Origin of the sequence: Chenggangzhangella methanolivorans (assembly GCF_042648545.1) — a bacterium.
Lineage (GTDB): Bacteria > Pseudomonadota > Alphaproteobacteria > Rhizobiales > Methylopilaceae > Methylopila > Methylopila methanolivorans.
On sequence record NZ_JBHRXS010000004.1, the window covers coordinates 776547 to 823878 of the forward strand.

The 47332-nt window shown below is 69.5% G+C and carries 40 protein-coding genes and 2 pseudogenes (1 of these 42 running past the window's edge); 16 read left to right on the forward strand and 26 right to left on the reverse strand.

Going from position 1 to position 47332, the window contains the following annotated elements; translation table 11 throughout:
- The 20 genes and pseudogenes from ACFOWB_RS09070 to bchF form a co-directional block, all read right to left on the reverse strand.
- Positions 1-930 carry the 5' portion of a phytoene desaturase gene (locus ACFOWB_RS09070; protein ID WP_378146835.1) on the reverse strand. The gene continues 585 nt to the left of window position 1, outside the view, so only the first 930 of its 1515 coding nucleotides appear in the window; its start codon is at positions 928-930; the stop codon falls past the left edge of the window.
- 215 nt (positions 931-1145) lie between these two features.
- The gene (gene bchO / locus ACFOWB_RS09075) at positions 1146-2054 is read right to left on the reverse strand and encodes an alpha/beta fold hydrolase BchO (RefSeq protein ID WP_378146837.1); all 909 of its coding nucleotides are present in this window, start codon (positions 2052-2054) and stop codon (positions 1146-1148) included.
- Between the two features lie 213 nt (positions 2055-2267).
- The gene (gene dxs, locus ACFOWB_RS09080; protein WP_378146839.1) at positions 2268-4211 is read right to left on the reverse strand and encodes a 1-deoxy-D-xylulose-5-phosphate synthase; all 1944 of its coding nucleotides are present in this window, start codon (positions 4209-4211) and stop codon (positions 2268-2270) included.
- 97 nt (positions 4212-4308) lie between these two features.
- On the reverse strand, positions 4309-6315 hold the full coding sequence (locus tag ACFOWB_RS09085; RefSeq protein WP_378146841.1) for a VWA domain-containing protein: 2007 nt from the start codon (positions 6313-6315) through the stop codon (positions 4309-4311).
- A complete protein-coding gene (gene bchI / locus ACFOWB_RS09090) occupies positions 6312-7370 on the reverse strand; it encodes a magnesium chelatase ATPase subunit I (protein ID WP_378146843.1) in 1059 nt (352 codons plus the stop codon). The genes ACFOWB_RS09085 and bchI overlap by 4 nt, the downstream gene beginning before the upstream one ends.
- Complete coding sequence (gene ispH / locus ACFOWB_RS09095; protein WP_378146913.1) at positions 7363-8313, reverse strand: 4-hydroxy-3-methylbut-2-enyl diphosphate reductase; 951 nt, start codon at positions 8311-8313, stop codon at positions 7363-7365. Before ispH ends, bchI begins: the two co-directional genes overlap by 8 nt.
- Before the next feature lie 266 nt (positions 8314-8579).
- Positions 8580-9797, reverse strand: a complete 1218-nt coding sequence (hemA, locus tag ACFOWB_RS09100; protein ID WP_261403663.1) for a 5-aminolevulinate synthase — start codon at positions 9795-9797, stop codon at positions 8580-8582.
- 19 nt (positions 9798-9816) lie between these two features.
- On the reverse strand, positions 9817-10632 hold the full coding sequence (puhE, locus tag ACFOWB_RS09105; protein WP_378146847.1) for a putative photosynthetic complex assembly protein PuhE: 816 nt from the start codon (positions 10630-10632) through the stop codon (positions 9817-9819).
- Positions 10633-10804: 172 nt separating this feature from the next.
- On the reverse strand, positions 10805-11890 hold the full coding sequence (acsF, locus tag ACFOWB_RS09110; RefSeq protein ID WP_378146849.1) for a magnesium-protoporphyrin IX monomethyl ester (oxidative) cyclase: 1086 nt from the start codon (positions 11888-11890) through the stop codon (positions 10805-10807).
- Positions 11887-12303 carry a hypothetical protein gene (locus ACFOWB_RS09115; RefSeq protein ID WP_378146851.1) on the reverse strand — a complete coding sequence of 139 codons (417 nt, stop codon included), beginning with the start codon at positions 12301-12303 and terminating at the stop codon, positions 11887-11889. The genes acsF and ACFOWB_RS09115 overlap by 4 nt, the downstream gene beginning before the upstream one ends.
- 92 nt (positions 12304-12395) lie before the next feature.
- Positions 12396-12854: a photosynthetic complex assembly protein PuhC gene (puhC, locus tag ACFOWB_RS09120; RefSeq protein ID WP_261403662.1), complete on the reverse strand. Its 459-nt coding sequence runs from the start codon at positions 12852-12854 to the stop codon at positions 12396-12398.
- 13 nt (positions 12855-12867) lie between these two features.
- Positions 12868-13533 carry a photosynthetic complex putative assembly protein PuhB gene (gene puhB, locus ACFOWB_RS09125; RefSeq protein ID WP_261403661.1) on the reverse strand — a complete coding sequence of 222 codons (666 nt, stop codon included), beginning with the start codon at positions 13531-13533 and terminating at the stop codon, positions 12868-12870.
- A complete protein-coding gene (gene puhA, locus ACFOWB_RS09130) occupies positions 13530-14309 on the reverse strand; it encodes a photosynthetic reaction center subunit H (protein WP_378146854.1) in 780 nt (259 codons plus the stop codon). Before puhA ends, puhB begins: the two co-directional genes overlap by 4 nt.
- Positions 14310-14341: 32 nt before the next feature.
- Positions 14342-15751, reverse strand: a complete 1410-nt coding sequence (locus ACFOWB_RS09135; RefSeq protein WP_378146856.1) for a BCD family MFS transporter — start codon at positions 15749-15751, stop codon at positions 14342-14344.
- A complete protein-coding gene (gene bchM, locus ACFOWB_RS09140) occupies positions 15748-16440 on the reverse strand; it encodes a magnesium protoporphyrin IX methyltransferase (protein WP_261403660.1) in 693 nt (230 codons plus the stop codon). Before bchM ends, ACFOWB_RS09135 begins: the two co-directional genes overlap by 4 nt.
- Before the next feature lie 11 nt (positions 16441-16451).
- Positions 16452-17357, reverse strand: a complete 906-nt coding sequence (bchL, locus tag ACFOWB_RS09145; RefSeq protein ID WP_261403659.1) for a ferredoxin:protochlorophyllide reductase (ATP-dependent) iron-sulfur ATP-binding protein — start codon at positions 17355-17357, stop codon at positions 16452-16454.
- A 10-nt stretch (positions 17358-17367) separates the two neighbouring features.
- The gene (locus ACFOWB_RS09150) at positions 17368-20973 is read right to left on the reverse strand and encodes a magnesium chelatase subunit H (RefSeq protein WP_261403658.1); all 3606 of its coding nucleotides are present in this window, start codon (positions 20971-20973) and stop codon (positions 17368-17370) included.
- Positions 20945-22609 (reverse strand): ferredoxin:protochlorophyllide reductase (ATP-dependent) subunit B, encoded by a 1665-nt coding sequence (gene bchB, locus ACFOWB_RS09155; RefSeq protein ID WP_261403657.1) that lies wholly within the window; start codon positions 22607-22609, stop codon positions 20945-20947. The genes ACFOWB_RS09150 and bchB overlap by 29 nt, the downstream gene beginning before the upstream one ends.
- A 4-nt stretch (positions 22610-22613) precedes the next feature.
- Positions 22614-23891 carry a ferredoxin:protochlorophyllide reductase (ATP-dependent) subunit N gene (locus ACFOWB_RS09160; protein WP_261403656.1) on the reverse strand — a complete coding sequence of 426 codons (1278 nt, stop codon included), beginning with the start codon at positions 23889-23891 and terminating at the stop codon, positions 22614-22616.
- Between the two features lie 155 nt (positions 23892-24046).
- Positions 24047-24520, reverse strand: a pseudogene (gene bchF / locus ACFOWB_RS09165) (2-vinyl bacteriochlorophyllide hydratase); the annotation flags it as partial.
- Between the two features lie 292 nt (positions 24521-24812).
- On the opposite strand from bchF, the gene ACFOWB_RS09170 reads away from it, so the two are divergent.
- The 5 genes from ACFOWB_RS09170 to ACFOWB_RS09190 all read left to right on the forward strand — a co-directional run bounded on the left by ACFOWB_RS09170 (position 24813) and on the right by ACFOWB_RS09190 (position 30863).
- Positions 24813-25676: a cobalamin B12-binding domain-containing protein gene (locus ACFOWB_RS09170; RefSeq protein ID WP_378146860.1), complete on the forward strand. Its 864-nt coding sequence runs from the start codon at positions 24813-24815 to the stop codon at positions 25674-25676.
- Between the two features lie 33 nt (positions 25677-25709).
- On the forward strand, positions 25710-27158 hold the full coding sequence (gene ppsR, locus ACFOWB_RS09175) for a transcriptional regulator PpsR (RefSeq protein ID WP_261403654.1): 1449 nt from the start codon (positions 25710-25712) through the stop codon (positions 27156-27158).
- 76 nt (positions 27159-27234) lie between these two features.
- Complete coding sequence (gene chlG / locus ACFOWB_RS09180; RefSeq protein ID WP_261403653.1) at positions 27235-28113, forward strand: chlorophyll synthase ChlG; 879 nt, start codon at positions 27235-27237, stop codon at positions 28111-28113.
- A gap of 64 nt (positions 28114-28177) precedes the next feature.
- Positions 28178-29521, forward strand: coding sequence for a BCD family MFS transporter (locus tag ACFOWB_RS09185; RefSeq protein WP_261403652.1), 1344 nt, complete (start codon positions 28178-28180; stop codon positions 29519-29521).
- A 133-nt stretch (positions 29522-29654) separates the two neighbouring features.
- Positions 29655-30863: a geranylgeranyl diphosphate reductase gene (locus tag ACFOWB_RS09190; RefSeq protein ID WP_261403651.1), complete on the forward strand. Its 1209-nt coding sequence runs from the start codon at positions 29655-29657 to the stop codon at positions 30861-30863.
- Between the two features lie 15 nt (positions 30864-30878).
- On the opposite strand, the gene ACFOWB_RS09195 is transcribed toward ACFOWB_RS09190, so the two are convergent.
- The 4 genes and pseudogenes from ACFOWB_RS09195 to ACFOWB_RS09210 all read right to left on the reverse strand — a co-directional run bounded on the left by ACFOWB_RS09195 (position 30879) and on the right by ACFOWB_RS09210 (position 33696).
- On the reverse strand, positions 30879-31142 hold the full coding sequence (locus tag ACFOWB_RS09195) for a hypothetical protein (protein WP_261403650.1): 264 nt from the start codon (positions 31140-31142) through the stop codon (positions 30879-30881).
- Positions 31143-31600: 458 nt separating this feature from the next.
- Positions 31601-32806, reverse strand: coding sequence for a Na+/H+ antiporter NhaA (gene nhaA / locus ACFOWB_RS09200; protein ID WP_378146865.1), 1206 nt, complete (start codon positions 32804-32806; stop codon positions 31601-31603).
- Positions 32807-32889: 83 nt separating this feature from the next.
- Positions 32890-33094 (reverse strand): annotated as a pseudogene (locus ACFOWB_RS09205) (ion transporter); the annotation flags it as partial.
- A gap of 98 nt (positions 33095-33192) precedes the next feature.
- The gene (locus ACFOWB_RS09210; RefSeq protein ID WP_261403649.1) at positions 33193-33696 is read right to left on the reverse strand and encodes a nuclear transport factor 2 family protein; all 504 of its coding nucleotides are present in this window, start codon (positions 33694-33696) and stop codon (positions 33193-33195) included.
- A 270-nt stretch (positions 33697-33966) separates the two neighbouring features.
- On the opposite strand from ACFOWB_RS09210, the gene ACFOWB_RS09215 reads away from it, so the two are divergent.
- The 8 genes from ACFOWB_RS09215 to ACFOWB_RS09250 all read left to right on the forward strand — a co-directional run bounded on the left by ACFOWB_RS09215 (position 33967) and on the right by ACFOWB_RS09250 (position 42620).
- Positions 33967-34893 carry a LysR substrate-binding domain-containing protein gene (locus ACFOWB_RS09215; RefSeq protein WP_261403648.1) on the forward strand — a complete coding sequence of 309 codons (927 nt, stop codon included), beginning with the start codon at positions 33967-33969 and terminating at the stop codon, positions 34891-34893.
- Between the two features lie 273 nt (positions 34894-35166).
- Complete coding sequence (locus tag ACFOWB_RS09220) at positions 35167-35820, forward strand: hydrolase (protein WP_378146915.1); 654 nt, start codon at positions 35167-35169, stop codon at positions 35818-35820.
- Positions 35821-35842: 22 nt separating this feature from the next.
- A complete protein-coding gene (locus ACFOWB_RS09225) occupies positions 35843-36121 on the forward strand; it encodes a XapX domain-containing protein (RefSeq protein ID WP_315855123.1) in 279 nt (92 codons plus the stop codon).
- Between the two features lie 98 nt (positions 36122-36219).
- Positions 36220-38103 carry an amidohydrolase gene (locus tag ACFOWB_RS09230; RefSeq protein ID WP_261405885.1) on the forward strand — a complete coding sequence of 628 codons (1884 nt, stop codon included), beginning with the start codon at positions 36220-36222 and terminating at the stop codon, positions 38101-38103.
- 25 nt (positions 38104-38128) lie between these two features.
- Positions 38129-38965, forward strand: a complete 837-nt coding sequence (locus ACFOWB_RS09235; RefSeq protein ID WP_261403647.1) for an alpha/beta fold hydrolase — start codon at positions 38129-38131, stop codon at positions 38963-38965.
- Positions 38966-39173: 208 nt separating this feature from the next.
- The gene (locus ACFOWB_RS09240; protein ID WP_378146868.1) at positions 39174-40775 is read left to right on the forward strand and encodes an MFS transporter; all 1602 of its coding nucleotides are present in this window, start codon (positions 39174-39176) and stop codon (positions 40773-40775) included.
- Between the two features lie 8 nt (positions 40776-40783).
- Positions 40784-42169, forward strand: coding sequence for an alginate export family protein (locus ACFOWB_RS09245; RefSeq protein ID WP_378146870.1), 1386 nt, complete (start codon positions 40784-40786; stop codon positions 42167-42169).
- A gap of 16 nt (positions 42170-42185) precedes the next feature.
- Positions 42186-42620, forward strand: a complete 435-nt coding sequence (locus ACFOWB_RS09250; protein WP_261403646.1) for a GlcG/HbpS family heme-binding protein — start codon at positions 42186-42188, stop codon at positions 42618-42620.
- Positions 42621-42639: 19 nt separating this feature from the next.
- Here the strand turns inward: ACFOWB_RS09250 and ACFOWB_RS09255 are convergent, their stop codons facing one another.
- Complete coding sequence (locus tag ACFOWB_RS09255; RefSeq protein ID WP_261403645.1) at positions 42640-43578, reverse strand: LysR family transcriptional regulator; 939 nt, start codon at positions 43576-43578, stop codon at positions 42640-42642.
- Positions 43579-43700: 122 nt separating this feature from the next.
- Between ACFOWB_RS09255 and ACFOWB_RS09260 the strand changes: the two genes are divergently transcribed.
- The 3 genes from ACFOWB_RS09260 to ACFOWB_RS09270 all read left to right on the forward strand — a co-directional run bounded on the left by ACFOWB_RS09260 (position 43701) and on the right by ACFOWB_RS09270 (position 45744).
- On the forward strand, positions 43701-44633 hold the full coding sequence (locus ACFOWB_RS09260; RefSeq protein WP_261403644.1) for a ring-cleaving dioxygenase: 933 nt from the start codon (positions 43701-43703) through the stop codon (positions 44631-44633).
- 71 nt (positions 44634-44704) lie between these two features.
- Complete coding sequence (locus ACFOWB_RS09265) at positions 44705-45349, forward strand: alpha/beta hydrolase (protein ID WP_261403643.1); 645 nt, start codon at positions 44705-44707, stop codon at positions 45347-45349.
- On the forward strand, positions 45346-45744 hold the full coding sequence (locus ACFOWB_RS09270; protein WP_261403642.1) for a helix-turn-helix domain-containing protein: 399 nt from the start codon (positions 45346-45348) through the stop codon (positions 45742-45744). The genes ACFOWB_RS09265 and ACFOWB_RS09270 overlap by 4 nt, the downstream gene beginning before the upstream one ends.
- Before the next feature lie 181 nt (positions 45745-45925).
- Here the strand turns inward: ACFOWB_RS09270 and ACFOWB_RS09275 are convergent, their stop codons facing one another.
- A complete protein-coding gene (locus ACFOWB_RS09275; protein ID WP_378146874.1) occupies positions 45926-47107 on the reverse strand; it encodes a glycosyltransferase family 87 protein in 1182 nt (393 codons plus the stop codon).
- Between the last annotated feature and the right edge of the window lie 225 nt (positions 47108-47332).

Here is a 47332-nt window from a genome sequence, read left to right on the forward strand (position 1 = left end):
TGATTTGTTGAGCTTTTGATCATTCCAGCGTCGCCTCGTTTCGCCGGCGAGAAGGCGAGAATAAGTGAAGCCGCTGTCGGCGTTCGAGACCACGACGTCAGCGCGGATCATCTCGCCGCTCGCTAGCTTCACGCCCGTCGCGCGGCCGTTCTCGACGAGGATGCGCTCGACTTCCGCATTGAGCCGCACCGCGCCGCCAAGTCCGCGGACGAGGCCCGCGAGCCCCTCCACCAACCGACCGATCCCGCCCATCACGTAATGCACGCCCCAGCGCCGCTCGAGCCAGGCGATCAGCGCATAGAGGCTTGAGGCGCGGAACGGGTTTCCGCCGACGAACAGCGGATGGAACGAGAGCGCCTGACGCAGCCGCTCGTCCTTCACGAAGCCGGCGACGAGCGCATGGACCGAGCGATAGGCCTTGAGCCGCACCAGTTCTGGCGCGATGCGCGCCATGTCGGAGACGCGCGAGAATGGCTTCGCGCCGAGCTCCTCGAAGCCAACGCGGCAGAGCTCCTTCGAGAAGGCGAGGAAACGCTCATAGCCGTCGAGGTCGGAGGGTGACAGGCGGCGCACCTGCGCGCGCATCGCTTCCGCGTCGGTCGAGCAATCGAAGGTCGACCCGTCGTGGAAGCGGATGCGGTAGAACGGGTCGACGGGAACGAGCGTCACGTCGTCGGCCATTCGTCGTCCGGCGAGCGTCCAGAGCTCCTCAAAGAGATGCGGCGCGGTGACGATGGTCGGGCCCGCGTCAAAGGTGAAGCCGTCCTGTCGGTGCACGCGCGCCCGGCCGCCCGGTTGGTCAAGCCGCTCCAGCACCGTCACGCGCCAGCCGCGCGCGCCGAGCCGCACCGCCGCCGCCAGCCCCCCGAAGCCGGAGCCGATGACGACCGCATGCGGCCGGTCGTCGACGAGGGGCCAGCCGTCAGCCATGGGCGGTCGTCCTTGGCGTAGAAGGGCGATTGCCGCGAGGTCGGCCCCCTCCCTCCCCCTTGTGGGGAGGGTGAGGGTGGGGGTGGTTCAGAATGGAGCGCTCCGGCCGCGCGTTGAGCCGCGTCGCCGGCTCTGCCTTTTCCGGAGCCACCCCCACCCCCGACCCCTCCCCACAAGGGGGAGGGGGGCAGGCGGCGCAGCTCGAGCCGGGACGCTCAGCCATGGGCGGCGGCCTTCTGCTCGGGCGCGGCCGTCTTCGGGGCGAACTCGCCGATCAGCGCATGGATCTTTCCGGGCGCTTCCTCATGAGCGAGGTGGCCAAGCCCCTGCAGGCAGACGACGCGAGCGTTCTTCGCGAGCCGCGCGACGCCCGCCGCGCGCCCGGGCGGCACCATGGCGTCGGCCTCGCCGACGACGAGGAGCAGCGGCGTCTCGAGCTTCGATAGATCGTCCTCGAGCGCGTGGAGATCCCAGCCCGCCATCATGCCGAGCGCGCCCGAGACATGGGACGTGGTCGTCGCGAGCCGGCCATAGATCTCCTCGTCGAGCGGGTCGATCTCCGAGCCGGTGCCGTCGAGCAGGCGGCGCACGGCGACCGGGTCGCGCGCCCGGAGCGCGAACAGCCAGGGGGTAAGCGGGTTCAGCGCCAGCAGCTTCGCCGCGCCGACGAAGAACGGCCGCGCGAAGGAGTTCGAGATCGGGAACAGCGCGCCGTTGAGGCTGACGATGGCGTCGGGCGCCGCGTGGCCGTCGAGCGCCATGCGGATCGCGATCGCTGCGCCCGCCGAATGGCCGACAATGATCCGGGGCCGGGCGCCGAGCTTCTTCAGCAACGCGCCGACAGCCTCGGCCATGCCGGGCAGAGTCGTCCGGCCGTAGGGAAGGGGGTCGGTGAAGGCGTGGCCGGGGAGGTCCGGCGCGATCACGCGATGGTCGCGCGAGAGCGCGACGAACAGGCCCCGCCAGGAATGCGTCGAGGCGCCGGTTCCGTGGAGCAGCAGCACGTCGTCGCCGTCGCCCGCCGTCTGCACGTGCCAGGTGAGCCCGCCGGCCCGGACGAAGCGGCTCGCCGACCTGTTCGGCCAGTCGCCTCCGTCGCGGCTCCAGTCGAGGCGGGCGGGCATGGTTTTAAGGCCCTCTTCCCTCGAAGGTGTGTGACGTCTCACCTCCCTCCCCCTTGTGGGGAGGGTGAGGGTGGGGGTGGTTCAGGATGGGCTGCTGTCGTTGCGCGTCGAGCAATTTCGCCGTCTGCGCCTTCTCCGGAGCCACCCCCACCCCCGACCCCTCCCCACAGGGGGGAGGGGAGAAGACTGCGGCTCGATGATCCGCCCCGCCCATCACGCCCTCAACGGCGCGGCGGCGGCCGGAACGTCCTCGCGCCCCAGCGCGCCGAGAACCGTCGCGACGATCCCGGCCGCGTCGAGACCCGCTTCCGCGAGCATGCCGTCGGGCGTTCCGTGCTCGATGAAGCGGTCGGGGAGCGTCAGCGTCCGGACCTTCAGGCCATGGTCGAGCGCCCCGGCCTCGGCGAGCGTGTGAAGGACCAGCGAGCCGAAGCCGCCGGTCGAGCCTTCCTCGACGGTGACCAGCACCTCGTGGCTGTGGGCTAGCCGCAGGATCAGCTCGACGTCGATCGGCTTCGCGAAGCGCGCGTCCGCGACCGTGGTCGAAAGGCCCCGCGCGCCGAGCTCGTCCGCGGCCTTCAGCGCATCCGCGAGCCGTGTTCCGAGCGAGAGGATCGCGACCGACGCGCCCTCGCGCACCACGCGGCCCTTGCCGATGGGCAGCGCCACGCCGCGCGCCGGCAGGGCGACGCCCGTCCCGTTCCCGCGCGGATAGCGGAAGGCGATCGGGCCGTCGTCATGGGCCGCGGCCGTCGCCACCATGTGGGTGAGCTCCGCCTCGTCGGCCGGCGCCATCACCACCATGCCGGGCAGGCAGGTGAGGTAGGCGAGGTCGAAGGAGCCGGCGTGGGTCGGGCCGTCCGGTCCCACGAGACCCGCCCGGTCCATGGCGAAGCGCACGGGCAATCTCTGGATCGCCACGTCGTGCACCACCTGGTCATAGGCGCGCTGCAGGAAGGTCGAATAGATCGCGCAAAACGGCTTCAGACCCTGCGCCGCGAGCCCCGCCGCGAAGGTCACGGCGTGCTGCTCGGCGATGCCGACGTCGTAGACGCGGTCCGGAAACGTCTTCTCGAACAGGTCGAGCCCGGTGCCGCCCGGCATGGCGGCGGTGATGGCGACGATCTTTTCGTCGGCTGCAGCTTCCCGGATCAGGCTCTCGGCGAACACCTTGGTGTAGGCCGGCGGCCCGGCCTTGCCCTTGGCCTGCGCGCCGGTCGCGACGTCGAACGCCACCACGCCGTGATACTTGTCCGCGGAGGCCTCGGCGGGCCCGTAACCCTTGCCCTTCTGCGTCACCACATGGACGAGGATCGGGCCCTGCTCGGCGTCGCGCACGTTCTTCAGCACGGGCAGCAGGTGGTCGAGATTGTGCCCGTCGATCGGCCCGACATAGTAGAAGCCGAGCTCCTCGAACAGCGATCCGCCCGACCAGAAGGCGCGGCCGTATTCCTCCGTCTTGCGGGCCTTGTCGAAGAGGCCACGGGGGAGCCTCTTGCCGAGCCTCTTCAACGCCTCGCGGGCGCCGCGATAGGTTTTTCCGGAGACGAGCCGCGCAAGATGCGCCGAAAGCGCGCCCGTCGGCGGGGCGATCGACATGTCGTTGTCGTTGAGAATCACGACGAGCCGCGCGTCCATCGCGCCGGCGTTGTTCATCGCCTCATAGGCCATGCCGGCCGACATGGCGCCGTCGCCGATCACCGCCACGACGTTGTTGGTCTTAGCCAAGCGGTCGCGGCCGACCGCGAAGCCGAGCGCGGCCGAGATCGAGGTCGAGGAATGCGCCGCGCCGAAGGGGTCGTAGTCGCTCTCGGCGCGCCGGGTGAAGCCCGAGAGACCGCCGGGCTTTCGCAAAGATCGGATGCGGTCGCGGCGGCCGGTCAGGATCTTGTGCGGATAGGCCTGGTGGCCGACGTCCCAGATGAGAATGTCGTCGGGCGTGTCGAACACGTGGTGGAGCGCGACGGTGAGCTCCACCACCCCGAGCCCGGCGCCGAGATGCCCGCCGGTGACCGAAACCGCCTCGATGGTCTCCAGCCGAAGCTCGTCGGCGAGTTGGCGGAGGTCGCTCTCGGGAAGTCTTCGGAGATCCGCGGGCGTCGAGACGCGGTCGAGCAGCGGCGTGCGCGATCCGGCGGTTGCGGGCGTCATCGGCATGTTCGGCCTCCTGTTCGCTCCGGATGTCAGCTTAGACCGCACAAGAGAGATGACAAGTTTTGTTTACACTCATTATGTCATCCATTCGTGACATGCGTCACGAGGCGGCAGCGCGAGCGAGCGCCGGGGCGTCGGCCGAGGGCAGCGGCATGTAACGGGCGCCCATCGCGGCCGAGAGTTCTCCAGCGCGCGGGTTCGGGCGGGGCGAGACGTCGATCACGAGGCTTTTCAGTCCCAACGCCTTCAGCGCGCGAGCGGCCTGCGCCGCCTCCTCCTGCGCCCGGGCGCGGCCGCCTTCGCCGTCGCGGGAGACGTTGGCCTGGCCGTCGGTGAGGAACACGAGCGCCGGCGCATCGCCCCGCCGCCGCGCCGCGACTGCAAGAAGCGCCGCAGCGTCGATCGCGCTCGCGAGCGGGGTGCCGCCGCCGCCGGGCAGCTCTCCGAGCGATCGCTTCGCGCGGGCGAGCGAGCGGGTCGGCGGCAGCAACAGCTCGGCTGTGGTCCCGCGAAAGGCGATGAGCGCCACCTCGTCGCGCCGGACATAGGCCTCGGCCAGAAGCAGTTCGACCGCGCCCTTCGCCTCGGCGAGCCGATGGAGGGCGGCGGAGCCAGAGGCGTCGACGACGAAGATCGTGAGCGAGCGACGGCGTTCCTTCAGGCGCTGGATGCGGAAGTCTTCGCGGCGGACGAGGATGCGGGGAGGGGGCGGACTTTCGCTTGCTTGGTTTTCGACGGACGACGTCCCACTCTGTTGAGCCGCGACGTCTCCGCCTCCCTCCCCCTTGTGGGGAGGGTGAGGGTGGGGGTGGCTCCGGAGAGAGCGGCGCGGTTGCGCGTCGAGCGATGTCGCCTCCTGCGCCTTATCCTGAAGCACCCCCACCCCCGACCCCTCCCCATCGCAAGTCGGATGTATCCGACTTGCGCACTCAGGATGGCCAACTCCGCTGAAGCGGAGTTGGCTCGGGGGAGGGGGGAGGGCCGCCTCCCTCCGCCGCAGCCCCTGCCATGGCGCTGCAGCTCTGAGCGTCGCCACGAGATCGAGCCGCGCTCCGCCTTCGGGACGGCCGGGGCGCGAGCCGACCGGACGGCCGCGACGAGGCGAGGCCTGCGCGGCGCCTGAGCGGCCCGCTGCGCCGGCCGAGCGCGCCGCGGCCGCACCAGCTTCGAGCAGTCCCGGCGGAAGCGTCGCCTCGGCGGCTGCGAGCACGCGTTCGGCGAGCTCGCGCGGATCGCCTCCGGCGCCGTCGTCGTCCTTGCCCCCGCGGTCCTCTCGATCGCCTTCGGGTTCGCTTGCGTGCTCTTCGTCGTCATGAGCGGCGGGAACGCAGGTCGCGCGGGGCCCGAGAACGAGCCGCGCCGCGAGTTCGAGGTCGGCGTCGTCGGGCCGGTCGCGACCGGCGAGCGCCGCCGCGGCGCGGGCGGCCGCGCGGGCGAAGATCAGCGGGCGCAGGCCGCAAATTCCAAGAGCCGCCGCAGCCTCGGCGAGCGCGAGCGTCCGGTCCTCGCAAACCTCGATCGCCGGAAGGCGGCGCCGCGCCGCCTCGACATCGGCGGCGTCCATAACCGCCGCAAGATCAGCGGGGCGCATCGCGGCGAGGTCGACCGCAAGTCCAAGCCGCTCGGTGAGCGCCGCGGGCGGGGCTGCGTCGTCGCCTTCGCCATCGTCGAAGGCCAGCACGGCGAAGCGGGCAGGCTGGAGCGTCCCGAACCCGTCGCGCTCGGCCGCCACGGCGCCGCGGTCGAGAGCCGACGCGATGCGCGCCGCGAGCCCCGGCGAGGCGCGTTCTGCGCCGGGGACCACAAGCGCGCCGCCGTCGGCTTCGGCGAGAACTCCGCGCTGGTGCGCCGGCCGCCCCGCCGAGAGCGTCGCCGCGAGGTCGAGGCCGCCGAGCAGGCGGTCGTCGGGGATGTTGGGCGGCAGCCGTCGGACAGGCGCGCCGGGAGGCAGAAGCGTCTTCAGGACGTCCAGCAGCTTTTCGCGCGCCGGCGCCGCGGCGTTGCGGAGGCGCATGCCGCCGAGGCCCGCCGGATCGATCGCCACAAGGGCGACGGCCGCGATCGCGTCGCGCCAGCATGGCGAGACAGGCGCGGCGCCGGGGCTCACCCCAGAAGATCCGCGACCGCGCGCTCGATCCGGGCGCTGGATCCGGTCTCGTCGAGCGGGTTGCGGCGCAGGCGATGGCGCAGCGCAGGCGCGGCCATGGCGCGAACCTGGCTCTCGCCCACCGCTTTCGCGCCGTCGAGCGCCGCGAGCGCGCGGGCGGCGCGCATCAGGGTGAGCTCTCCGCGCAGGCCGTCGGCCCCGACCGCGAGGCAGAGCCGCGCGATGGATTCGAGCGCGTCGTCGTTGACCGCGACCTCGTCGAGCCGTCGCCGCGCCCGCTCCACGCGTCGCCGGATCTTTGCGTCCGCTCCCGCCCAGTCGGCGGAGAATCCGTGCGGGTCGCGCTCATAAGCGTCGCGGCGCTTCACCACCTGAATGCGCGACGGGATGTCGGCCGGCGTGGTCACCTCGACGCACAGGCCGAACCGGTCGAGCAGCTGCGGGCGAAGCTCGCCTTCCTCCGGGTTGCCGGAGCCGATCAGCACGAAGCGGGCGGGGTGGCGGATCGAAAGGCCCTCGCGCTCCACCACGTTCTCGCCCGAGGCCGCGACGTCGAGCAGGAGGTCGACGAGATGGTCCTCCAGCAGGTTGACCTCGTCGATGTAGACGAAGCCGCGATTGGCGCGGGCGAGCAGGCCCGGCTCGAAGGCCTTCTGGCCGAGCGTCAGCGCCCGCTCGAGATCGAGCGCGCCGACGACCCGGTCCTCGGTCGCGCCGAGCGGCAGGTCGACGACCGGCGCGCGCCGCGCGACGGATTTTCGGCGCGCCAGGCCCGTGCAGGCGGGGCAGGGGGCGGCCGGGTCGCAGCCGTAGATGCAGCCCTCCACGGCCTTCTGCTCCGGCAAAAGCGCCGCGAGAGCGCGCACGGCCGTGGATTTGCCGGCCCCTCGGTCGCCCATGGCGAGAACGCCGCCGAGCGCGGGATCGACGGCCGCGATCAGCAGCGCGGTCTTCATCTCGTCCTGACCGACGATGGCCGAGAACGGGAAGGGCGGTCGGGGGGCGGAGGCGGCGACCGCGGCTTTGGGCGCGCTGTGTGCCGGGCGGTCAAGCATGGGCGGCCTCCCGGCGGTAGCGCAGGTCAGGGGCGAGCCTTGGCGGAAGGCGGAACTGAACCGTCTCCTCCGGCCCCTCGGCGGTCTCGACGGTGACGGGCCGCCAGTCGGCGAGCCGGGCGACCGCCTCCTCGACGAGGCGCTCGGGCGCGGAGGCGCCGGCGGTGATCCCGACTCTCTCGGCGCGTTCGAGCCAGCCGAGGTCGATCTCGGAGGCGTCCCCGATCAGCCAGCTCGGTCGTCCGGCCGCCTCGCCGATCTCGCGCAGGCGATTGGAGTTGGAGGAATTCTTCGCGCCCACCACGAGGATGGCGTCGACCTCGCGCGCGAGCGCGATCACCGCCGCCTGCCGGTTCTGCGTCGCGTAGCAGATGTCGCGCGTGTCGGGGCCGACGATGGCCGGGAAGCGGCTCTTCAGCGCCGCGATGACGTCGCTGGTGTCGGAGACCGAGAGCGTCGTCTGGGTCACGAAGGCGACGTGGTCCGGGTCTGACACCTTGATCGCCCGGGCTTCCTCGACCGTGGCGATGACATGCAGGCGCCCGTCGATCCGGCCGCGCGTGCCCTCGACCTCCGGGTGCCCCTCATGGCCGATGAGCACCACATCGAAGCCAAGGCTCGCATAGCGCGCGCCCTCCTTGTGGACGCGGTTCACCAGCGGGCAGATGGCGTCGATGACGTCGAGGCCGCGCGCCGCCGCCGCCGTCTCGACGGAACGGCCGACGCCGTGCGCCGAAAACACCGTGACGGCGCCTTCCGGAATTTCGTCCACCTCGTCGACGAAGATCGCACCCCTGGCTTTCAGCGCCTCGACCACATGGGCGTTGTGGACGATCTCGTGACGCACATAGACCGGCGCGCCATGGGCCGCGAGCGCCCGCTCGACGATCTCGATCGCGCGGACCACGCCCGCGCAGAACCCGCGGGGCTTGGCGAGGACGATGCGGAGGGGGCGGGATCCTGCCTCAGACGACGCCTTGGAGTTTGCGCTGACGTCCCCGTTCCCTCCCCCTTGTGGGGAGGGTGAGGGTGAGGGTGGGGGTGGCTCAGGACGAGGCGCAGACGTTGAGCGTAGAGCGGCATCGCCCTCGGAGCCTTTTCCTGAGCCACCCCCACCCCTTGCCCCTCCCCGCAAAGGGGAGCGGGTCCGGAGGCCTCGCGGTCTATCGAAGACAGCCGCGGAAGCGTTTTGGCTTTTCGGATGTCGCCTCACTCCGCCGCCTCCCGTTCGAGCCCCACTTCGGCCCACACCGCCGCGAGCGCCGCCACGAGGTGCTCGATGTCGGCGTCGGTGTGCAGCGGCGACGGGGTGATGCGCAGCCGCTCCGTGCCGCGCGGCACCGTCGGGTAGTTGATGGGCTGGACGTAGACCCCGTGCTCGTTCAGCAGCCGATCCGAAAGCTGCTTGCAGAGGACCGGATCGCCCACCATCACCGGCACGATGTGGCTCGGATTGGGAAGGTGCGGGATGCCGAGCCGGTCCAGCCGGCGGCGCACCCGGGCCACTCGGTCGCGCTGGCCGATGCGCTCGGCCTGGCTTTCCTTGAGGTGCCGGATCGACGCCGCGGCGCCCGCCGCCACTGCGGGCGGCAGCGAGGTGGTGAAGATGAAGCCCGAGGCGAAGGAGCGGATGAAATCCACCGTCGCGGCGGACCCCGTGATGTAGCCGCCGACCACGCCAAAGGCCTTGCCGAGCGTGCCCTCGATGATTGTGAGGCGGTCCATCAGTCCGCGCTCTTCGGCGACGCCGCCGCCGCGCGGGCCATACATGCCGACCGCATGGACCTCGTCGAGATAGGTCATCGCGCCATGGCGATCGGCGACGTCGCAGATCTCGGCGATCGGCGCGATGTCGCCGTCCATCGAATAGACGCTCTCGAAGGCGACGACCTTCGGCGCGGTCGGGTCGAGGCTCGACAGCACGCGGTCGAGGTCCTCCGGGTCGTTGTGCGCGAAGATGCGCTTCTCCGCCCGGCTTGCGCGGATGCCGTCGATCATCGAGGCGTGGTTGAGCGCGTCGGAGACCAGCACGCAGCCGGGGATCTGGGCGCCCAACGTCGTCAACGTCGCGAGGTTGGACACGAAACCGGAGGTGAAGAGCAGCGCCGCCTCCTTGCCGTGAAGGTCGGCGAGTTCGGCCTCGAGCAGAACGTGGTCGTGGTTGGTGCCCGAGATGTTGCGGGTGCCGCCGGCGCCGGCGCCCGCGCGGTCGATCGCCTCGTGCATGGCGGCGAGCACGTCAGGGTGCTGGCCCATGCCGAGATAGTCGTTGGAGCACCAGACGGTCACCTCGCGACGCCCGCGCGCGGTGTGGTGGATGGCGCGGGGGAACGAGCCCGCCTTGCGCTCGAGATCGGCGAAGACGCGGTAGCGGCCCTCGCGCTTCAGGCCGTCCAGACGTTCGCGGAAGTACCGGTCGTTGGTCATCGGCTTCGGTCCCCGAGGTTCAGGCTTTGGCCGCGCGGGGCGCGGGCTTCGTCGATGCGGGCGAGCGGCCCGCGCGAAGATTGTCGTTGGCCGGCAAGCCGCCCCAGAGCCGCCCGGAGTCCCAGGGCAGCGCGAGAAAGACGTGCTCGATCACGGCGAGCGCGAGCAGCGTCGAGACGAGCGCGACACTCGCGATCTCGAAGTCGCTCGGCGCCTCGCCCGCGCCGAACAGCGCGACGCCGGCGAGCGCGAGAGTGGCGGCCGTCATGGTGGCGGCGAAGAAAGGCCCCACGGGCCGGGTGCGGAAATGGCCCGCGAGATAGCGCAGCCGGTCGGGCAGGAAGCGCTCGCCGGGGTTCGGCACGCCGACGAAGATGTTGAGTTTTGCGCTCAATCGCATGACCCAGAGGGTCATGAAGGCGCAAAGGCCTGCATGGTTCTCGCCGCCGACGGTGAGCGCCGCGACCGCGGCCGCAGAGGCGAGCAGCACGACCTCATGGTGCATCACGCTCCCCGCCGCCGCGCGGAAGCGCGCCCAGCCCTTGAGGCCGGCGTCCGCCGGCCCGCGATTTGGGCCGGTGACCGCGCCTGAGAGGAACAGGAGCTCGTTCCAGCCCCACACCCCGATCGCGCAGGCGAAGGCGAGGAACGCGCCGCCGGGCGTCACGGTCTTGGACGTGAGGCCGAGGCCGACGAGCGAGGCGAACAGCACAAGCGTCGCGCCAAGGATCGTCCAGCCGGAGGCGCCCGTCCGCCGGTCGAGCCAGAACACCGCCGCGGTGGCCGTCCACCAGAGCAGGATCACGAAGCCGACCGAGACGAGCGCGACGGTCATGGGAGGAGATCCCGCGTTGCGGAGCCGAACCGCGTGCTTCGAGACGCGGCCTTACGGCCGCTCCTCAGCATGAGGACGGATCGTGGCGGGCAAGAACGGTCCTCATGCTGAGGAGCCCGCTCCAGCGGGCGTCTCGAAGCACGCAGTTCCGTTCGAGCCGAGTCCATCGCGCTCACCAGACCGGCGCGAGGCGGGGCGAGGCGGGGACCTCGTTGGGAACGACCCTCACGACGTAGAGCCGCAGGAACACCGCTCCGGCCGCGAGCCCGAGCGCGGTCGCCTTCACCTTGCCGACCAGCCCGCCTTTCTTCTGCGCCGCGGCGATGCCGTCGGAGATCCGGCACATGCGGTCGAAGCCCGCTTTCATCGCCGGATGCTCGAGATCGAGCGTGAACGGAAAGACCTGCTTCGAGATCTCGGAGGTGAGGTTGAGGACCTTCGTGTCGTACCAGGTCGGGTCGATCCCGAGCGCCTTGTGGAAGGCCGGTCGGGCGTGGTCACGCACATACATCGTGGCGTAGACGGCCAGCAGGAAGAAGCGGATCCAGAGCTTGTTGACGAAGCTTTGGGTCAGCTTCGGGTCGCTGCGCATGATGATCGCGAAGGCTTCGCCGTGGCGGAACTCATCGTTGCACCAGCGTTCGAACCATTTGAAGATCGGATGGAAGCGCTTGTCCGGGTTTCGCTCCAGATGCCGGAAGATCGTGATGTAGCGCGCGTAGCCGATCTTCTCGGAGAGATAGGTCGCGTAAAAGATGAACTTCGGTTTGAAGAAGGTGTACTTCTTGGCCCGCGCCAGGAAGCCGAGGTTCACCCCGATGCCCATGTCCTTCAGCGCTTCGTTGATGAAGCCGGCATGGCGGCTCTCGTCGCGCGTCATGAAGCCGAAAAGCTCGCGGATGTCAGGGTTCTGGATGCGTTTCTTGATCTCGGCGTAGAGCACGCAGCCGGAGAACTCGGCGGTGAGCGAGGACACGAGAAAGTCCTTGAACTCGGCCTGCAGCTCCGGGGGCAGCGCTTCGAGCGAGAAGTCGTCGAACTCCGGCGTCTTGTGGAAGTGCTCCTTGTTCTCGTCGCGCCGCATCTCGGCGACGATCTGGTCCCATTCGCTTCGCACCGCCGAGACGTCGATCCTGTCCATCGCCGCGTGGTCGGTGGTGTAGAAGCGCGGGGAGAGCACGGTCTCCTCCATGGCGCCGGCGGTGCTTTCGTTCGTGACGAGGCCGCCTTGCGGCACGCCGCCTTCGACCGCGATCATGACGCGCTCCTTTCGTCGAAACCGACTTCGTAGAGATCCGTGAGCTCGAGATAGGCGGCGACAGGCGTCCAGATCCGGCCCCAGAGGCCGGCCTGCGTGACGCTCGCGCGGCAGCGGCGGACCACGCGACCGCCGAAGGCCGGCGTCGCGGGCGGGTTCTTCACCGTGACCTCGTCGCCGGGGCCGACCTCGTAGCCGTCGAGGAACACATAGGCGTGGAGGCTTTCGGTTGTGTGCTCGACGTCGACCGTGCAGTCGATCTCGAAGCGCCGCCGGAACAGCGGCTTTGCGCGCGCGGCGCCCGTTCGCCGGATGGCCGCGACGGTCCCGCTCCCTCCCCCTTGTGGGGAGGGTGAGGGTGGGGGTGGTTCAGAATGGACCTCAGGACGGCGGCGTAGAACGGCGGCGGCCATCTCGCCTCCTTCTGAACCACCCCCACCCCCGACCCCTCCCCACAAGGGGGAGGGGGGCAGGGCGCCACGCGTCTGCGCGTTCGCAGCCATTTTCATCGTGCCGCCTCCCTATGTTCGAAGAGCCGCGCGAAGGCCGCGGCGTTGCCGTAGCCGAAGGAGTCCAAAAACACCTTCTGGCCGGTCATGAGGTCGGTGAGGGTGATGCGCCCGTCCGCGCGGCGGGCGAGTTCGTAAGGGGCGTCCGCCGGAGCGCCGATCTGCTTGCGGCCGTAGGAGAGACCGTTGAGCGCGCCCCAGACGAAGCCCTCTTCCAGTCCCGGGTTCGTGGCGGCGAGGAGGTCGCCGGTCGTTGCGTCCTTCACCGTCGCGTGGCCGACGCCGCCGTCCAGAATGGTGAGCAGGCGGCTTTCGACCGTCGGGCTCTCTTCCATGCGGAACGCGCCCACGTCCGAGGCCCGCCCGACGAAGGCCGCGACCAGCGCGATCACGGCCATTGCGGCCGCGCCGATGAGGAAGGCGCGGGGCGGTGAGAAGTCGTCGGGGCGGGCCATGGCCGTGTCTCCCTCAGCCCGCCAGCGCCGCGGGGCGCGGCGCGGGGACGGGACGCATGTCGGGAGCGAAGGCGCGGACTTGCGCGACGCGGGCCGAGGCGCCCGGCTCCAGCGCTTCGGCGAGCACGGAGGCCGCGCGAGCGGCGTCGGGCAAGGCGCGCAACGTCGGTTCCGGCGTCTTGATCCGCCAGGGACGGGCGTGCGGCCAGAGTGTGAGATAGGCGACGCGCGTGCCGGCCCCGAGCCCGAGCGAGAGGTCGCCGGAGCCGTCGCCGAGAAGCTTCAGGTCCGCCCGCGTGATGGTTTTCAGTGGCAGGTTGAGCGTCGCGGTAAGCGCGACCCCAATGGACAGCACCACCCGCCGGTCGGTGATGGTGTAGACCGAGCAGCGCGCCGTCGCCCATGCGAGAAGGGCCAGCAGACCGAGGGCGATCGCGGCGATCGGCAGCAGCGCCATCGCCCGCACGGCCGCAGCCTCGAGCCCGGCCTCTGCGTAGCCCGTCGCGGCCCGCCATGCGGCGAAGACTGCGAAATAGATCGCGACCTCGCGGCAGTGGAAGGCGCGCAGCGCCAGCCCCCGCCAGCCGGGCTGCCCCTGCCAGAGGATGCGCTCGCCCTCCGGCAGCGGGCCGGGCAGGCCGAAGGGGCGGGGCTCGCCCTCTTGCGGGCCCGGGCTCACAGCAGCGGCTCCGCGCGGCCGGGATGGGCGTAGAGCAGGCCGGCGCCGTAGAAGGCCGCGGTCTTCTCTTCTTCGAGCATCGTGACCTGGTCTGGGCTCGCGGTCTGGGGCACGCCCAAGAAATTGTCGGCGTAGAGCGCCGTCACGGTGATGCGCCCGCGGCGGCCGTCCACCTTGGCGAAGGGCGTGGGCAAGAGCGCCCTGCGGCCGCCCGAAAGCTCCACCTCGAAGTAGCGGATCATGTATTCGGACTGGTCGACCCAGACGTCCGACACGACGCCGCCGACCTGCCGGTCGCCGCCGACCACAGGCCAGCCGCGCGGGTCCGGATCTTCGGGCGCGAGGTGGAAGTCGGGCGCTGCGCGCAGCGGCACGATCTTGGGTCGGCCGTCGACGGTGAGGTCCGGATGGTTCGAGCGCTCGACCCAGGAGCCGGGGCCGACGCCCGCGGTCATCGGATCGCCGACGGGCACGTAGGGCGCGCCGGAGAAGCCCGCGGTCGGAGCGAGCGCGAGATCGGCGCGCTCGACCCGGCCGCTCGGCAGCGAAACCTCGCCGTGCCCGCCATGCAGCAGGTAGGTCTTGGGCGAGGGCGGCTTCGGGAAGCCGACGATCGAGACGCCGCGGCCGACCGGGTGGTCTTCGACCAGCGGGTAGCCTTCGCGCTTGTTCTCGCGGTGGAGGTAATAGATCAACCCGGCGAAGAACGCCCAAAAGAGATAGAGCGAAGTCAGCGCGAGATCGAAATGCTGGGTGAAGTGCAGATAGGAGTACATGGCGTCTCTCCCGGCGATCGTTTCCGTTGCGGTCAGGCAGGCATGTCGGCGAGGCCGATCTTCTTGTTGGCGGCGTCTTCGCGGGCGTGCCGAACGAGCGGCCCGATCGCGATCAGGGTCATGACGAGAAGGGCGAGTTCGACGCCGTAGACGGCGCCGTAGCCGGCGTAAGGCGCGGCGCCCGGCAGATGCGCGACGGCGTCGCGAAGCGCCCCGCCGCAGGCGAGCGCAGCGCCCCCCGCGCTCGCCGACACCGCGCCCCAGGCGCCGAGCGCGAGGCCGGTGCGCTCCTTGTCCTCGAGCCCCATGGCGGCGCTGAGCGTGCCGACAGAGAACAGCCCGCCGCCGAAGCCGATGGCGAGCACGCCCAATCGGAAGAGAGCGGGGGATTCAAGCGGCCCAGACAGCATCACGGCGGCGAAGGCCGGCAGGCCAAGCGTCGCGCCGATCGCCGCCACCACCAGCGGGTCACGGCCGGCGGCGAGCGCACGTGCGGCGATCCAGAAGGCGAGGAGGGCGCCGGCTGCGAAGAGGGCGGTCAGCGCCGAGGTGCCGCCGACCGAGAGATGCAGCACCTGCCCGCCATAGGGCTCCAGCACGATGTCCTGCATCATGAAGGCCGCGGTTCCGAGGCCGAGCGCCCAGAGGAATCGCCGCGCGCGCCGGTCGGCCGTAAAGGCGCCCCATGCGTCGCGGAAGCGCGGGGTCTCGGCGGACCGCATCGCCTCGGCCCGCGAACGATCGCGCGGCTCCATCTTCCAGAGGGCGGCGACGTTCAGCACGAAGGTCGCGAGCGCGCAGCCTTGCACGACCTGGATGAGGCGAACCTCAGAGAACTTCGCCAGCAGCAGGCCGAACAGGAAGCCTGAAAACACCATGCCGGCGAGGAGGGACACATACATCAGCGCCACCACGCGGGCGCGGGTCTCGGGCTTGGCGAGGTCGCTCGCGAGCGCGAGGCCCGCGGTCTGGGTGGTCTGAAGTCCCGCGCCGACAGCCAAGAAGGCGAGCGCCGCCGCGACGTGGCCGGCGTAGGGGACGGGGGCCGGGTCCATCGCAAGCACCAGCAGCGCGAAGGGCATGATGGCGAGCCCGCCGAACTGCATCAGCGTGCCGAACCAGATGAAGGGCGCGCGCCGCCAGCCGAAGGCGGAGCGGTGATGGTCGGACCGGAAGCCGATGACGGCGCGGAGCGGCGCTGCGATCAACGGCACCGCCACCATGGCGGCGACGAGCGCCGCCGGCACGCCGAGTTCGACGATCATGACGCGGTTGAGCGTGCCGACGAGCAGGACAGTGGCCATGCCGACCGACACTTGGAACAGTGAGAGCCGCAGCAGTCGCGAGAGCGGCAGGTCCTCGCTCGCGGCGTCCGCGAAGGGGAGGTAGCGGGTCCCGATCCCGCTCCAGATCCTGGCGGTGTGGCGGAGCGAAAGCGTCATGGCCGAACGAGCTCCATGACTTGGCTTATGTAGAAGCCGCTTGTCACCCGGGAGGAACGGCAGGCCTCGAACGCGGGAACCGACCGGGCGAGCGCGTCCCGGAGCGCGCGCTCGGCCACGGGCTCGATCGCAGGCGACCGGTCGGAGCGGGGAAACAGCTTTCCGACCGCGTGCATGGTCGCGAGCAGCGGCGTTCGCGGTGCGAAGGTGAAGAGCAGCGAGTGACGGGTGCGAGCGCCGAGATCCTTGAGAGTCGCGACCGCGTCCGTCATCGGATAGTGTATCAGCACGTCCATGGCGATTACGTAGTCGAAGCCACCGAGCGCCTCGTCGGCGAGATCGCCGACATGGAAGTCGAGGCGGCGGACGAGATCTTTGGGCGCACGATGGCGCGCGAGCGCCACGAGCTTCGGCGACAGGTCGATCGCGACCACATCGGCGCCGCGCCGCGCCGCCTCGACCGCAAGCGCGCCGGTGCCGCAACCGGCGTCGAGGATGCGGCGGCCCGACAGATCCTCCGGCAGCATGCTGAGGATTTCTGCGCGCATCCGCTCGCGGCCGGCCCGCACCGTCGCGCGGATGCGCCCGAGCGGCGCGTCGGAGGTCATCTGCTCCCAGGCGCGAACGGCGGTGCGGTCGAAATAGGTTTCGATCCGGGTCAGTCGGTCGCGATAGGCGGCGTCGCTCATCACATCCTCCCTCAGTCGAACCCGAGAAGATCGAAAATGTCGCGGTCCTTCAGGGATTTCGCCGTGCAGGGCTCGACCCCTGCCCAGAGCTGCGCGGCGAGCCGCAGATACTCGGCCTGCACCTCCGCGACGCCCTCGCCCTCCATCTCGAACAGGGTCGACTTCTTCAGCCGAGAGCGGCGGATGACGTCGAGATCCGGCAGGCGGCCCAGCGTCTTCATTCCCGTCGCGGCGTTGAAGCGCTCGATCTGGTCGACGTCGGCGGAGCGGTTGGCGATGCAGCCGGCGAGGCGCACGTCGTAGTTCTTCGATTTCGCGCCGATCGCCTGCACGATGCGGTTCATCGCGAAGATCGAGTCGAAGTCGTTGGCGGTCACCACCACGGCGCGCTCGGCGTGCTGGAGCGGGGCCGCGAAGCCGCCGCAGACGACGTCGCCCAGCACGTCGAAGATCACCACGTCGGTGTCCTCGAGCAGGTGGAACTCCTTGAGCAGCTTCACCGTCTGCCCGACCACATAGCCGCCGCAGCCCGTGCCGGCCGGGGGCCCGCCGGCCTCGACGCACATGACGCCGGCGTAGCCCTGGAACACGAAGTCCTCGACGCGCAGTTCCTCGGAGTGGAAGTTCACTGTCTCCAGCACGTCGATGACGGTCGGCATCAGCTGCTTGGTCAGCGTGAAGGTCGAGTCGTGCTTCGGGTCGCAGCCGATCTGAAGGACGCGCTTGCCGAGCTTCGCGAACGCGACCGAGAGGTTCGACGAGGTGGTGGACTTGCCGATGCCGCCCTTGCCGTAGACCGCGAAGACCTTGGCCCCCTCGATCTTCTGGGCCGGATCGAGCGCGACCTGCAGCGATCCCTCGCCGTCGAGGCGGCAGGGCCCGGCGGCCGAGGTGGTGATCTTGGTGTGGGCGTTCATCCCCGTCTCCTCAGGCCGCCGCCGGGGCGCCGGAGACGCCCTCCAGACGGTCTTCGAGTTCCTCGCCCGCCTCGCGCAGCGCCGCGCGCGTGGCGTCGTCGGGCGTCCAGTAATTGCGGTCTTGGGCCTCGATCAGCCGGTCGGCGACGCGCGATGCCGAGGTCTTGTTCAGCCGCGCGAGGCGCTCGCGCATCGCGGGATCGAGCAGGTAGACATCGGTGATCTGCCGGTAGACCCACGGGTCCACCTGGCCGGTGGTCGCCGACCAGCCGAGCGTGTTGGTGACATGCGCCTCGATGTGGCGGACGCCCTCATAGCCGTGGGCCAGCATCCCCTCGAACCACTTCGGGTTCAGGAGCCGCGTGCGGGTCTCGAGCGCCACCTGCTCGGAGAGCGTGCGCACCGCGCCCTCGCCGCGGGTCTGGTCGCCGATATAGACCGGCGGCGCGGAGCCGCGGGCGCGCTTGGAAAGTCGCGTCAAGCCGCCCAGCGTGTCGACATACTGGTCGAGCGTCGTGACGCCGGTCTCGACGCTTTCGAGGTTCTGGTAGGCGAGATCGACGCCCGAGAGCGCGGCGCTCAAAAGCTCCGGCTGCGCCTGCGGGCGGCCGTTGACGCCATAGGCGAAGCACTTCCGGCGCCCATAGGTCTCCGCGAGGTCGTCCTCGTCGGACCACAGGCCGTTCTCGATCAGGTGGTTGACGTTCGCCCCATAGGCGCCTTCCGCGTTCGAGAACACGCGCAGCGCCGCGGTCTCGAGGTCGCAGCCGGTCCTGGCCTGATAGGCCAGCGCGTTCTTGCGCACGAAGTTGCGGTCGGTGGGCTCGTCCGCCGAGGCCGCCATCCAGCAAGCTTCGGCGAGCAGGCGGACCTGAAGCGGAAGAAGGTCACGGAAGATGCCCGAAAGCGTCATCACGACGTCGATGCGGGGCGTATCCAGTTCGGCGAGCGGGACGAGCGTCGCGCCCGCGACCCGGCCATAGCCGTCGAAGCGCGGCCGGGCGCCCATCAGCGCCAGCGCCTGGGCGATCGGGCCGCCTTCCGTTTTCAGCGTGTCCGTGCCCCAGAGCACCAGCGCGACCGACTCCGGGAAGGCGTTTCCATCCGCCACATGCCGGGCGATGAGGCGAGCGGCCTGCCGGGCCCCGTCCTTCATCGCGAAGGCCGAGGGGATGCGGAACGGGTCGAAGCCGTGGAGATTGCGGCCCGTCGGCAGAATGCCCGGCGAGCGGATCAGGTCGCCTGCGGGCGCGGGGCGGATGAACCGCCCGTCGAGCGCGCGCAGGATGGCGGGCGTCTCGTGGTCCGTGCGCAAAAGCTCCGCGACGCCTTCCGGCGCCTCGCCGCCCGCGGCCTCGCCGAGCGCTGCGAGCGTTTCGGAAAGCTCCGCTTCGCCCGGCGTTTCGCCCACCACATGGAGCCCGTGCGGGATCAGCGCGTATTCGACTTCGAGAACCTGGGCCGCCAGCCGGCCGACCTTCGCCTCCGCGTCCTCCCAACCGTCGTCGGCGCCGGCGAGATCGAGCCCGACGGCCTGCGCGCGGATCACGGTCGCGAGCGTCTCGCGCTCGGCGGCGGACGTGTCCGGCTCAAGCGCGCGCCAGCGGTCGATCGAGGCCTTGAGGTCGATCAGCCCGCGATAGAGCCCGGCCTGCTCGAGCGAAGGGGTGAGGTAAGAGACAAGCGTCGCGGCCGCGCGGCGCTTGGCGAGCGCTCCCTCCGACGGGTTGTTGGCGGCGTAGAGATAGAGATTCGGAAGGTCGCCGATCAGCCGGTCGGGCCAGCATTTTGCGCCGAGCCCCACTTGCTTGCCCGGCATGAACTCCAGCGCGCCATGGGTGCCGAAATGAAGGACCGCGTCGGCGCCGAAGTCCTCGCGCAGGTATCGGTAGAAGGCCGAGAAGGCGTGGGTGGGGGCGAAGGACTTTTCGAACAGAAGCCGCATAGGATCGCCCTCGACGCCGAAGGCGGGCTGCACGCCGACGAAGACGTTGCCGAACTCCGCGCCGAGGACGAACAGCGAGCGGCCGTCCGAGAGCTGACGGCCGGGCGCCGGGCCCCAGACCTTTTCGATCTCGGCGAGGTGGCGTTCGCGCCGCACATGGTCGTCGGCGGGGATGCGCGCCGCGACATTGGCCTGCGCGCCGAAGCGTGCGGCGTTGCCCTCGAGAATCCTCTCGCGCAGCGCGTCGACGCTCTCCGGAAGCTCGACCGTGTAGCCGTCTTTCTTCAACGCCTTCAGCGTGTTGAACAGCGACGGAAACACCGCGAGATAGGCCGCGGAGCCGACCGCTCCGGCGTTGGGCGGGAAATTGAAGATCACCGTCGCGACCTTGCGCTCGGCCTTTGGCCTGGCGCGCAGGGACACGAGCCTGTCGACGCGGGCCGCGAGCATGGCGGCGCGCTCGGGATCGACGCCCATGTCGCCGGCCTCGCCGTCGCGGCCGCCGAACGTCATGGGACCGGTGGCGCCGTCGAGTTCGGGGATCGCCACCATGATGGTGGCCTCGACCGGGGAGAGGCCGCGCTCGCTTTCCCGCCAGCCGTCGAGGCTCTGGAACTCGACCGGATGCGCCGCGAGATAGGGGACGTCGAGGTTCGCCAGCAGCTCTTCGGCGGCTTTCGCGTCGTTGTACGCAGGGCCGCCGACGAGCGAGAATCCGGTGAGCGACACGAGCGCGTCGATGGCCGGGCGGCCGTTGACCATGAAGAATTTTTCGACCGCAGGCCGGACGTCGAGTCCGCTGGAGAAGGCCGGGATCACGCTGAGGCCCCGCGCCTCCAGCGCCGCGATCACGCCGTCATAGTGCCGCGTGTTTCCGGCGAGCAGGTAGGAGCGCATCACCAGCACGCCGACCGTCCCGCGGGACTTCGGCGCGCGGGGCAGGCGGGCGGCGTCCTCGCTGATCCTGCCTTTCAGCGCCGGGTGATAGACGCCGACTTCGGGGTAGACGACGGGCTCCGCGGCGGGAACCGTCCCGCGCAGAACCTTTCGGGGGCCGTCCGCATAGCGGTCGACGAGCAGGCGCACGAGGTTCGCGACGTTTTCCTCTGAGCCCGCGAGCCAGTATTGCAGCGTCAGGAACCAGGCCCTGAGATCCTGAGCGGTCCCCGGAATGAACCGCAGGATCTTCGGCAGCCGCCGCAGCATCTTCAGCTGCTCGGCGCCCGCGGTCGCAGCGCCGTTCTGGCCGCGCAGGCGCTTCAGCAGCGCGAGCGGACCGCTGGCGGGCTTGTCCATGGTGAGCCGGCCCATGCGGGTCAGCCGCGTCACCTCCGCGGCCGACATCACGCACACCATCGCGTCGCAGGCCTCGCGCCGCGCGGCGAGCGCCGGCAGGATCGCGCGGATGTGGTCGTCCATGAACAGCATGGTGACGATCACGATGTCGGCGCAGAGCACGTCGGCCTTGGCGCGTTCGAGCGCGGAAGGGTCGTCCTCCCAGCGGGCCGCCGCATGCAGGTCGAGGGTGAGGCCCGGCAGATCCTTATGGAGACGCGCGGCCGCGCGGTCGGTGGTCGCGCCGAGATGGTGGTCGAGCGTCACCACCACGACGCGGACGGGGACGGCGCTTGGCGCGCCGGGCCTATCGGCCGAAATGCGCTTTGGCGTCATAGAGCGTCTCCACCGTGATCGCGGCGATCCCGGTCTGGCGGGCGAAGCTTTCGGTGTTCCGGCGCGCCTTTCCGCGCACGAAGAAGGGGATTTTCTTGAGCTCCTGCTCGGCCGAAGCCTCCCAGACGATTCCGGCGTCGGGGGCAGGCTCGGCGGGCGGGGCGTCCATGGGCGCGTGGCCCGCGAGATGCGAGGGCAGGGCGCCGTCGGCGAATTCGAAGTCGTCGCGGAACATCGCCACGAGGTGCTCTTCGAGCCCCATCATCAGCGGGTGGACGAGCGTGTCGAAGAGGACGTTGGCGCCCTCGAACCCCATCACGGGCGAGGTGCGGGCCGGAAAATCCTGCACATGGACCGGAGCCGAGATCACCGCGCAGGGGATCCCGAGGCGCTTGGCGACATGCCGCTCCATCTGGGTGCCAAGGACCAGCTCCGGCTGGAGGGCTGCGATCGCCTTTTCGACCTCGAGATGGTCGTCGGTGATCAGCGCCTCGATACCGAGCTCTTCAGCTTTCGCGCGGACCTCTCGGGCGAATTCGCGCAAATAGGTGCCGAGCCCCACCACCTTGAAACCGAGTTCGCTCGCGGCGACGCGCGCGGTGGCGATCGCGTGGGTCGCGTCGCCGAAGATGAAGACGCGCTTGCCCGTGAGGTAGTTCGAGTCGACCGACCGGCTCCACCATGGCAGGCGCGTGCGCTCGTCGGCGAGGATTGGGGTGGGGTCCAGGCCGGCGAGGCTTGCGACCTCCTCCACGAAGGCGCGCGTCGCCCCGACGCCGATGGGGACGACCGTGGTGAAGGGCTGGCCGAACTGACGCTTCAGCCACTCGGCGGCGGTGCGGGCGATCTCGGGATAGAGCACGACGTTGAAGTCGGCGTCGCCGATGCGCGCGAGGTCGGCTGGGGAGGCTCCGAGCGGGGCCACGACGTTGACCGTGAGGCCGAGCCGTTCGAGCAGCCCGCGGATCTCGGCGACATCGTCGCGGTGGCGGAAGCCGAGCGCGGTCGGGCCGAGGATGTTGCAGGTCGGTCGACGTTCCCCCTCCCCCTTGTGGGGAGGGGTGAGGGGTGGGGGTGGTTCAGAACAGGGCGCCGCGGGCGACGCAGCTCTACGCTCGCGCGCTTGGCCTTCTCCGGAACCACCCCCACCCTCACCCTCCCCACAAGGGGGAGGGGGTGGAGGCGTCGCGCCCTTCGATCCCGCCAGCGTCCGCACCAGCCGGTAAAAGGTCTCCGCCGCGCCCCAGTTCTCCTTCTTGGAGTAGGCCGGCAGCTCAAGCGCCACCACGGGGATCGGCAGCCCGACGGCGGCCGCAAGGCCCCCCGGATCGTCCTGGATCAGCTCTGCGGTGCAGCTCGCGCCGACCAGCATCGCCTGCGGCTGGAAGCGCTCGTAAGCGTCCGTGATCGCGGTCTTCAGCTTATCGGCGGTGTCGCCGCCGAGGTCGCGCGCCTGAAACGTCGTGTAGGTCACAGGCGTCCGCTCGCCGCGCCGCTCGATCATCGTGAACAGCAGGTCGGCGTAGGTGTCGCCCTGCGGGGCGTGCAGCACGTAGTGGACGCCGCGCATCGCGGTCGCGACGCGCATGGCGCCGACATGGGGCGGTCCTTCATAGGTCCACATGGCGAGCTGCATGGCCTCAGACCTCCAGCAGCTCTCGCCGGGCCAGGGGCCGGGCGAAGAGTTCGGCGAGGTCTCCGGCCTGTTCGTAGCCGTGGGTCGGCGTGAACAGCAGTTCGATGGACCACTTGGTCGCGAGGCCTTCCGCCTCGAGCGGATTGGCGAGGCCGAGGCCGCAGACGGTGAGGTCGGGCCTTTCGGCCCTGCAGCGGTCCAGTTGCCGGTCGACGTCCGCGCCCTCGACGATCTGGGTTCCGGCCGGCAGCAGAGCGAGATCCGGCGCGAGCCAGCGGCCGTGCAGATAGGGCGTGCCGACCTCGATGATCTCCGCTCCGAGCTCGCGGGACAGGAACCGCGCCAGCGGCGGCTCCAGCTGGCTGTCGGGGAAGAACATGACCCGCTTGCCCTCGAGCCTCGCCGCATGGCGCGAGACGGCGACGCGGGCGCGGTTCTCCTTGAGCGCGGTGACCTCGCGCACCCTCTGGGGCGAGATCCCGAACGCCTCCGCGGCGGCCGACAGCCATGCGGTGGTGCCCTCGGCCCCGAAGGGGAAAGGAGCGACGACGCCGGAACACCCGCGGGCGTCCAGCGCCGTCGCAGTCGCGCCGAGGAACGGCTGGGCGAGGAGATATCTCGTCCGGGGGCCCAGCGCCGGCGCGGCGTCGGCGCGCCGCGCGGGCAGGAAGCGGACGTCAGGAATCCCCAATTCCGAGAAGAGCCGCGCGAACTGGTCCTCGACGATGTCGGGCAGCGCGCCGACCACGACGAGCTGCTCCGGGGCGTTGGCGGCCTGCTGCGGAGCGGCGGCCACCAGCGCCGACAGGCAGGCGTCCTCGCCCTCGGTGAAGGTCGTCTCGATGCCGCTGCCCGAATAGGCCAGCACCCGGACGTCCGGCGCGAGTCTTTGCGAGAGCCGCGTCGCAGCCTTCGCGAGGTCGAGCTTGATGACCTCGGAGGGGCAGGAGCCCACGAGGAACAGCGTCCGGATGTCCGGCCGACGCTCGAGCACCTGGCCGACCACCCGGTCGAGTTCGTCATGCATGTCGGCCATGCCGGCGAGATCACGCTCCTCCATGATGGCGGTGGCGAAGCGCGGCTCGGCGAAGATCATGACGCCGGCGGCAGACTGCAGGAGATGCGCGCAGGTGCGCGAACCGACCACGAGGAAGAACGCGTCCTGGATTTTTCGGTGCAGCCACACGATGCCGGTGAGCCCGCAGAACACCGCCCGCTGCCCGCGCTCGCTGCGGATTTTTGGGGCGTCGCAGCCCAAAGGAAGGGCGACCGGCGCGTTCATGGCGCGGCCTCGACAGTGAGGCGCGACGGTCCCATCCCCCTCTCCCGCATGGCGGGAGAGGGTACGGGTGAGGGGACGTCGGAGACGCTTGCGCCACGTCCCCTCATCCGACCTTCGCCTTCGGCTCGGCCACCTTCTCCCGCAGGCGGGAGAAGGGAAGACTCCAACCGCGCCGCCCTCAGCTTCAGCAGGAACTGCGTGGCGTTGATCGCGTAGGTCGCATAGGCCGCGAGCGCGATCGTCACCTGGACATGCGGATCAGCGCCGAGCGCGAGCGCTGCGAGATAGGCGGTGTGGAGCGCGATCACGCCCATCGACACCACGTCCTCCCAGAAGAACGCGGGGGCGAACAGCCAGCGGCCGAAGACGACCCGTTCCCAGATCGAGCCCGTGACCATGATCGCGTAGAGCAGCGCGGTCTTCAGGACGATCGACACGGTGGCGGCGAGGAACCCTTCGCCGGTGGCGAGGAAGCGCAGCACCAGCGCGAGAGAGATCACGAAGACGAGGAATTGCAGCGGCGCGAGCACGCCCTGGACGAGCGTCCAACGCGTCGCGTCGCGTCTCGCGCGCTCTTCGCTCGTGTAGAGCGGGCGGCGATCTGCAGTGAGGGCGCGCCTTGCCGGCATCTTCCAAAGTCCCTCGTGACTCTCGTCCGAGACAGACGGTGGAACGGCGCTAGCCAAGTGTCAAGAAAGTTGGACGTATAAAATAATTTACGCTTTTCGGCGCCGCAGCGCAGGATTCTGCTACCCCATTGCCTCTATTGAACGATCTACGGTTGTGCGTCGCCGCAGGCCGGTATTGGCCTGATGGCGCGCAATCGAAGTGCGAAATAGAGGGATTGACACCCCCTATCATCGGGAGGACGGTCGATTTAGCGCAGGCGAGACACATCGTCGCGCAAGGGGAGGGGCGCCGGTGGTGATCCTCGACGAGGCAGGAACGTCGTCCACCTGCGAGCAGGCGGTCGGAACCGAACGCGAACTTCGGGCCTTCGCCCGCGGCGCGCCCATCCAGCGAAGCGCGACCCTCGCGCGGGTCATCGAAGCCGACATCATACCCCGCCTTCTTCTCGCGCGCGGGCCTGTCGGACGCGCCTCTGCGCCCGCGAGCCTAGAGGTCGACGCGGAAGACATCGCGGGCTTTGCGGCGATGATGGTGGCGCTCGATCTCCGCAAGGCCGAACTCGTGGTCGCGCGCGCGCTCGAAAGCGGCGTCGCGATCGAGACGGTGTTGCTCGACCTGCTGGCTCCGACCGCCCAGCGGCTCGGCCAGATGTGGGTCGACGACGAACTCACCTTCACCGACGTCACCGTCGGCCTCTGCACGCTCCAGAACCTGCTGCGCAGCGTCACCTCGGGCGAGGCCGCCGACCCGCGCGCGCTCTTCGACGGCCGCATCCTGCTGTCCGCGACTCCGGGCGAGCAGCACACCTTCGGCGTGTTGATGCTGGAGACCATGTTCCGCCGCGCCGGCTGGGACACGGTCGGCCTGCCGCTGACGGATACGGACGAGATCTGCGCCATGGTCGGCCGGCGCGATTTCTCCGTCGTCGGCTTTTCGCTGTCGCGCGAAAGCGCGCTCGAGGACCTGGCGGGGCTGATCGCCCAGGTTCGAAGAGCGTCGCGCAATTCCAGCGTCGTCGTCATGGTCGGGGGACGCGTCTTCAACGATGAGCCGTCCCTGGTGAGGCGGGTCGGCGCGGACATCACCGCGCAGGACGGGAAGGGGGCTCTCGTTGCATCCCATTCCGCGGTGTGCTCAAGAATGCAGACCCATTGATGGGATTGATCCCCCAACGGATTGCGCCTCGCCATGCAGCCTCTGGTCGCCGAGGACCTGATCGCCGGATTCGCTAAGGTGGACGAATGGTTCGCCGGCCTTGAGCCGGCCGCGGCTGCGCGCATGGTGTCTTCCGCGGCCGACATCGCGCTGGTGCTCGACGGCGACGGCGTGGTGCGCGACGTCTCCTACACGGCGAACGACCCGGCCCCGCGCGACATGGAGGACTGGGTCGGCCGGCGCTGGACAGAGATCGTCACCATCGAGAGCCGGCCCAAGGTCGAGGCGCTGTTGAGGGACGCAGGTCCCGTCGGCCCGACGCGCGGCCGCGAGATCAACCTCACCAGCCCCGGCGAAACCTCGATGCCGGTGCGCTTCTCCGCGATGCTGCTGCCGAAGGACGGGCGCGTGCTTGCGCTCGGCCGGGACCTGCGCGCCGTCGCGAGCCTCCAGCAGAAGCTGGTCGAGACCCAGCTGATGCTGGACCGCGAATACAGCCGCATCCGCAACGCCGAGACGCGCTATCGGCTGCTGTTCCAGCTCTCGACCGAAGCCGTGCTGATCGTCGACGACGCGACCGAGCGCGTCGCGGAGGCGAATGCGGCGGCCGCCAAGATCATCGGCGATCCCTCCCAGCGCATCGTCGGGCGCTCGTTCCATGACCTGTTCGACGCGCGAAGCGCCGCGAACCTGCGCCGCCTGATCGCGACCGCCCGCACGCTCGGCCATGCCGACAGCCTGCGCATCGGCCTCGCGGGCGCGGCTTCCGAGCTGGTGGCTTCAGCCTCGGTGTTCCGCCAGGAGGCCGCCACCTATCTGCTCGTCCGCCTCGCGCCCGCGGCGGACGGCGCCGCGGCGGTCGAGGCCGGTCACCGCTCGCAGGCGCTCGACGCCGTGATGCGGATGCCCGACGGCTTCGTGGTGGTGGACGAACGCCAGCGCATTCTCGACGCCAACCCCGCCTTCCTCGCGCTGATCGAGCTCGTGTCGCTCGACGCGCTCAAGGGCGCTCGGCTCGACAGCTGGCTCGGGCGCCCGGGCGTCGAGGCGCAGCTCCTCATCGCAAACCTGCGCGAGCACGGCTCGCTGCGTGATTTCTCGACCATCCTGCGCGGCGAGTTCGGCAGCATCGAGCAGGTCGACGTGACTGGCGTGGCGGCCGGAAACGCCGGCGCGCCCTGCTACGGCCTCGTCATCCGTCCCGTGCGCCGCCGGCCCGCGACGCCGTCCTCAGCGGCTCCGGGCGAGGGGTTCCGCTCAGTCGAGCAGCTCACCGAGCTTGTCGGCCGCGTCTCGCTCAAGGAACTTGTGCGGGAGTCGACCGACCTCGTCGAAAAGCTCTGCATCGAGGCGGCGCTGAGGCGGACCGACGACAACCGGGCGTCCGCGGCGCAGATCTTGGGATTGAGCCGCCAGAGCCTCTATTCGAAGCTTCGTCGGCACGGCCTCGCGCGTGACGACGAGTCGCCCGACGACACCTGACAGTCGTCAACCAAAGTTGACGTTTGAATCGTCAAAAATATTGGACATGAGGTCGCGGCCCGCCTAGCCTTGGGCCATGTCCGCGCCAGCGCCCAGCGCCGTCCTGGAACTGCTGAAGCCCATCACTTGGTTCGCGCCGATGTGGGCCTTCGGCTGCGGGCTAGTGTCGTCCGGCGCGCCGCTCGCCGAGCGCTGGCCGCTCGTGGTGGCGGGCGTGCTGCTCGCAGGGCCTTTGGTCTGCGCGACGAGCCAGGCGGCCAACGACTGGTTCGACCGCCATGTCGACGCCATCAATGAGCCGAACCGGCCAATCCCGTCTGGACGCATTCCCGGCCGCTGGGGCCTCTGGATCGCGCTGATTTGGACCGCGCTCTCCGCGGCCCTTGGCGCGGCGCTTGGGCCGGCGGTGTTCGCCGCGGCGGTGGTCGGGCTCGCGCTCGCCTGGGCCTACAGCGCGCCGCCGTTGAGGCTGAAGCGGAACGGCTGGTGGGGCAACGCCGCGGTGGGGCTCTGCTACGAGGGCCTGCCCTGGTTCACGGGCGCGGCCGTCGTCTCGGCCGTCGCGCCCGACATGCGGGTCGTGACGCTCGCGCTGCTCTACAGCGCCGGCGCGCACGGCATCATGACGCTCAACGATTTCAAGGCGATCGAGGGTGACCGCGCGCTCGGCGTCCGTTCGCTGCCCGTCCAACTCGGCCCGGAACGCGCCGCTCGCCTCGCCTGCTGGGTGATGGCGCTGGCGCAGGTCGGGGTGATCGCGGCGCTCATCTGGTGGGGAGCGTCCCTCCATGCAGCGATCGTCGGCGCGCTGTTGCTCGCCCAGATCGCGCTGATGGCGCGGTTCCTGACGGATCCTCGTGGAAAGGCCGCCTGGTACAACGCGACCGGAACGACGCTCTACGTGCTCGGCATGCTGGCCGCGGCCTTCGCGCTCGCCGGAGGCGCGGGAACATGAGCGTGCGGGCGCAGCGTCTCCGCTCCCTCCCCCTTGCGGGGAGGGGAGAAAGGGAGCTCGGAGGATGAGCGGCTTCGGCTGGGTTCAGATTGTCCGGCTCGGCCTCGCGCAGACTGCGCTCGGAGCCGTGGTCGTGCTCACCACCTCGACGCTGAACCGCGTGATGGTAGTGGAGCTCGCGCTGCCCGCTCTCGTGCCGGGCCTTTTGGTCGCGCTCCACCATGCCTCGCAGATGCTCCGTCCGCGCTGGGGCTTTGGATCGGACCGAGGCGGGCGCCGCACGCCGTGGATCGTCGGCGGCATGGCGCTGCTGGCGCTCGGCGGCGTTCTGGCCGCGGTCGCGACCGCGCTGATGGCCGAGGATTTTTCCGCCGGCCTTGCGCTCGGCGTCGTCGCCTTCCTCGCCATCGGGATCGGCGTCGGGGCTTGCGGGACCAACCTGCTGGTCCTGCTCGCGACCCATGTCGGCAAGGGCCGCCGGGCCGCCGCCGCCACCATCGTCTGGACCATGATGATCGCGGGCTTCGTGATCACCGGCGCGGGCGCAGGCCGCTTCCTCGACCCGTTCTCGCCGGAGCGGCTGGTCGCAGTCTCCTGCGCGGTGTCGGGCCTCGCCTTTCTTGTGACGGTCGCGGCGGTGTGGCGGCTTGAGCCGGCGCGCTCGCCGGCGGCCGAACGCGCCGCGACGCGCGCCGCCGCGACGCCGTTCCGCGAGGCGCTGAAGACGATCTGGGCCGAGGACGAGGCGCGCCGCTTCACCTGGTTCGTGCTCGCCTCAATGCTCGCCTATTCGATGCAGGACCTGATCCTCGAGCCCTTCGCCGGTCTCGTCTTCGGCATGAGCGCGGGCGAGACCACGCGGCTGTCGGGCCTGCAGAATGCCGGCACGCTCGCAGGCATGATCGGCGTCGCGATGCTTTCGGGCGCGTTCGGCGAGACGCCGTCCGGCCTTCTGAAGCGCTGGATCATCGCCGGCTGCCTCGCATCCGCGCTTGCGTTGGCGGCGATCGCGACCGCGGGGCTCGGCGGATCGGAGGCCGCCATCCACCCAGCGGCCTTCGCGCTCGGCCTCGGCAACGGCGCCTTTGCGACAGCGGCCATCGGTTCGATGATGGGTCTCGCCGGCCGCGGCGACCCGGCGACCCGCGGCGCGCGGATGGGCCTCTGGGGCGCCGCTCAAGCGGTCGGCTTTGGGTTTGGTGGTCTGCTGGGCGCGCTCGCCGCCGATGTCGCGCGGTTCGCTATCGGATCGACGGCCGCGTCTTACGCGCTGGTGTTTCTCGGCGAGGCTGCGCTGTTCGCCGCGTGCGCGGTGTTCGCGCTGAGGCTCGGCGGGGCAAACGCGGGGATGAGCGAACTGTGTGCTTCGAGACAGCCCTTCGGGCCTCCTCAGCATGAGGGAGGGTGAGGATGCCAATCGGGCTGTTTCATCACGCTCAAGTCATGCCGATCGCAAACCTTCCTCATGCTGAGGAGCCTCGCATCCGCGAGGCGTCTCGAAGCACGCAGTTCGCTTGTGCAGTTCACCGGGAGGCGATCCGATGACCGAGGCCTTCGACGTCGTCGTGGTGGGAGGCGGCCCGTCCGGGTCGACCGCCGCCGCCGATCTCGCGCGGGCTGGCCGCCATGTCGCGCTCCTCGACCGGGCGGGACGGGTAAAACCCTGCGGCGGCGCGATCCCGCCGCGCACGCTCACCGACTTCGACATTCCCGAAAGCCTGCTGGTGGCCCGCGCCCGCTCGGCCCGGGTGATCGCGCCTTCGGGTCGCGGCGTCGACATGCCGATCGACGACGGGTTCGTGGGCATGGTGGATCGCGAGGTTTTCGACGAATGGCTGCGCGACCGTGCGTCCCGCGCCGGCGCGTCGAGGCTCACCGGGACCTTCATCGGCCTCGAGCGCGATCCGGACGGCGTGGCGGCTGTGCTGTGGCGGCCGAAGGGCTCCGACGAGACGCAGCGGCTGCGCGCGAGATGCGTGATCGGGGCTGACGGCGCCAACAGCCAGGTGGCGCGCGCGGCGCTCCCGGGCCAGAAGGCGCCCTTCGTCTTCGCCTATCACGAGATCGTCGAGGTCCCCGATCGCGCCGACGAGGTCTTCGACGGCCGCCGCTGCGACATCCATTATGACGGCCGCTTCTCGCCCGATTTCTATTCCTGGATCTTCCCGCATGGCGGGACGGCAAGCATCGGCACGGGAAGCGCCCAGAAAGGTTTTGCGCTTCGCGAATCCATCGCCGCGCTCCGGATCAAGATCGGGTTGGAGCACTGCCGCACGCTTCGCCGCGAAGGCGCGCCGCTGCCGCTGAAGCCTCTCAAGCGCTGGGACAATGGCCGCGACGTCGTGCTCATCGGCGACGCAGCGGGCGTCGTCGCGCCGGCGTCGGGCGAGGGCATCTGGTACGCGATGACCTGCGGGCGGATGGCCGCCGAGCAGGTCGACGTCTTCCTCGCCACCGGAGACGCGCGGGGGCTGTCGGGCTTGCGAAGACGCTTCCTGAAACAGCATGGCCGCGTGTTCTTCGCGCTCGGGATCCTGCAGCGCTTCTGGTACGCGAGCGACCGGCGGCGGGAACGGTTCGTGGCGCTCTGCGGCGACCCCGACATCAGCCGTCTGACTTGGCGCGCCTATCTCGATAAGGGCCTCGTGCGTTCAGACTTGCTGGCGCATCTGCGGATATTCTTCAAGGATCTCGCGCACCTTCTCGGAATTGTCTCGCCGTGGCGCCGCGCACCCGGAAGGCGCGCTTGAGCTTGTTTTGGCCGCTCATTTCTGCAAACGCCGGACGAGATCGACGAACTGCGCGACGCCCGCGACCGTCAGCGCCGCTAGGATAACGGTTTCTGGCCAACCGACCAACGCCGCCCGGAGCGCGATCATCAATGCGGCGCCTGCGAAAATAAAAGGTCCAAATTCCATCAAGGCCTCGCCTCCGCGGCTTCGCCTCAGCCAGCCTATCAACGCCGCTTCCAGAGCGAGCGCCGCCAAGGCCAAATCGGCGATGAGGCCGCTTGTCACAAAGGTTGACATCCATCTCCCTCATTCTTGATGCGCTGGGGGGACACCGTCGACCTCGACATCATGCTCGACAACCCACGATGGCGGTTTGGAGAGCTTCCGTCGCGCGTCTGCTTGTCAGCCCGAGCGCCGAGATAAGAATAGTGTTGGTCGCCTCAAAAGCAGGCAAAGCGGTCCTGCGCGCCGGCGTTCAGTCGATGGTGGTGTGGAGAGCCTAAGAGTCGGTCGCGACGGTGTTCAACGCCGCCACGCCTCCATGGGGCAGATGGCGACCGTGAACCTGATCGCCATCTGCCTGATATCCGGACTCGTGGCGCGCCTCACCAAGGACCACTTCGCCCGGCGCAAGGCGGGCAGGAACCCGCGGGTTGTCGCGAGCTCTATGCCGGAGCTGGAAAGTCAGATCGAAGGAGATCTGGAGCGGGACGGGTTGACGTCACCACGCCGGGCGGGCGCGCGGCGCGTGGGCCTCAGACCGGAGCCGCCGCAGTTTCGCGCGCAGGCTCCGGTCTGGCGAGCCTGAGCGCCAGCCAACCAGCAAGTCCTGCGGCCAGCGAGCCAAGCAGGATGCCGACCTTCACCTCGTTCTGGAGCGTCGGGTCGTCCGCGAAAGCCAGCAGCCCGATGAACAGGCTCATTGTGAAGCCGATGCCGCAGAGCAGCGAGACGCCGAGAAGCTGAGGCCAGCTCGCGCGCGCCGGAAGGTCCGCCCATCCCATCCGGATGACGAGCGCGGCGCTTCCGAAGACGCCGACGAGCTTGCCGAGGAGAAGGCCGAGCGCGACGCCGAGCGTCAGGTGGTTGGTCAGCGATTCCGCAGTCATGCCTGAAAAGGACACGCCCGCATTGGCGAAGCCAAAGATCGGGATGATGACGAAGGGCACGACGCGATGGAGCGCGTGCTCGAGCCGATGAAGCGGTGAATGATCGACGTCGTCGACCTTTCCCGGCGTCGGCCGAAGCGGGATGGTCAGCGCAAGCGCGACGCCTGCGAGGGTGGCGTGAACGCCCGACTTCAGCACCAGGAACCACAGGACCGCGCCAAGCAGCAAATAGGGCGTGAGGGACGTGACGCCCGCGCGGTTGAGGGCGACCAGCGCAACGACCGTCGCGCCGGCTCCGGCGAGATAAAGCCCCGAGAGGTCGGCGGTGTAGAACAGCGCGATGATGATGACCGCGCCAAGGTCGTCGATGATGGCGAGCGCGGTGAGAAAGACCTTGAGAGAGGTCGGCACGCGGTCGCCGAGCAGCGACAGCACGCCGAGCGCGAAGGCGATGTCGGTCGCGGCCGGAATCGCCCATCCGCGCAGCGTCGCCGGGTCGTTCCAATTGAGGCCTGCATAAATCAGCGCCGGCGCGACCATGCCGCCGAGCGCCGCGACGCCGGGCAGGACGCGGCGCGACCAGGTCGAGAGCTGGCCGTCGAGAACCTCGCGCTTGATCTCGAGCCCGACGAGCAGGAAGAACACGGCCATCAGGCCGTCATTGATCCAGTGCGAGACGCTCAACGGTCCGACGTAGGCCTTGAGCGCCGCTTCGTAGCCGGCGCCGAGAGGAGAGTTCGCGACGATCAGCGCCGCGGCCGCGGCCGCCATGAGCAGCAGCCCCCCGGACGCCTCGCTGTCGAGAAACGAACGGAACATGGAGAAGGGGCGGCGCGGCGGCGCAAGGGTCATCGGCTCTCCGGCTCTTGGGATCGTTCCAATAGCTAGGCTAGCGGCTCGGGCGTCAATTCACGCCGGGATCACGTCGACGTGGTTCAGTCTGGGGCGTTCGATATCTTCAGCTCGTGGCCGCACGCCTTGCAGAACACGGCGGCGGGCTCATCGCGGAGCAGCGCGCATTCCGGGCAGGCGAACGAAACCTTCCGCGGCCGCGAAGATCGCCTGCGCGAGCCGCACGAACGGCGAGATGCCGACGACCAGGGAGATGACGGAGGTGAGCCGTCCCCAGGGACCCGGCAACCAGCGTGGCGGTTCAAAGAACGCCCATGACCTTGCGTGGCGGACGGGGCTCGCAGTCTGGCCCGCCCCGCAGGAGATGCGGGCGATATGGCGTCGCGCTACGAGCCGCCAACCTCGAACGCAGGCGTATCTTTCGTTGTCTTTACCGTCCAAGACCCGCTCTGACGAAAAGAACTTGCAGACGCATAGGTGTCTTCCATGAACTGGAAGTAGACCAGTTTGCCGTCTCGAACCTTGGCCAGGATGGCGAACGGAGACGTAAAGACATGGCCGACCTCGACGGAGCGATAGGTGAACTTGCCGAAGATGGCGACATCCTCGCCCGATGCGATCTTGTCGGTGATCGAGAAGTCTTCGACGTGCCAGTAATTGGCGACCCGCAGGAAAGTGCTGCTGTAGGCCGACGGACCCGTCGCGGTGCCGGTCCATGGCTCGATCTTCTTCAGCTCCGGATTGTCGAAATTCAACGAGACATAGACGGCGTCCGGCGCGACAAGCCGGCTGGCCGCAGCTTCGACTTTATCGGGCGCGGTGTTCGACAGAAAATCTAGCGCCACAGCCAGAGACGCCGCCGACAGATCGTCGAAATTGGAGATCGTCATAGAAAATCGTCCTTTCGGCTCACAGAGTTCGCAGCGTCGAAAAGCCGGTCGCCAGCATGCGACGGCCGATTGAGAAAACAGATGCGCTAGAGACGGCCGTATCCGTCTGCGAGGATCGCCGTCCTCGCCGTCATTCTGGTCGCCGCCGCCCAGCGCTGCGGCCCCTTGAGGCCGCCCGCATGACGCCCTTGCGTCCGCAGAACAACATGGCGATGCGACGATCGTCGGAAAAGATTGGCCGTCGTGACGAAGCGTCCTATTTCCAGGACGATGCTTGATCTGAACGACTTTCAATATTTCGCCGCCGTCGTCGATCACGGAGGTTTTTCATCGGCGGGTCGCGCGCTCGGCGTTCAAAAATCGAAGCTCAGTCGCCGCGTTCTCTTGCTTGAGGAGCGTCTCGGCGTTCGCCTCCTCAACCGGTCGTCGCGCCGCTTTTCGGTGACGGAGGTCGGCCGCGAGTTCCATGAGCGCTGCGTTGCGATGCTGGTCCAAGCAGAAGCGGCCAAGCAGATTGTCGCCGAAGTGCGGGCGGAGCCGCGGGGCGTCGTTCGAATGAGCTGCCCGACAGGGCTCCTCTCGTTCCAGTTCGGCGAATTGATCGCGCGCTTCATGATGCGAAACCCCGCCGTCCAGGTGCAGTTGGAGAGTACGAACCGCCGCGTCGACGTCATCGCGGAAGGGCTGGATCTGGCGATCCGCGTGCGCTTTCCGCCGCTGGAGTCGACGGACCTGGTGATGCGGTGGCTCGATGAGAGCCGACAGTGTCTGGTGGCGGCGCGGACCTTGGTCAGCGACGCAACGATCTCGCCCAGCGACTTGCAGAACCTGCCGAGCCTCGACCAAGCCCGGCCATATCACGAGCATGCCTGGGAATTGCACCGGGCCGATGGCGAGGTGGCGACCATTCCTCATGCGCCGCGTCTCGTCACGGACGACATGTCGGTTCTTCGCAACGCCGCGATGGCGGGCGCCGGCGTCGTACAACTGCCGACTATCTTCGTCTGGGATGATATTCGCGCCGGACGACTTGCGCATGTACTGCCGGATTGGAGACCGAAACCGGGGATCGTCCACGCTGTTTTCCCCTCGCGCCGCGGATTGCTTCCATCGGTTCGAGCGCTTTTGGACTTCCTCGCTCAAGAATGCGTGATCCAGCGCGCGCAGGCCGACAGGTTCGTTCCTTCAATCGAGTGAGCCGCTTGTCTAAGCGGGCCTCAACGTGGCTCCTTTCTGCGTAACGACTTAGAGATTCCGAAGGCGGACGTGGTTCCCGACGATCGCGCCGCTGGTGCGCTGATCGGATGGCGATCGGAGCCGTCGGCTTGGCGACGTCGCTCAATTCTTGGTCGAGATGATTCAAACGTTCAAAACGCGCGACAAGCGTTCAAGACGGCGCTGATCGTCCCCGTCACGTTCCCCGCGAAGCAGCGGCGGCGTTCGCCGTCCATCCAGGGGAACGACATGACCATCACCGCCACGCCGACGCCCGGCTCAAAGCTGATCTCGCCGACCGACCACGCGCTGGTGCTCATCGACTTCCAGTCGCAGATGTCCTTCGCGACCAAGTCGATCGACGCCGTGACGCTGCGCAACAACGCCGCCCTCATCAGCCATGCGGCCAAGGGCTTCGGCGTGCCCACGATCCTGACCACGGTCGCCGAGAAGAGCTTCTCGGGTCCCATGTTCTCCGAGATCACCGACGCTTTCCCGGGCCAGAAGCTCATCGACCGCACCTCGATGAACACCTGGGAGGACGCCGCCGTCATCGACGAGGTCAACCGGATCGGCAAGACGCGGCTCGTGTTCGCGGGCCTCTGGACCTCCGTCTGCATCGTCGGCCCGACGCTCTCCGCGATCGACCAGGGTTTCGAGACCTACGTGATCGCCGACGCCTGCGGCGACGTTTCCGACGAGGCCCACGAGCGCGCCATGGACCGGATGATCCAGGCTGGCGTGCGTCCGATGACCTCGCTCCAGTACATCCTCGAGCTCCAGCGCGACTGGGCGCGCACCGAGACCTACGACTTCACCACCGGCGTCGCGAAAAAGTACGGCGGCGCCTACGGGCTCGGGATCGTCTACGCCAAGACCATGTTCGGCGCCTCCGAAGGCGGACACTGACGGTCCGGCCGGGCGAGCTCCCATGAAGATGTACCTGCTTTCGGCGGGCGCAGGCCTCCTGGTCGGCGTCGTCTACAGCCTGCTGCATGTGCGCTCGCCCGCGCCGCCGCTGGTGGCCCTGGTCGGCCTGCTCGGCATCCTGGTCGGCGAGCAGATCGTGCCCGTCGGCCAGAAGCTGATGGCGGGCCTGAGCCCTGCGGTCGCCTGGGCCGAGGCGAAGTGCGCGCCGCACCTGTTCGGCGCGCTGCCCGGACGGCACGCCCAACCGAAACCCGACCCGACCGAAGGAGCCGGCTCATGAGCCCGACGCGCCGCGACACGACCATCGGCGCGGCCGCGGCCGCGCTCGCCGCAGGCCTCGCCACGCGATCGCGGGCAGCCCCCGCCGAAGGAACGGACATGACCGACGCGACGACCGCCGACCTCATCCTCATCAACGGCCGCGTCACCACGCTCGACCGCAGCGCGCCGGAAGCGGAGGCCTTCGCCGTCAAGGACGGGCGCTTCCTCGCGGTCGGACGCGAAAGCGACGTCATGGCGCATCGCGGGCCTGAGACCAAGATCGTCGACCTCAAGGGCCGGCGCGTGCTGCCGGGCCTCATCGACAACCATCTGCATCTCATCCGCGGCGGGCTGAACTTCAACATGGAGCTGCGCTGGGACGGCGTGCCGTCGCTCAAGGACGCGATGGACATGCTGCGCGCGCAGGTCGCCATCACCCCGCCGCCGCAATGGGTGCGGGTCGTGGGCGGTTTCACCGAGAACCAGTTCGCTGAGAAGCGCCTGCCGACGATCGAGGAGCTCAACCAGGTCGCGCCCGAGACCCCGGTGTTCATCCTCCACCTCTATGACAGCGCGCTGCTGAACGGCGCGGCTCTGCGAGCGGTGGGCTTCGACCGGAACACGCCCAACCCGCCCGGCGGCGAGATCACCCGCGACGCCAAGGGCGAGCCGACGGGCCTGCTGATCGCCAAGCCCAACGCCACCATCCTCTACGCGACGCTCTCCAAGGGCCCGAAACTGCCCTTCGACTATCAGGTGAATTCGACGCGCCACTTCATGCGCGACCTGAATCGGCTCGGCCTCACCAGCGCGCTCGACGCCGGCGGCGGGTCGCAGAACTATCCGGACGACTATGCGGTCATCCAGAAGCTCGCCGACGAGGGCCAACTTACCGTGCGGTTGGCCTACAACCTCTTCACGCAGAAACCGAAAGAGGAAAAGGACGACTTCATCAACTGGGCCAAGATCTCGAAGTACAAGCAGGGCGACGACTATTTCCGCCACAACGGCGCGGGCGAGATGCTGGTCTTCTCCGCCGCCGACTTCGAGGATTTTCGTCAGCCTCGGCCCGACATGGGGCCAGAGATGGAGGATGACCTCGAGGGGGTGGTGCGAGTGCTGGCAGAGAACCGCTGGCCCTGGCGCATGCACGCGACCTATGAGGAGACGATCTCGCGCGCGCTCGACGTGTTCGAGAAGGTCGACCGCGAGATTCCGCTCAAGGGTCTCAACTGGTTCTTCGACCACGCCGAGACGATTTCGGAACGTTCGATCGACCGGGTCGCGGCGCTGGGCGGCGGCGTCGCCGTGCAGCACCGCATGGCCTATCAGGGCGAGTATTTCGTCGAGCGCTACGGCGCCGGCGCGGCCGAGGAGACGCCGCCTTTTGCGCGGATGCTCGACAAGGGCGTGAAGGTCTCGGCCGGCACCGACGCCACCCGCGTCGCCTCCTACAATCCGTGGGTTTCGCTTTCGTGGCTCGTCACCGGCCGCACGGTCGGCGGCCTTCAGCTCTATCCGTCCCGCTCGCGCCTCGACCGCGAGACGGCGCTCAGGATGTGGACCGAGAACGTCACGTGGTTCTCGAACGAAGAGGGCGCCAAGGGCCGCATCGCGCCCGGGATGCTCGCCGACTTCATTGTGCCGGACCGCGACTTCTTCTCCTGCGCGCCCGACGAGATCTCGTCCATCACTTCCGACCTGACGGTCGTCGGCGGCGAGGTGGTGTTCGCCAAGGCAGACTTCGAAAAACTCGACGAGACCGAGGTGCCGCCGGCGATGCCCGACTGGTCGCCGGTGCGCGCCTATGGCGGCTACGGGGCATGGAAGGCGGAAGCGAAGAAAGACTCGGCGCTCCGGCTCCAGGCCGTTGCCTGCGGCTGCGCCAACGCCTGCGGCGTGCACGGTCACGAGCATGCCCGCGCGGCTTCCGGAAAACTGCCCGTCTCCGATCTCAAGGCCTTCTGGGGCGCGCTGGGCTGCGCCTGTTGGGCCGTCTGACGTCATCCGATCCAAGGACAAATCCATGGCCTATGTCACCACGCAGGACGGCGTCGAGATCTTCTACAAGGACCTCGGACCCAAGGACGCGCAGCCGATCGTGTTCCACCACGGCTGGCCGCTCTCGTCGGACGATTGGGACGCGCAGGCGCTGTTCTTCCTCCAGCACGGCTACCGCGTCGTCGCCCATGACCGGCGCGGCCACGGCCGCTCGGCGCAAGGCTCGGAGGGCCACGACATGGACCACTACGCGGCCGACGCCGCGGCGGTGGCCGACCATCTCGACCTTCGGAACGCGGTCCACATCGGTCACTCGACCGGCGGCGGCGAGGTCGCCCGCTATGTCGCGAAGCACGGCGAGCCGAACGGCCGCGTCGCCAAGGCGGTGCTGGTCAGCGCCGTTCCGCCGCTGATGCTGAAGACCGAGAGCAATCCCGGCGGCCTGCCCATCGAGGTGTTCGACGGCTTCCGCTCAGGCCTCGCGGCCAACCGCGCGCAGTTCTTCCTCGACGTTCCGAGCGGTCCTTTCTACGGCTACAACCGGCCGGGCGCGAAGGTCGACCAGGGCGTGATCAACAACTGGTGGCGGCAGGGCATGATGGGCGGGGCCAAGGCCCACTATGACGGGATCAAGGCCTTCTCGGAGACCGACCAGACCGGGGATCTCAAGGCCATCACCGTGCCGACGCTGGTGCTGCACGGCGAGGACGACCAGATCGTTCCGATCGACGACAGCGCGAAGCTCTCGGCCCCGCTGCTGAAGAACGGCGAGCTCAAGACCTATCCGGGCTTCGGCCACGGCATGCTGACGGTCAACGCCGACGTGCTCAACGCCGACCTGCTGGCGTTCGTGAAGGGGTGACGATTCGAGGGGCGCTAGGCCTCCGCCTCCCTCCCCCTTGCGGGGAGGGTACGGGTGGGGGTGGTTCCGAAAGAGGCTGGCAGGATCGGCGTAGAGCTGCGTCGGCCTTCGCGCTCGATCCTGAGCCACCCCCACCCCTAACCCCTCCCCACAAGGGGGAGGGGGACTGCTCCGGCGCTCGACGTCGAAACCGCGTGAAAGCACCCGAATGACCGCGCCCGCCGCCCAGAACGCCTTCGCGCCGCTGCGCCGCCCTCTGTTCGCCGTCCTCTGGGGCGCGACGGTGGTCGGCAATGTCGGCTCCTTCATGCGTGACGTCGCGAGCGCATGGCTCGTCACGGACCTCGCCGCCTCGCCCGCGGCCGTCGCGCTGGTGCAGGCGGCGGCCACGCTGCCGATTTTCCTGCTCGCCATCCCCGCAGGCGTGCTCTCCGACATCCTCGATCGCCGAAAACTGCTCATCGCCATCCAGGTGCTGCTCGGGCTCACCAGCCTGACCCTCGCCATCCTCGCGGCTTCAGGCGGGCTCACTGTCTCCTCGCTCGTCGCGCTGACCTTTCTCGGCGGCGTCGGCGCGGCGCTGATGGGGCCGACATGGCAGTCCATCGTGCCCGAGCTCGTGCCGCGCGGAGAGCTTCGCGACGCCGTCGCGCTGAACTCGCTCGGCATCAACATCGCGCGCTCGATCGGGCCTGCGGCCGGCGGCATCCTGCTCGGCGTCGCCGGCGCCGCCACGACATATGGCGTCGACGTCGCGTCCTACCTGCTGGTGATCGCGGCGCTCGTCTGGTGGCCGCGGCCGAAGGCGGCCGACGACGTCCTCGCGGAGCGCTTCTCGGGCGCCTTCCGGGCCGGGCTGCGCTACGCCAAGGCGAGCCGCGAGCTCCACCGCGTGCTGTTCCACGCCGGTGTGTTCTTCGCCTGCGCGAGCGCGGTCTGGGCCTTGCTGCCGCTGGTCGCCCGCGGACTGCTCGGCGGGACCGCGAGCTTCTACGGCCTGCTGCTCGGCGCGGTCGGCCTCGGCGCGATCCTCGGGGCCCTCGTGATGCCCAAGCTGCGCGCGCGGCTCGGAACCGACGGCCTGCTGCTGTTCGCGGCGCTGGTCGCCGCCGTGGTGATGGCCGGCCTGTCCTTCGCGCCGCCCAAGCCGGTCGCGCTCGCAGCCCTCCTGCTGCTCGGCCTCGCGTGGATCGTCGCGCTGACGACGCTGAACGGCGCCGCGCAGGCGATCCTGCCCAACTGGGTGCGCGGCCGCGGGCTCGCCGTCTACCTTACGGTTTTCAACGGCGCGATGACGGGCGGCAGCCTCCTGTGGGGGCTGGTCGCCCACCATCTCGGCGTCGCGCCGACGCTGCTCGTCGCGGCCGCGTGCCTCGCGGCCGCGGGGCTCCTGCTGCGCCGCCGGGCTCTGCCGAAGGGCGAGACCGACCTCACGCCCTCGAACCACTGGCCGGAGCCCCTGACCGCCGCGCCCGTGGAGCACGACCGCGGGCCGGTGATGATCCAGATCGAGTACCGCGTGCGCCGGGACGACCGGGTCGGGTTTCTCGAGGCCATGGCCAGGCTCGCCGACGAGCGGCGCCGCGACGGCGCCTTCGCTTGCGGCGTGACCGAGGACGCCGAGGACCCCGAGAAGATCGTCGAGTGGTTCATGGTCGAGAGCTGGGCCGAGCACCTGCGTCAGCACAAGCGCGTCTCTCACGCCGACGCCGACCTGCAGCAGGCGACCCGCCGCTTCCATGTCGGGCCCGAAGCTCCGGTCGTGCGCCACCTGCTCGGGCTCGACCTGAAACCGGCCGCGCGCGACTGAGGGGCCGGATGCTCCGCGCAATCCAAGCGGCCGCCGCGGCCTCGATCTCCGTGGCGGCCATGAGCCCGGCGACTGCGGAGCCGCCATCCTTCTCCAACAACCGCGCCGACGAGGACTGGAGCGTGCTCGCCGATCCCGCCAACCGCACGGGGGCGGCTTGGGAGCGGTTCAAGTTCGTGCCGCTGGACGCCGCCGGCGAAAGCCGCCTGACGCTCGGGACGGACCTGCGCTTCAGGTTCGAGCGCTACTCCGACAATTTCGACAGCGCCAAGCCTGACGAGATCTACGGCTGGTCGCGGATTATGCCGTATGCGGACCTGCGTCTCGGGCCGACCCTGCGCGTCTTCGGCCAGATGCTTGGCGCATGGGCGGACCGCAGCGCGCTGACCGAGGGGCCGGTCGACGAGACGGGGGTCGAACTGCTGCAGGGTTTTGCGGAAGCGAGCGCGCCGCTTGGTTCCGGCGAACTCTCCATCCGCGGAGGCCGGCAGATGGTCGCCTATGGTTCCGAGCGCCTCATCGGCCTGCGCTTCGGGCCGAACGTGCCGCTCTCCTTCGACGGCGCGCGGGCGCGGCTCTCGGTCGGCGACTGGACCGTGGACGCCTTCGCCTACCGTCCGGTCGCCAACGAGCTTGGGAACTTCGACGATCGCTCGGACCGGAGCCGCAAGACTTTCGGCCTCTACGCGACCCGCGCCTTGCCGGAGATCGGCCCCAAGTCGGGCCTCGACCTCTACTGGATCGGCTATGAGCGTGACGATGCGCGCTTCGACAGCGGCGTCGCCGATGAGCGCCGCCATACGCTGGGGACGCGGTTCTTCGGCGCGCTCGGCGACTGGAGCTGGAACCACGAGGCGATGCTGCAGCTCGGGACCTTCGGCGGTGAGAGGATCCTGGCCTGGTCGGTGGCGACAGACACGCGCTACACCTTTTCCGCGGTCCCCCTTCGGCCGTTCGTCGAACTCAAGGCCAACGTCATCAGCGGCGACCGCGGGCCGGGCGGCCGCCTCGGCACGTTCAACGCGCTGTTCCCCAAGGGCAAATACTTTGGCGAGATCGGACTGATCGGCCCGGCCAACCTCGTGAACCTGCATCCGGTCATCGGGGTGTCGCTGGGGTCTGGTTGGTCGCTGACTGGCGCGGCCGTCTTCTACTGGCGGCAGTCGCTCGACGACGGCGTCTACGGCAATCCCGGAAACCTCATCCGACCCTCCGCAGGCAGCCGCGCGCGCTATGTGGGGACGCAGGGCGAGGTCGTTCTCGGGTGGGAGGCGACGACAAACGTCACGCTCGAGACGTCTTACGCCCTCTTCGAACCCGGCCGCTTCCTGAGCGAGACCGGGTCCGGCAAGACCGTCCACTTCGTGGGCGGAGAGATTCAGTTTCGTTACTGAAACCAAGGAAAAAGCGATGCACATCACGATCGAAAACGCGGCGAAGGCGATCGAAGAAGCCATCCGCAAGGCCCGCGAGATCGACACTTTCATGTGTATCGCGATCGTCGATTCCGGCGCGGACCTGAAGGCGTTCCATCGCATGGACGACGCCTGGGTCGGATCGATCGACATCGCGATCAAGAAGGCCAAGACCGCCGTCTTCTTCGGCATGCCGACCGGGGAGATCGGCAAGCTCTCGCAGCCGGGCAAGCCGCTCTACGGCATCGAGCATTCCAACCAGGGTCTGATCACCTTCCCCGGAGGTCTGCCGATCGTCGACAAGGACGGCGTCATGATCGGGGCGATCGGGGTCAGCGGCTCTTCGGTCGAGAACGACCATGCCGTCGCGACCGCGGGCGCGCAGGCGCTCGGCACGTGGGAACTGCCCGCCCATCCCTGGCGCACCTGATCAAAGCCGAGCGAGGCGGCTATTTCGCAGCCGCCTCGCTCGGCTCCGGCGTCGCCCACGGCGCCTTCGCGAGCCGCCGCACGAGGAACTCGATCAGCGCCGTCACCCGTGGCGGGCGCAGCGACCCGGGCGGGGTCACCACGTTGAGCGCGATCGGCGGCGGGCTCCAGTCGCACATCACCGCCTCCAGCCGCCCCGCCGCAATGTCCTGCCAGACGATAAACTCGGGCTGCACCGCGAGGCCGAGCCCCGCCATCAGGCTCGGCGTCAGCGCGTCGGCGTTGTTGGCGCGCATGGGTCCGGACGGCGTGGCGGTGGCCTCCTCGCCGTCCTCGCGCAGGAACCGCCAGCGGTCGCGCGAGGCCAGGTAGGAGTAGCCGAGGCATGCGTGGCCCGCGAGGTCGCGCGGATGAGACGGTCGGCCGGCCCGCTCGAAGTAGCCAGGCGTTCCGACCAGAACGCGCTTCACCCGACAGAGCCTCCGCACCTTGAGACGCGAGTCCGACAAGCTCGCGATCCGCAGCGCAAGGTCGAAGCCGCCATCGATGAGGTCGACGGTGTGGTCGCTGAGCTCCATGTCGACGGCCACGTCCGGATAGGCGGCGAAGAACTCCGGCAGCAGCGGCGCGACATGGGCGAGGCCGAACGACATCGGGGTCGCGAGCCGCACGACGCCCCGCGGCGAGGCGGACTGGGCGAGCGCTTGCGTCTCCGCCTCCTCGCCCGCGCCAAGGATTCGCTCGGCGTTCGGCACAGCGGCTCGCCCGGCCTCGGTCAGCGAAAGCCGCCGCGTGGTGCGGTGGAACAGCGGCGTCCCGATGCGCGCCTCCAGCCTGGCGACGGCCTTAGAGACCGTGGCCTTGGAGAGGTTGAGGTCCTCGGCCGCCCGGCCGAACGAACCACGGGCCGCGACGCGGGCGAAGATCGCCCAGGCCTCGAAGTCGGGAAGCGTCGCCATTGGTCAATTTCCGAAACAGTGATTTTCGATTGTTTCCGTTTAATATCTCAGCTCAGCGCGTACTTTCGTTCAAGCGAAATCGGCGTCCCCAGAGCGACGCCCCAACGAACGGAGTTCTCGCCATGAGCGGCGCAGCCCTTCACCACGTCACCGCGATCAGCGGACCGGCCCGCCGGAACGTCGGCTTCTACACCGGGGTTCTCGGGCTCCGCCTGGTCAAGAAGACCGTGAACTTCGACGATCCCGGCACCTACCATCTCTACTACGGCGACGCCGCGGGCCGCCCGGGATCCGTGCTGACCTTCTTCCCGTGGGACCATGTCGCCCCCGGCCGGATCGGCGTCGGCGAGACCTCGCAGACCTCGTTCCGCGTGCCCCGCGGCTCGATCGGCTGGTGGACGCAGCGCTTCGTCGAAGCCGCGGTCCCCCACGACAACCCGGTCATCCGCTTCGGCGAGACGGTGCTGGCGTTCAAGGATCCGGACGGGCTCTCGCTCGCGCTCGTCGGCGTGGACGGCGTCGAGGCTGAAGAGGCCTGGGAGGGCGGCTCGGTCCCGGCCGAGCACGCTATCCGCGGCTTCCACGGCGTCACGCTCCTGCTCGACAAGGCGGAGGCGACCGCCGCGGTTCTGACCAACGTGTTTGGTCACCGCGAGGTGGCGCGCGAGGACAACGTCGTCCGCTACGACGCTGGCGGCGAGGGGTACGGCCGCTTCGTCGACCTCCGCGAGGTCGGCGGCTTCCTCGGCGGTCGTCCCGGCGGCGGCAGCGTGCACCACATCGCTTTCCGCGCGGCCGACGACGCCGCGCAAGCCGCGATGGCGCGCAAGCTCGTCAGCGAGCATGGCCTCGCCGTCACGGAGCAGAAGGACCGCAACTACTTCCGGTCCGTCTACTTCCGCGAGCCCGGCGGGGTGCTGTTCGAGATCGCCACCGACGAGCCCGGCTTCGCCTTCGACGAGCCCGCGGAGCATCTGGGCGAGGCTCTGAAGCTGCCCCCGTTCCTCGAGGCCCTGCGCCCGCGGATCGAAGAGCGGCTGCCCGAACTCGCCTGACTTGAAGCTCCGCGCTCATCTGGGGCGCGGAGCCTTCCTTCCTCTCACTCAAGACACGATGGAGCGTCGCCATGAGCGCGCGTGAGCTTTCGTTCGTCCATGTGTTTCGCCCTGCGACCGTCGCGGGCCTGCCCCCCGTGCTTCTCCTTCACGGCACGGGCGGCGACGAGACCGACCTGATCGGCCTCGGGGCCGCGGTCGCGCCCGGCGCGGCGCTGTTGTCTCCTCGCGGCCAGGTTCTCGAAAACGGCATGCCGCGCTTCTTCCGGCGGCTCGCCGAGGGCGTGTTCGACGAGGACGACGTCCGCCGCCGGGCGGGCGACCTCGCCCGCTTCGTCGGGGAGGCGAGGGCCTCCTATGGAATCGGCGCTCCGGTCGCGCTCGGCTTCTCCAACGGCGCGAACATCGCGGCCGCCGTCCGCCTGCTGCATCCCGGCGCGCTCTCCGGCGCGATCCTGCTTCGAGGCATGGTCCCGCTCGACGGCCCCGTTGGGGGAAGCGTCCCGACGCCGGCCTTGCTGGTCTCCGGCGATCGGGACCCGATCGTCCCCGCGACGAACGCCTCGCAGCTCGCGAAGGTGCTTGGCGAGGCCGGCGGCCAGGTCGAGCACCGCATCCTGCCGACCGGACACGGCCTCACAAAGGTCGACGTCGAACTGGCGGCCGACTGGTACGAACGCTTGGCCACGCGTTCCGCCGAAGCCGTCGCGTCATGACGCGGCGGCCGACCTCGTGCGACTTCCGGCGTCGCGGCGGGCTCACCCCCGAGCAACGCCGGATCGCCTTCCAAGAGCTGGGCGTCAGCGGAGCGCCCAAACGCTCCGTCGCGGAGGTCGCGACGCTGTGCGGCCTCTCCCGGGGGCACTTCATCCGAGCGTTTCGCATGTCGGTCGGCGAAACTCCGTATCGCTGGTCGCGCCTGCTTCGCATCAAGGCGGCCCAGGCCGCGCTCCTGAACTCGGACGCGACCATCGCCGACATTGCGGCCCAGTGCGGCTTCTCGGACCAGAGCCATCTGACTCGGGTCTTCTCCGCCGAAGTCGGCGTGAGCCCTGCGGCTCTCAGGAGAACGCTGAGAACCCGACCGCCGGTCCCGGTCGTCGCCTCGTAAAGCGGCGCGTTCGACCGCGCCGCGCGAAGAAGGGCTGGCCGCCCGTATCGCGGCGGCGGATGTCGAGCGAAACGTCGCAGCCGGCGTCGCGGGAGAGGGGGGAGGCTGACTCCGGTCTCGCTCCCGAGGGGCGACCGCTCGGAGTGGGCGCGTGACAGATCTGATTGCGGCGACTGGCCGTTCAGGCCGCCGCCACCGCGTGCCAGCGCGCCAGGCCCGGCCAGATCCTCCTGATCGCCAGCGCGGCGACGATCGGCGCGGCGAGGACGCTGAGGGGCGTTCCCGAAAGCGGCTCCGCGATGATCAGCAGGCACACGAGCGCGACCGCGCGCCGCTCGGCGGGGGCGCAGCCGTCCTTCAGGAGAAACGCCAGCGCGACGCCGAGCGTCGTCAGGTCGTAGACATAGGCGTAGGGCGAGGCCGCCACGCAGCCCGCCGCGAGCAAGGCGCGCTTGGGGCCGTCGGCGCCCGGCCGCCGCCAGGCCGACCAGACGAGCGCCGCGAGTGTCGCCATGACGGCGCCTTGCACCATCCAGGCTGACCAATAGCCGAGGCCGAGCCAGCGGGAGACGCCGAACGGGCTGACGAGCTCGGCGAAGTTCGCCCAGCCCATCTCCAGAACGGCGTGGTTGGTGAGCTTTGTCGAGGCGAGGAAGGCCGGCCAGACCTCGGCCCCGAACGCGAGCGTCGCGGCGCCCGCCGCGGCGAGCGCGGTGGCGGCGGCGGAGGCGATGGCGCGCCAGTGTCCACAGGCGAGCAGCGCGATCGGGATCAGCGCTCCGAACTGCGGCTTGTAGGTGAGAAGCCCGATCAGGATCCCTGCGGCGACCGGCCGCCGGTCGAGCAGCGCCAGGCCTGCGCCCAGAAGCCCTGCGGTCAAAAATCCGTTCTGGCCGAAGGCGACGTTCATCGCGACGGCGGGGAAGGCGAGGGCGATCAGCACGGCGTCCCAGCGCCTGCAGATCAGGCGGATCGCGGCCGCGTAGATCGGCAGCGTCACGGCCGTCCAGACGAGCTGCGAGGCGACGTAGGGCAGCAGCGACAGCGGCGCGGCCACCAGCAGGAACATCGGAGGGTAGTGCCAGCCGAAATAGCCCTCGAAGTCGTGGCCGACGGCGAGAACCTCATAGGCGCGGTGCGCCGCCCAGTCGTAGACGTCCGCGGCCCGGCCCTCGATCGCCATCCGTCCGGCGGCCCAGACGTTTACGAAGTCGGCCTGCAGCGGCCGTCCTTCCGCGTCGAGCAGCCATTGTCCGAAGAGCGGCCCTGTCGAAAAGAAAACCGCATAGAGCGCGAAAAAGGCGAACGCGGCTCGGATCGCGAGCGCGCGGTCGTCCGGGGCGGGCGCGGAAGTGGCGGTCATGAGGCGGCGACAGAGGGCGTTCCGGGTCCGCGATGGTGGCGTCTTTTCGCTTAAGGAGAGGTTCCCGAAACAGGCCGCGGCGCTTTCGGGCTTGTCTCCCGGCCAGAACCCGCCTAGAGGAGCGGCGCTTTAAAGCCGAACAGAGATCGCGACGCAGGAACTCAGTCGATGGCCAAGGAAAAGTTTTCGCGGACGAAGCCGCACTGCAACATCGGAACGATTGGT

Excerpts from the sequence above, each read along its gene's own strand:
- bchO (WP_378146837.1), bottom strand. The coding sequence starts at position 2,054 with ATGCCCGCCCGCCTCGACTGGAGCCGCGACGGAGGCGACTGGCCGAAC.
- dxs (WP_378146839.1), bottom strand. The coding sequence starts at position 4,211 with ATGCCGATGACGCCCGCAACCGCCGGATCGCGCACGCCGCTGCTCGAC.
- bchI (WP_378146843.1), bottom strand. The coding sequence starts at position 7,370 with ATGCTTGACCGCCCGGCACACAGCGCGCCCAAAGCCGCGGTCGCCGCC.
- hemA (WP_261403663.1), bottom strand. The coding sequence starts at position 9,797 with ATGACCAACGACCGGTACTTCCGCGAACGTCTGGACGGCCTGAAGCGC.
- puhE (WP_378146847.1), bottom strand. The coding sequence starts at position 10,632 with ATGACCGTCGCGCTCGTCTCGGTCGGCTTCGTGATCCTGCTCTGGTGG.
- acsF (WP_378146849.1), bottom strand. The coding sequence starts at position 11,890 with ATGATCGCGGTCGAAGGCGGCGTGCCGCAAGGCGGCCTCGTCACGAAC.
- ACFOWB_RS09115 (WP_378146851.1), bottom strand. The coding sequence starts at position 12,303 with ATGGCCGCCGCCGTTCTACGCCGCCGTCCTGAGGTCCATTCTGAACCA.
- puhC (WP_261403662.1), bottom strand. The coding sequence starts at position 12,854 with ATGGCCCGCCCCGACGACTTCTCACCGCCCCGCGCCTTCCTCATCGGC.
- puhA (WP_378146854.1), bottom strand. The coding sequence starts at position 14,309 with ATGTACTCCTATCTGCACTTCACCCAGCATTTCGATCTCGCGCTGACT.
- ACFOWB_RS09135 (WP_378146856.1), bottom strand. The coding sequence starts at position 15,751 with ATGACGCTTTCGCTCCGCCACACCGCCAGGATCTGGAGCGGGATCGGG.
- bchM (WP_261403660.1), bottom strand. The coding sequence starts at position 16,440 with ATGAGCGACGCCGCCTATCGCGACCGACTGACCCGGATCGAAACCTAT.
- bchL (WP_261403659.1), bottom strand. The coding sequence starts at position 17,357 with ATGAACGCCCACACCAAGATCACCACCTCGGCCGCCGGGCCCTGCCGC.
- ACFOWB_RS09150 (WP_261403658.1), bottom strand. The coding sequence starts at position 20,973 with ATGACGCCAAAGCGCATTTCGGCCGATAGGCCCGGCGCGCCAAGCGCC.
- bchB (WP_261403657.1), bottom strand. The coding sequence starts at position 22,609 with ATGCAGCTCGCCATGTGGACCTATGAAGGACCGCCCCATGTCGGCGCC.
- ACFOWB_RS09160 (WP_261403656.1), bottom strand. The coding sequence starts at position 23,891 with ATGAACGCGCCGGTCGCCCTTCCTTTGGGCTGCGACGCCCCAAAAATC.
- ppsR (WP_261403654.1), top strand. The coding sequence starts at position 25,710 with ATGCAGCCTCTGGTCGCCGAGGACCTGATCGCCGGATTCGCTAAGGTG.
- chlG (WP_261403653.1), top strand. The coding sequence starts at position 27,235 with ATGTCCGCGCCAGCGCCCAGCGCCGTCCTGGAACTGCTGAAGCCCATC.
- ACFOWB_RS09185 (WP_261403652.1), top strand. The coding sequence starts at position 28,178 with ATGAGCGGCTTCGGCTGGGTTCAGATTGTCCGGCTCGGCCTCGCGCAG.
- ACFOWB_RS09190 (WP_261403651.1), top strand. The coding sequence starts at position 29,655 with ATGACCGAGGCCTTCGACGTCGTCGTGGTGGGAGGCGGCCCGTCCGGG.
- ACFOWB_RS09195 (WP_261403650.1), bottom strand. The coding sequence starts at position 31,142 with ATGTCAACCTTTGTGACAAGCGGCCTCATCGCCGATTTGGCCTTGGCG.
- nhaA (WP_378146865.1), bottom strand. The coding sequence starts at position 32,806 with ATGACCCTTGCGCCGCCGCGCCGCCCCTTCTCCATGTTCCGTTCGTTT.
- ACFOWB_RS09210 (WP_261403649.1), bottom strand. The coding sequence starts at position 33,696 with ATGACGATCTCCAATTTCGACGATCTGTCGGCGGCGTCTCTGGCTGTG.
- ACFOWB_RS09215 (WP_261403648.1), top strand. The coding sequence starts at position 33,967 with ATGCTTGATCTGAACGACTTTCAATATTTCGCCGCCGTCGTCGATCAC.
- ACFOWB_RS09225 (WP_315855123.1), top strand. The coding sequence starts at position 35,843 with ATGAAGATGTACCTGCTTTCGGCGGGCGCAGGCCTCCTGGTCGGCGTC.
- ACFOWB_RS09230 (WP_261405885.1), top strand. The coding sequence starts at position 36,220 with ATGACCGACGCGACGACCGCCGACCTCATCCTCATCAACGGCCGCGTC.
- ACFOWB_RS09235 (WP_261403647.1), top strand. The coding sequence starts at position 38,129 with ATGGCCTATGTCACCACGCAGGACGGCGTCGAGATCTTCTACAAGGAC.
- ACFOWB_RS09240 (WP_378146868.1), top strand. The coding sequence starts at position 39,174 with ATGACCGCGCCCGCCGCCCAGAACGCCTTCGCGCCGCTGCGCCGCCCT.
- ACFOWB_RS09245 (WP_378146870.1), top strand. The coding sequence starts at position 40,784 with ATGCTCCGCGCAATCCAAGCGGCCGCCGCGGCCTCGATCTCCGTGGCG.
- ACFOWB_RS09250 (WP_261403646.1), top strand. The coding sequence starts at position 42,186 with ATGCACATCACGATCGAAAACGCGGCGAAGGCGATCGAAGAAGCCATC.
- ACFOWB_RS09255 (WP_261403645.1), bottom strand. The coding sequence starts at position 43,578 with ATGGCGACGCTTCCCGACTTCGAGGCCTGGGCGATCTTCGCCCGCGTC.
- ACFOWB_RS09260 (WP_261403644.1), top strand. The coding sequence starts at position 43,701 with ATGAGCGGCGCAGCCCTTCACCACGTCACCGCGATCAGCGGACCGGCC.
- ACFOWB_RS09265 (WP_261403643.1), top strand. The coding sequence starts at position 44,705 with ATGAGCGCGCGTGAGCTTTCGTTCGTCCATGTGTTTCGCCCTGCGACC.
- ACFOWB_RS09270 (WP_261403642.1), top strand. The coding sequence starts at position 45,346 with ATGACGCGGCGGCCGACCTCGTGCGACTTCCGGCGTCGCGGCGGGCTC.
- ACFOWB_RS09275 (WP_378146874.1), bottom strand. The coding sequence starts at position 47,107 with ATGACCGCCACTTCCGCGCCCGCCCCGGACGACCGCGCGCTCGCGATC.